A 57,671-nucleotide genomic window follows, 5' to 3' on the forward strand; every position below is an offset into this window, starting at 1 on the left:
GCCAGATCTGGAAGCACGGCAACGTGTGGAGGTGACTGGTACTAATAGGCCGAGGGCTTGTCCTCAGTTGCTCGCGTCCACTGTGTTGGTTCTGAAACCACGAACAACCCTGCCATGAAGGCGGTGCGGTAGTTCACAGTTTCATAGTGTTTCGGTGGTCATAGCGTGAGGGAAACGCCCGGTTACATTCCGAACCCGGAAGCTAAGCCTCACAGCGCCGATGGTACTGCAGGGGGGACCCTGTGGGAGAGTAGGACACCGCCGAACAATTATTCAGAGCTGGTCCCCGAACTTCGGTTCGGGGACCAGCTCTTTTGTGTTGCGCGACACTTTGCGTTCACTTTGCCCCACCAGCATCCCGGTCATGGGTACTGCTGCAATGCTCAGGGCTGCGGGAGTCGGTGTCGGTGACGAGGTCATCGTGCCGGCCTTCGGGAACATCGAGGTCGCCGAGGCCGTGACCCTGGCCGGTGCGACGCCGGTCTTCGCCGACATAGACCCGGCCACGTACTGCCTCGACCCCGTCGCCGTCGAGGCAGTGGTGTCCTCGCAGACCATTGCAGTAGTCGTGGTCCACCGCTTCGGGCGGTCGGCGGACGTCGCGGGGCTGCACGAGGTGGGCCAGCGACACGGCCTTCTGGTGCTGGAGCAGGGCGAGTCCGAGACGCCGTACGCCGAGGTCGCACAGCGTCGGGAGCGGGCCGCGTTTCTCGACCGGCGGCTGCGAGGCGTGTGGACTCCCGACAGCAGCGGGGGCCACACCTATCAGCAGTACGTCGTGCGGGTGCCGGGCAACGGGCGGCCGGACCGGGATGCCTTCGCACGGGCCTTGAAGGCCAGGGGAGTTGAGTGCCGGGTGCCGGTGAAGACTCCTGTGCACCGTATGCCGGGGTTCCGGCGCGACGTGTATCTGCCCGAGACCGAGCGGGCCGCTGACGAGACGCTCTCGCTGCCGGTGGACGCATTGCTGACGAAGCGTGAGATGAACCGGATCGTCTCCGCGTGCAATGCGCTGGGCGGATTGCTGCAGCGCGCTTTCTGAGGCGGTTCCCTCGTGGTTGGGAGCACAGGCCGGTTCAGGGTATGATCTATTCCGTTGCCGGGAGGGAGACCTCGAAAAGGCAACAGGCCCCTATAGCTCAGTCGGCAGAGCGTCTCCATGGTAAGGAGAAGGTCAACGGTTCGATTCCGTTTGGGGGCTCCGACAAAAGGCCTCGCCCATCAGGGCGAGGCCTTTTTCGTGCTCAGCTCGGGCCCGTTCGGAACGACCCGGGCCCGAACCCGGGCCTTCCCTCAGTCCTTCGGAAGGCCCGGCACCCGCATCGCGAGAATCGCCATGTCATCGGAGGGGGCGTCGGACGCGAAGCGCTCGACGGCGCGCATGATGCGGGCCGCCACGGCGCCCGCCGTAAGGCCCGTGCAGGTCGTGAGGACATCTGTGAGGCCGTCGTCGCCCAACATGCGCGTGCCCTCACGGCGTTCGGTGACACCGTCCGTCACGCACAGCAGGACGTCGCCCGGATCGAGCGTGACCGTCTGCTCGTACAGCTCCAGGTCCTCCATGACGCCGAGCAGCGGCTGTGGTTCCGCGGCCGGTTCGACCGTGCCGTCCTGGCGCAGCCGGAGAGGGAGCGGGTGGCCGGCGCAGACGACCTTCAGGACCGCGCTGCCGTCCTCCTGGGGCCACAACTCGCCATACAGCAGCGTCAGGAACCGGCTGCGGGCGCCCTCGTCGAGGATCGCGGAGTTCAGACGTTCCAGGACCGCCGGGCCGCCGAAGCCTTCGCGGGCCAGCAGGCGCAGGGCATGGCGGGCCAGGCCCGTGACCGCGGCTGCCTCCGGGCCCGTACCGCAGACGTCGCCGATGGCGAAGCCGTATGCGCCGTCGCGGATCGGGAACAGGTCGTAGAAGTCGCCGCCGACCTCGTTGCCCTCGCCCGCCGCGCGGTAGATGACCTCGACCTCGACGCCGTCGACGCGCGGGAGTTCCGGCGGGAGCAGGCTGCGCTGGAGGGACTGGCTGATGGCCGTGCGTTCCGAGTACAGCCGGGCGTTGTCCAGTGCCAGGGCCGCCCTGCGGCTCAGGTCCTCGGCCAGTTCCAGGATTTCCTGGCGGAAGTGTTCGTCCGTCGGCTTGCCCAGCGTCAGCATGCCGATGACGCGGTTGCGGGCCACGAGGGGGAGTACGACCGTTTCGCCGCCCACCGCCGAGGCCGTGGCGAGCGTCGTGCCGATGCCGGAGCTGACCGTTGCGGGCTCGCCCAGTCCCAGGCTCCGCATGGAGGTGCGCAGGGCCGCATCGTGGGCCGCCGCCGCCGGCGCCGTCCAGACCCTGGCGCCCGGTGTGGGAATGGGCTCCGGCGGGGGGATCTTCGACAGGAGCGCCTTGAGCCCGTCGATGCGTTCCTCGTCCTCGTGCAGGACGTAGGAGAGGTAGGGCTCCGAGGCCTGGTCGGCGATCGTGTAGACCGCGCACCAGGTGGCCAGGGTCGGGATCGTCATCTGGGCCATCAGCGCGAGCGTCTGGTCCCGGTCCAGGGTGCCTGCGAGGAGGTCGGAGGCCTCGACCAGGAAGCTCAGCGAGCCGCGACGCAGGCGTTCCAGCTCGCCCAGGCGGGCCGATTCCACGGCCAGGGCGATACGGTCGGCCGCGAACTGGAGGCGCAGCGCCTCCTCGTTGGAGTAGCGGGTGGGCGCCTCGGCGGCGACACCGAGGGAGCCGGTGAGCCGGCCCTCCACCTTCAGCGGGACCGTCACCACCGAGCGCATGCCCGTGCCGTTCAGCAGGGGCACCGCGCCCGGTACGGCCGTCAGGTCGTCGTGGACGGCCGGCATGCGGGCCGAGCCGTAGCGGCCGGGGCCCGCCTCGACGGGGACGCGGGCGAAGCGCTGGCGGGCGGAGGGCAGGCCGGTCGAGGCGCGTACCTCCAACTCCGTTTCGTCGTCGGTCGCCAGGAGGAGGAAGGCCGCGTCGCCGTCGAGCATGTCGCGGGCGCGCTCCACCGTGCGTTGGAGCAGGCCGTCGAGGTCATCCGGGGCCGGGGAGCCGATGAACACCTCGAAGGGGTCGGCCTGGCCGTCCGGGGAGTTTGCCGTGTCGGGTGCGGGCCCGCGCAACGGGGTCTGCAGGACGGCGCGTTCGTGGTCCCGTACGAGCAGACAGACCGTGGACGGTTCGCCGGCCGTGTCCCTTACGCGGAGATGGGAGGCGTAGACCGGGGTCACACGGCCGTTGGCGCCGCGGATGCCGTAGCTGCCCTCCCAGCGCGAGAGTTGGAGGGCCTCCGCGATGCCGGTGCCGGTGCCGGGGGTGTGCGGCCAGGCGGCGAGGTCGGTGAGGGGTTTTCCGGTGACCTTTTCGGCCGCGTATCCGAACAGTTCTTCGGCGTCCTCGTTCCAGGAGGTGATGGAGGACTTGCGGTCGATCTGGACGACCGCGACGCGGACCCGGCCGTCGGCGAGCGGCAACAGGTCTGCGGGGAGGGAGGGCCCCGCCGCGCGCGTGCCCACCGGCCTTTCGGGGAGGTCGAGTTGGAACCAGACCTGTTTGTGCGTGGGTGTGTACTCGACGCCCCAGCGGCCGGCCAGGGCGGCGCAGAGCTGGAGGCCGCGCCCGCCCTCGCGGTCGGGGCTGCCCATGTTGACGGCGGTCGCCTGCAGCGGGATCTCGCGTTCCGGGTACCGGTCGGCGACCTCGATGCGTACGCCGTCGTCGCTGCGCAGGCACAGGACGTCCGCGGCGGTGCCCGCGTGGACGACGGCGTTGGTGACCAGTTCGCTGGTGAGGACCACGGCGTCGTCCACGATGTCGACGAAGCCCCAGCCCTGGAGCGTGTCGCGGACGAAGGAACGGGCGGTCGCGACCGATCGTCCGACGGGCTCGAAGCTGGCGGCCGCGCGCGCGGTGATCACAGAACTCCTCGTCCGGTTGTCGACATGCAGGACTGCCGGGCCGACCCGCTCCTGCCTCGGCAGTGCCTGGTTCCCCCTCGGCCGGGGATCCTGGGGCTGTCCCCCAGAATGCAGTCCGGTGGTCATGGTGCGGTGCCCCTCCGATGCCTGCCCGCTGGTGCTCGTGCCACCGTCCAGACCGGTCGGACCGGTGTGGCTGGACAGCCGCATGCAAGGTTACTTACCTTCGCCGTCCATATGGATGCCGGTCGCCGGTGATTACGTCCGGAGGGTGTGCGAAGCGTGTGCGAAGCTGCCGAACTGTTATGGCCTGGTTCAGGCATGGTGAAACACTGGGCAAGCTTCTAGAGAAGGTCCGGGCAGGCTGAGTGTCTTTCGCCACGACGGGCAGGAGCACGCCCGCGTGCCCGGCACGACGGGCAGCACCACGCACCAGCAACCGGTATGTCGAGCAGTACCCCTGAGCACAGCAGTGATGGTCGACCCCTGCGGGAGGGACACAGTGGAGTCTGGCGCAGCGACGCGGGCCACGAAGACGCGCGCAAAAGGCGGACAGTCCCTGAACAACCAGCGCAAACCGCGCAATGGGACCACCGCGGTGGACACGGTGGCCCTGAACCGGTTGCTGGCGGCCCTGGTGTCGATGCGGGACGGCAATTTCCGGAAGCGGCTGACGGTTCCGGGCGACGGAGTGATGTCCGAAATCGCCGCCGTCTTCAACGAGGTGGCCGCCCGCAATCTGCATCTGACCGGTGAGCTGGCGCGGGTGCGGCGCATGGTCGGTCGTGAGGGGAAGCTCACAGAGCGGCTGGAGACCGGTGCCTGTGAGGGCTCCTGGGCGGCCGCGATCGATGCCTCCAATGCGCTCGTCGATGATCTCGTACGGCCAGTCTCCGAGGTCAGCCGAGTGCTGTCCGCGGTGGCCGAGGGCGATCTGTCGCCGCGTATGGAACTGCGGACGCACGGGCCGGACGAGGCGGGGCATCCGCTGCGCGGGGAGTTCCTGAAGGTCGGGCGTACGGTCAACAATCTGGTCGACCAGTTGTCGACGTTCACCGATGAGGTCACGCGGGTGGCCAGCGAGGTGGGTACCGAGGGCAAGCTGGGCGGGCAGGCCCGGGTACGCGGTATGTCCGGTTCGTGGAAGGACCTCACGGATTCGGTCAATACGATGGCGTATCGACTGACCGCGCAGGTGAGGGACATCGCACTGGTGACCACGGCGGTCGCGAAGGGTGACTTGTCCCGGAAGGTCACGGTTCATGTCGCCGGCGAGATGCTGGAGCTGAAGGAAACCGTCAACACGATGGTGGACCAGCTCTCCTCCTTCTCCTCCGAGGTGACCCGCGTCGCCCGCGAGGTGGGCACCGAGGGCGAGCTGGGCGGCCAGGCGCAGGTGCCCGGGGTGGCCGGCGTGTGGAAGGACCTCACCGACTCGGTGAACCTGATGGCGGGCAATCTGACCGCCCAGGTGCGCGGGATCGCGCAGGTGACGACGGCGGTGGCCAACGGTGACCTGTCGCAGAAGGTGACGGTGTCGGCGCGCGGCGAGGTCGCGCAGCTCGCCGAGACGATCAACCAGATGACCGAGACGCTGCGCACGTTCGCGGACGAGGTCACCCGGGTCGCCAACGAGGTCGGCGCCGAGGGCCGGCTCGGCGGTCAGGCGAATGTGCCGGGTGCGGCGGGTACGTGGAAAGATCTCACCGATTCGGTGAACACGGTCTTCCGGAATCTGACCACTCAGGTGCGGGACATCGCCGCCGTGACAACGGCCGTGGCCAACGGTGACCTGTCACAGAAGGTCACCGTGGACGTCGCCGGCGAGATGCTGGAGCTGAAGAACACCGTCAACGGGATGGTGGACCAGCTGTCCGCCTTCGGCTCCGAGGTCACGCGCGTGGCGCGGGAGATCGGCGTCGAGGGTGAACTGGGCGGCCAGGCGCAGGTGACGGGTGCCGCCGGTACGTGGAAGGACCTCACGGACTCCGTCAACACCGCGTTCCGCAACCTCACCGGCCAGGTGCGCAACATCGCTCAGGTGACGACGGCGGTGGCCAACGGTGACCTGTCGCAGAAGGTCACGGTGGACGTCTCCGGTGAGATGCTTCAGCTGAAGAACACCGTGAACACGATGGTGGACCAGCTGTCGGCGTTCGCCGACCAGGTCACGCGCATGGCCCGGGACGTCGGCACGGAGGGCCGCCTGGGCGGCCAGGCCGTGGTGCCGGGCGTCAGCGGCACCTGGAAGGAACTCACCGACTCCGTCAACTTCATGGCCGGAAACCTCACCTCACAGGTGAGGCAGATCGCCCAGGTGACGACGGCGGTGGCCCGTGGTGACCTGTCGCAGAAGATCGACGTGGACGCGCGCGGCGAGATCCTGGAGCTGAAGAACACCATCAACAACCTGGTGGACCAGCTCTCCGCCTTCGCCGAGCAGGTGACCCGGGTCGCCCGCGAGGTGGGCACGGAGGGCCGTCTCGGCGGCCAGGCGCAGGTCCCGGGTGTGGCCGGCGTGTGGCGCGATCTGACCGACTCCGTGAACGGCATGGCCGGCAACCTCACCACCCAGGTGCGCAACATCGCACAGGTCGCGACCGCGGTGGCGCGCGGTGACCTGTCGCAGAAGATCGACGTGGACGCGCGCGGCGAGATCCTGGAGCTGAAGAACACCCTCAATACGATGGTCGACCAGCTGTCCAACTTCGCCGAGCAGGTGACGCGGGTGGCCCGTGAGGTGGGCACCGAGGGCATCCTCGGCGGGCAGGCGGAGGTCCAGGGTGTCTCGGGCACCTGGAAGGACCTCACGCAGTCCGTGAACTTCATGGCGAACAACCTGACCATCCAGGTGCGCAACATCGCCGAGGTCACGACCGCGGTCGCCAAGGGCGACCTGTCAAAGAAGATCACGGTCGACGCCAAGGGCGAGATCCTCGAACTGGTCACCACCGTCAACACGATGGTCGACCAGCTGTCGTCCTTCGCCGAGCAGGTGACGCGGGTGGCCCGTGAGGTGGGCACCGAGGGCATCCTCGGCGGCCAGGCGCACGTCCCCGGCGTCACCGGCATCTGGAAGGACCTCAACGACAACGTCAACCTGATGGCCAACAACCTGACCACGCAGGTGCGCAACATCTCCCAGGTCGCGGCGGCCGTCGCCAACGGCGACCTGACACGGACCGTGACGATCGAGGCGCGCGGCGAGGTCCAGCAGCTCGCCGACACCTTCAACACCATGGTGAAGACGCTGAGTTCGTTCGCCGACCAGGTCACCAAGGTGGCCCGTGAGGTGGGCACGGACGGCATCCTCGGCGGCCAGGCGCACGTACCGGGTGTGGCCGGTACGTGGAAGGACCTCACCGAGTCCGTGAACCAGATGGCGTCCAACCTCACCGGCCAGGTGCGCAACATCGCCATGGTCACCACGGCCATCGCCAAGGGTGACCTGACCAAGAAGATCGACATCGACGCGCGCGGCGAGATCCTGGAGCTGAAGACCACCATCAACACGATGGTCGACCAGCTTTCCTCCTTCGCCGAGGAGGTCACGCGCGTGGCCCGTGAGGTGGGTACGGAGGGCCAGCTGGGCGGCCAGGCACGCGTGCGTGACGTCGACGGCACGTGGCGGGACCTCACCGAGTCGGTGAACGAGATGGCCGGGAACCTGACCCGGCAGGTGCGCGCCATCGCGCGCGTGGCGACCGCGGTGACCCGCGGCGACCTGAACCTGAAGATCGATGTGGACGCCTCCGGCGAGATCCAGGAACTTCAGGACTACATCAACAAGATGATCGCCAACCTGCGCGACACCACGATCGCCAACAAGGAACAGGACTGGCTCAAGGGCAACCTGGCCCGTATCTCCGCCCTGATGCAGGGGCGCCGGGACCTGGAGGACGTGGCCTCGCTGATCATGAGCGAGCTGACGCCGGTGGTCTCCGCGCAGCACGGCGCGTTCTTCCTCGCCATGCCTCCGGTCGACGGCAAGGACCAGGGCGCGGGCACGGACGACGCGTACGAGCTGCGCATGCTGGGGTCGTACGGCTATTCGATGGGCTCCATGCCGACGTCGTTCCGCCCGGGTGAGGCGCTCATCGGGACGGCCGCCGAGGAGAAGCGCACGATCCTGGTGGAGAACGCGCCGAGCGGCTATCTGAAGATCTCCTCCGGGCTCGGGGAGGCGCCGCCCGCGCAGGTCATCGTCCTTCCGGTGCTCTTCGAGGGGAAGGTGCTCGGCGTCATCGAGCTGGCATCCTTCACGCCGTTCACGCAGATCCAGAAGGACTTCCTCAACCAGATCGCCGAGATGATCGCGACAAGCGTCAACACCATCTCCGTGAACACCAAGACGGAGGTGCTGCTGAAGCAGTCGCAGGAGCTGACCGAGCAACTGAGGCTGCGCTCCGAGGAGTTGGAGCAGCGGCAGAAGGCCCTCCAGGCGTCCAACGCCGAACTGGAGGAGAAGGCCGAGCTGCTGGCCCAGCAGAACCGGGACATCGAGGTGAAGAACACCGAGATCGAGGAGGCGCGGCAGGTCCTGGAGGAGCGCGCCGAGCAACTCGCGGTCTCCATGCGCTACAAGAGCGAGTTCCTGGCCAACATGTCGCACGAGTTGCGCACCCCGCTCAACTCGCTGCTGATTCTGGCCAAGTTGCTCGCCGACAACGCCGAGGGGAACCTTTCGCCCAAGCAGGTGGAGTTCGCCGAGACCATCCACGGCGCCGGCTCGGACCTGCTGCAGCTGATCAACGACATCCTCGACCTGTCGAAGGTCGAGGCGGGCAAGATGGACGTCTCCCCGACGCGTATCGCGCTCGTCCAGCTCGTCGACTACGTGGAGGCCACCTTCCGGCCGCTGACCGCGGAGAAGGGCCTCGACTTCTCCGTACGGGTCTCGCCCGAGCTGCCCGCCACGCTGCACACCGACGAACAGCGCCTGTTGCAGGTGCTGCGCAACCTGCTGTCCAACGCGGTGAAGTTCACCGACACGGGGGCCGTCGAGCTGGTCATCCGGCCCGCGGGCGGCGACGTGCCGATGGCCATCCGGGAGCAGCTCCTGGAAGCCGGTTCGCTGCGGGACCCGGACGCGGACCTGATCGCGTTCTCCGTGGCCGACACGGGTATCGGCATCGCGGCCAGCAAGATGCGGGTGATCTTCGAGGCGTTCAAGCAGGCGGACGGAACCACGAGCCGCAAGTACGGCGGTACGGGGCTCGGGCTGTCCATCTCGCGCGAGATCGCGCGGCTGCTCGGCGGCGAGATCCACGCGCAGAGCGAGCCCGGACGCGGCTCGACGTTCACTCTGTATTTGCCGCTGCACCCGAGTGAACTGCCGCCGCACGGCTATTCGCAGCTCGCGCCCGCCATGGAGGCCGACGAGCTGCTGGCGTCCGAGGCGGAGCTGAACGCGCCGGACATCGAGACCCCGGCCGAGGTGAAGTCGTACCAGGAGACCCAGAACGGGCCCGCGGCGCTCTTCCGGCGCCGCCGCAGGGCGGTGACCGCGGGTGTGCAGCGCGGCGGCGGTGCGGGCCAGGAGCAGTGGGCCGGAGAGCGTGAGGCCGCGCAGCAGCCGCGGCAGGGCGCCCGGTTCGACAGCGAGAAGGTGCTGATCGTCGACGACGACATCCGCAACGTCTTCGCGCTCACCAGTGTCCTGGAGCAGCACGGTCTCTCGGTGCTGTACGCGGAGAACGGCCGCGAGGGTATCGAGGTCCTGGAACAGCACGATGACGTCGCGGTCGTCCTGATGGACATCATGATGCCCGAGATGGACGGCTATGCCACGACCACGGCGATCCGGCGGATGCCGCAGTTCGCCGGGCTGCCGATCATCGCGCTGACGGCGAAGGCCATGAAGGGCGACCGGGAGAAGGCCATCGAGTCGGGGGCCTCCGACTACGTGACCAAGCCGGTCGATCCCGATCATCTGCTGTCTGTGATGGAACAGTGGATGCGTGAGGAGTGACGGGCACCCTGAACGTTCACACGGAGTTGCTGACTGAGTGTGGCCGTTGCCGTGTAGAAGTGCGGTGTACGGGGAACCTTCTGGTCTCCTGCTGCGTTTCTGCTACGTGCACAGTGACATCGCGGTGACAGGGTGTGGCGACGGGCGGGGTGCGGCTACGATGACCGGCACAAGGACGGGCGGCGCAAGGGAGTCGTCCCCTGGGGTGGCGCCGGGCGGCGTCACCCCGAGTCCTGCGGACAGGGGAGGCCCCACGCCGGGGCGAGGAGGGCGGGCCATGGTGCAGAAGGCCAAGATCCTCCTGGTCGATGACCGGCCGGAGAATCTGCTGGCGCTGGAGGCCATCCTCTCTGCGCTCGATCAGACGCTGGTCAGGGCATCGTCCGGGGAGGAAGCGCTCAAGGCACTGCTGACGGACGACTTCGCGGTCATTCTGCTGGACGTCCAGATGCCGGGCATGGACGGTTTCGAAACCGCCGCGCACATCAAGCGACGGGAGCGGACCCGCGACATCCCGATCATCTTCCTGACCGCCATCAACCACGGCCCGCACCACACCTTCCGGGGGTACGCAGCGGGTGCGGTGGACTACATCTCCAAGCCGTTCGACCCGTGGGTACTGCGCGCGAAGGTCTCGGTGTTCGTCGAGCTCTACATGAAGAACTGCCAACTCCGTGAGCAGGCGGCCCTGCTGCGGCTCCAGCTGGAGGGCGGCGCGAAGTCCGCGGGAGGCGGCAGCAAGGAGCCGGCCGGTCTCCTCGCGGAACTCTCGGCGCGGCTCGCGGCGGTCGAGGAGCAGGCCGAGGCGCTGTCCAAGCAGCTCGACGACGAGTCGGCGGACGCGGCGGCGGTGGCCACCGCGGCCCATCTCGAACGCAAACTCACGGGCCTGCGCAGGGCGCTGGACGCGCTGGAGCCGGGTGCGGGCAGCGGAACGCCACAGGTGCCATCGCAGAACTGAGGGCTCGCGCCGCATACGTGTGCGGGGCGGTGACGTCGTGCGGCTCGGCCCGGGGCGGAGCCCCGCGACGGCCGCCCCAACGCCGGGTTGAGGTGGCGTCAACTGCGGGCAACACCTCGGACGACACGAACGGGTGAACCCGTGGCCACGCGTGTCACCTGTCGTCTCCACCGGTAACCTCACACTCATGGCCCCACGTCCCGCAGCCAAGAAGTCGCCCGCGAAGAAGGCGGCTGCTCCGAAGAAGGCTCCGGCGAAGAAGGCCCCCGCGAAGAAAGCGCCCGCCAAGAAAGCCGCGGCGAAGAAGCCCGTCCCCGCGCCGGCGCCCAACCCGACCGGGGGCGTGTACAGACTCGTACGCGCTCTGTGGCTCGGCGTCGCGCACGCCGTCGGAGCCATGTTCCGCGGCATAGGACGGGGCGCGAAGGGGCTCGACCCGGCGCACCGCAAGGACGGCCTCGCGCTCCTGCTGCTCGGTCTCTCACTGATCGTTGCTGCGGGCACCTGGGCCAATCTGCGCGGTCCCGTCGGCGACCTCGTCGAGATGCTGGTGACCGGCGCCTTCGGCCGCCTCGACCTGCTCGTGCCGATCCTGCTCGGTGCGATCGCCGTGCGCCTGATCCTCCACCCCGAGCGGCCGGAGGCCAACGGCCGCATCGTCATCGGGCTGTCCGCGCTCGTCATCGGCGTACTCGGCCAGGTGCACATCGCCTGCGGCGCACCCGCGCGCAGCGACGGCATGCAGGCGATAAGGGACGCCGGCGGGCTCATCGGCTGGGGCGCGGCCACACCGCTGACGTACACCATGGGCGACGCCCTCGCCGTACCGCTGCTCGTCCTGCTCACGTTCTTCGGCCTGCTCGTGGTCACCGCCACGCCCGTGACCGCCATCCCGCAACGGCTGCGGCGGCTCGGCGTGAAGCTCGGGATCCTGCACGACCGGGAGGACGACGTCCACACCGAGGACGACGAGCGGTACGACGAGCAGTGGCGCGAAGCGCTGCCCCGCTCCCGGCGGCGCGGGTCCGCCCCCGAGGCGTACGACCCGGACGGAGCCGAGCAGGAGGCGCTCTCCCGGCGCCGCAACCGTCCACGGCGCCCCGCCGTGCAGCCCGCCATGGGGCGGCAGATGGACGCCGTGGACGTCGCGGCGGCCGCCGCCGCGGCCCTCGACGGTGCCGTCCTGCACGGCATGCCGCCGTCCCCGATCGTCGCCGACCTCACCCAGGGCGTGAGCGTGGGCGACCGGACGGAGGCGACGCCGACGCCCGTGCCGGCCGCGCGCCCCCAGCAGGAGAAGCTCCCGGCCGACTCCGCGGTGCCCGATCTGACCAAGGAGGCGCCTCGGGAGCCCCGCGACCTCCCGCCGCGCGCCGAGCAGCTCCAGCTCTCGGGTGACATCACCTACTCGCTGCCGTCCCTCGACCTCCTCGAGCGCGGTGGACCGGGCAAGGCGCGCAGCGCCGCCAACGACGCCGTCGTCGCCTCGCTCACGAACGTCTTCACCGAGTTCAAGGTCGACGCGGCCGTCACCGGCTTCACCCGCGGCCCGACGGTCACGCGCTACGAGGTCGAGCTCGGTCCCGCCGTGAAGGTCGAGCGGATCACGGCGCTCGCCAAGAACATCGCGTACGCCGTCGCCAGCCCCGACGTGCGGATCATCAGCCCGATCCCCGGCAAGTCCGCGGTCGGCATCGAGATCCCGAACACCGACCGCGAGATGGTCAATCTCGGTGACGTGCTCCGCCTGGCGGATGCCGCCGAGGACGACCATCCGATGCTGGTCGCGCTCGGCAAGGACGTCGAGGGCGGCTATGTGATGGCCAACCTTGCGAAGATGCCGCACATCCTTGTCGCGGGTGCGACCGGTTCCGGCAAGTCGTCCTGCATCAACTGCCTGATCACCTCGATCATGATGCGGGCGAGTCCCGAGGACGTGCGGATGGTCCTCGTCGACCCCAAGCGCGTCGAGCTGACCGCCTACGAGGGCATCCCGCACCTGATCACGCCGATCATCACCAACCCGAAGCGGGCCGCCGAGGCGCTCCAGTGGGTCGTACGGGAGATGGACCTCAGGTACGACGACCTGGCGGCGTACGGCTTCCGGCACATCGACGACTTCAACGAAGCCATCAGGAACGGCAAGGTCAAGCCGCCCGAGGGCAGTGAGCGCGAGCTGCAGCCGTATCCGTACCTGCTGGTGATCGTCGACGAGCTGGCCGACCTGATGATGGTCGCGCCGCGCGACGTAGAGGACGCGATCGTGCGCATCACGCAGCTCGCGCGTGCCGCCGGCATCCACCTGGTGCTCGCCACGCAGCGCCCGTCCGTGGACGTCGTCACCGGTCTGATCAAGGCGAACGTGCCGTCCCGGCTGGCCTTCGCCACCTCGTCCCTGGCCGACTCGCGCGTCATCCTCGACCAGCCCGGCGCCGAGAAGCTGATCGGCAAGGGCGACGGGCTCTTCCTGCCGATGGGTGCGAACAAGCCGACCCGTATGCAGGGCGCGTTCGTGACCGAGGAGGAGGTCGCGGCGGTCGTCCGGCACTGCAAGGACCAGATGGCGCCCGTCTTCCGGGACGACGTCACCGTGGGCACCAAGCAGAAGAAGGAGATCGACGAGGACATCGGCGACGACCTCGACCTGCTGTGCCAGGCGGCCGAGCTGGTCGTCTCCACGCAGTTCGGGTCCACCTCGATGCTCCAGCGGAAACTGCGCGTCGGCTTCGCGAAGGCCGGACGCCTGATGGACCTCATGGAGTCACGGCACATCGTCGGTCCCAGCGAGGGTTCCAAGGCACGTGACGTTCTTGTGAAACCCGACGAACTGGACGGCGTGCTCGCGGTGATCCGTGGGGAGTCTCAACCGTAGGGATTCGGGCGCTCCCGGTCCGCCGTACGAGTGGGTCGCCCGGGCGTGGTCGTCCGCATCGGACGCCGAGCTCGGCCATGGGGTCGTGACCCACTCGTAAGCGATCCGTGAGCAACCGTTCCCGTATGACGTACGTCAAGTTGAGCAAGAGGACAGGTATATGTCCCACCATCAGGATGACCGGCCATTCTGATGGCGTACAAAGTCGTACCGCCGGGTTGTCCCATCCTTTCGTACCCCCCCTAGACTGAACCTCCAGCACAGGTGGCTAAACGCTCGAAAGGCGCCCCCGTGTCCATCGGCAACTCCTCTGACGGCAACTCCCCTGAGGACGCACGTCCATTCGAAGACGACCGTGAAGACGTCAGTGCGTCGGACCGCCCCTCGATCGGCCGCGCCCTGCAGCAGGCGCGCATCGCGGCCGGGCTGACCGTCGACGACGTCAGTAACGCCACCCGGGTGCGCAACGTCATCGTGCACGCGATCGAACAGGACAACTTCGCTCCCTGTGGCGGTGACGTCTACGCTCGAGGTCACATTCGCACGCTCGCGCGCGCCGTGCACCTCGACCCGGCCCCGCTGCTCGAGCAGTACGCCGCCGAGCACGGCGGACGGCCCGCCCCGACACCGGCTGCCCCGCTCTTCGAGGCGGAACGTATCCGCCCCGAGCGGCGCGGGCCGAACTGGACCGCGGCCATGGTCGCGGCGATCGTCGCGGTGATCGGCTTCGTCGGGTTCACCCTGCTCAAGGGGACCGACAGCGGGGAATCGGTGAAGACGCCGGTGGCCAAGGGCCCCACGGCGAGCGCCAGCAAGCCCGCGTCGCCCACGCCCCAGAGCAGCAAGCCCGCCGAGCAGAAGCCCGAGCCGTCCGACAGCGCCATCGCGGCCGCACCCCGGGACAAGGTGACGGTCCAGGTGAGCGCCGTCGACGGCCGCAGCTGGATCGCCGCCAAGGATCACAACGGCAGGACCCTCTTCGATGGGCTGCTCAAGAAGGGCGACTCACAGACCTTCCAGGACAAGGAGAAGATCGACCTGGTCCTCGGTGACGCGGGCGCCGTCCAGCTGTACGTCAACGGCAAGAAGATCCAGGACGACTTCCGGCCCGGCCAGGTCGAACGCCTGACCTACACGAAGGGCGACCCCGTCACCGGCTGACGGACGGCTGCGGAACCTGGGAGGCGCCCGAGCGGCACTCAAGGGGCAGGGAAACACGGGGTTGGCCAAGATCGGCCAACCCCGTCGACGTGGGCTGTCAGTGGGACGAAGTAGTCTTGAGCCCATGCCTGAACGCCGTACCGTCGCACTCGTCACCCTTGGCTGCGCCCGTAACGAGGTGGACTCGGAGGAGCTCGCAGGCCGTTTGGAGGCGGACGGCTGGCAGCTCGTGGAGGACGCCGCGGACGCGGATGTCGCCGTCGTGAACACGTGCGGCTTCGTCGAGGCCGCGAAGAAGGACTCCGTCGACGCCCTGCTCGAGGCCAACGACCTCAAGGACCACGGCAGAACGCAGGCGGTCGTGGCGGTGGGCTGCATGGCCGAGCGGTACGGCAAGGAGCTCGCCGAGGCCCTGCCGGAGGCCGACGGCGTGCTCGGCTTCGACGACTACGTGAACATCTCGGACCGCCTGCAGACCATCCTGAACGGCGGTATCCACGCCTCGCACACCCCGCGCGACCGGCGCAAGCTGCTGCCGATCAGCCCGGCGGAGCGGCAGGACACGGCCGCTTCGGTGGCGCTGCCCGGGCACGGTCCGTTGGATCTTCCGGAGGGTGTCGCGCCGGCCTCGGGCCCCCGTGCGCCCCTGCGCCGCCGTCTGGACGGCTCCGCGGTCGCCTCGGTGAAGCTCGCCTCCGGCTGCGACCGGCGCTGCTCCTTCTGCGCCATCCCGTCCTTCCGTGGCTCCTTCATCTCGCGCCGTCCGAGCGACGTGCTGAACGAGACGCGCTGGCTGGCCGAGCAGGGCGTGAAGGAGATCATGCTGGTCTCCGAGAACAACACCTCGTACGGCAAGGACCTGGGCGACATCCGCCTGCTGGAGTCCCTGCTGCCCGAGCTCGCCGAGGTGGACGGCATCGAGCGCGTCCGCGTCAGCTACCTCCAGCCGGCCGAGATGCGTCCCGGTCTCATCGACGTGCTGACCTCGACCCCCAAGGTCGCGCCCTACTTCGACCTGTCCTTCCAGCACTCAGCGCCCGGTGTGCTGCGCGCGATGCGGCGCTTCGGGGACACCGACCGGTTCCTGGAGCTGCTGGACACCATCCGGAGCAAGGCGCCGGAGGCCGGCGTGCGCTCCAACTTCATCGTGGGCTTCCCCGGCGAGACCGAGGCGGACCTGGCCGAGCTGGAGCGCTTCCTGAACGGTGCGCGGCTGGATGCGATCGGCGTCTTCGGCTACTCCGACGAGGAGGGCACCGAGGCCGCGACGTACGACAACAAGCTCGACGAGGACGTCGTCGCCGAGCGCCTGACCCATGTCTCACGGCTGGCCGAGGAGCTGGTGTCGCAGCGTGCCGAGGAGCGCGTCGGCGAGACCGTGCACGCGCTCGTGGAGTCGGTGGACGAGGAGGAGGGCGTGTACGGCCGCGCCGCGCACCAGGCGCCCGAGACGGACGGCCAGGTGCTGTTCACGGGGGGCACAGGTCTCCGCGTGGGCCGTATGGTCGAGGCGAAGGTGGTCGGTACGGAGGGTGTCGACCTGGTGGCCGAGCCGCTCGCGGGCTCGCTCGGGTGTCCTGAGGAGGCGGGCAGATGAGCGGAATCCCGGCATCCGCAGCGGGTGGGCCCCCCTCAGGAGCGCGGGGAGCGGCGGGCGCACACGGTGCCAAGACGGGCAAGGGCGCTCCTGGCGTCCCCGTCGCCAAAGCGGTCAAGGGCCCGGGCGCGCCCGGTGCCTCCGGCTCCCAGGACGGCGTACGGCCGGCCCGGGGCGGCAAGCTGACGGCCGCCGCGGTCAACCAGGCCAGTGTGTGGAATGTCGCCAATCTCCTGACGATGCTCCGCCTGCTCCTCGTGCCGGGCTTCGTCGCGCTCATGCTGGCGGGCGGCGGGTACGACCCGGCGTGGCGCTCGCTCGCCTGGGCAGCCTTCGCCATCGCCATGATCACCGATCTTTTCGACGGTCATCTGGCGCGCACGTACAACCTCGTCACCGACTTCGGGAAGATCGCCGACCCCATCGCCGACAAGGCGATCATGGGGGCGGCGTTGATCTGTCTGTCCTCGCTCGGCGATCTGCCGTGGTGGGTGACCATAGTGATCCTCGGCCGCGAGCTGGGCGTCACCCTGCTGCGCTTCCTGGTGATCCGCTATGGCGTGATCCCGGCGAGCCGGGGCGGCAAACTCAAGACGCTGACCCAGGGCGTGGCCGTGGGCATGTACGTCCTGGCGCTCACCGGGTGGCTGGCAACCCTGCGGTTCTGGGTGATGGCTGTGGCGATCGTTCTGACCGTCGTCACCGGACTCGACTATGTGAGACAGGCCATTGTGCTGCGCAGGCGCGGAATCGCCGAGCGCCGGGCCGCGGCCGAGGAGGCGGAAGGGTGAATTCCCTGGCCGCCGAAGTGCTGCGACTACTCACCGTGAGGGGCGAGACGCTCGCCGTCGCGGAATCGCTGACCGGTGGCCTGGTGGCCGCGGAGATCACCGCGGTGCCCGGGGCTTCCAAGGCCTTCCGTGGCTCCGTGACCGCGTACGCCACCGATGTGAAGCAGGACGTGCTCGGCGTCGACGGCACCCTGCTGGCCGAGCGCGGCGCGGTGGATCCGCAGGTCGCGGCCCAGATGGCGGCCGGCGTGCGCAAGGCGCTCGGCGCGGACTGGGGGCTCGCGACGACCGGAGTGGCCGGACCCGAGCCACAGGACGGGCAGCCGGTCGGCACGGTGTTCGTGGCCGTGGACGGGCCGTTCGAAGAGATTTCCGGCGAACTTGGTGGCGGGAAAGTGGCCTCGCTGCGGTTGAACGGCGACCGTGCGGAAATCCGTATGGAGAGTGTACGGAGCGTGCTCGCATTGCTTCTGGAGCAGCTTGCGGGCGAACAGACTGGGAATGAACGGGCACAGGATACGGAACAGAACGGGGGGACTTGATGTTTGCAGCCCTTAGTGAACACAACAGCGCTCCCCGCACGGCCGCGGCGCAAGGCGGTACGGTGGGGCGTGAAGGATGCGGTTTCGCGGTCCGAGGAGGGAGCCACCGATGATTCTGCTCCGTCGCCTACTGGGTGACGTGCTGCGTCGGCAGCGCCAGCGCCAGGGCCGTACTCTGCGCGAAGTCTCCTCGTCCGCCCGAGTTTCGCTCGGCTATCTCTCCGAGGTGGAGCGGGGGCAGAAGGAGGCGTCCTCCGAGCTGCTCTCCGCGATCTGCGACGCGCTGGACGTACGGATGTCCGAGCTCATGCGGGAAGTGAGCGACGAGCTCGCGCTCGCCGAGCTGGCACAGTCGGCTGCGGCCACCGAACCGGTGCCCGCACCGGTACGTCGCCCGATGCTCAACTCCGTGTCCGTCACCGGTGTCCCACCGGAACGGGTCACGATCAAGGCGCCCACCGAGGCAGTGGACGTGGTCGCCGCCTGACCCTCACGCGCGTGGGCGGGTGGGCGGTGAAAGGTGTGAGAGCCCCGGCCGGGGCTTCTCCGGGGAGACCCGGAGGGGCACGGCCGGGGCTCTTGTGCGTCCAGCACCGCCGGCCCGGGTCCCGTTTGCCGGGCCCGTGCGAGGCGGTCATCGTGGAAGGGCGGGGGCCGGGGTCGTACGAACGCTTGCGGAGGATGCCGATGTACGTCGTGAAGAGCCCCCTGTCCGACACGGACCTCAAGACCGTCTCCGGGGCGCTGCAGGGCGCCCTTGTCGACCTGGTGGACCTCGCCCTCGTGGCGAAGCAGATCCACTGGAACGTGATCGGGCCGCGCTTCCGCTCCATCCACCTCCAGCTCGACGAAGTCGTCGACACCGCGCGCCGCCACTCCGACACGGTGGCGGAACGGGCCTCGGCGCTGGGCGTCCCGCCGGACGGGCGCGCCGCCACGGTCGCCCAGGGCAGCGGCATCGGTTCCGTACCCCAGGGCTGGGTCAAGGACACGGACGCGGTGGGCACGCTCGTGTCGGCGCTGGGTGCCGTGATCGCGCGCATGCGTGAGCGGGTCGGGGCGACCGCCGAGCCGGATCCGGTGAGCCAGGACATCTTCATCGGCATCACCGCGGACCTGGAGAAGCACCACTGGATGTTCCAGGCGGAGAACGGGTGAGCGCGGGCGTCGCGGGGCGGCCCCGCGACCTCGTGGGTCCGGGTGCGGGGGCGGGGTGTGCGCGGGGTGCGCCGTGTTCGACGGATGCCCGGGGCATGCGCTGGGTCCGGTGCGCCTGTGTGCCGCTGGTGCGCCCTCCCTGGCCGTGACGGCCCCGTCTAGGGTCTGGTTCCTCGGGTTGGAGGTGACGGCCATGGCGAGGCGCACAGCGCGCTGGGGGGTTGCGCTGGCGCTGGGTGCGCTGTGGTGGTGGGGGGTGCTCCGACTCGTACTGGCACCCGACGCAGGGGTGCTGGAGGGGGCGGTCGCGACCGGGGGGTGGGGACTGAGCCTGCTGCCGGTGCATTGTGTGCCGAAGACCCGGGCCGTGGGGGCGGCCGGGTCGGACCAGTGGGCACGGTCCTGGGCCCGGTGGCGGGCCGCGAGGGGGCGCGGGAGGGGCGCGCAACCTGGGTGAGGGGTGGGCGAGGGGGAAGCGGGCGGGGCCGGCAGGACGGCGTCCGGGGGTGTTCAGGGGACTCCCGGGGGCGGCTCTTGGCCGGCCCGGCCGCGCGTGCCGCCCGAGGGTGTCACCAGGGCATCGCCACGCCGCCGTTCGGGCGGAGGATCTGGCCCGTGGTGAAGGACGCGGCGTCCGAGGCCAGGTGCAGTACCGCGTGGGCGATGTCCTCGGCTTCGCCGACCCGGCCCAGCGGTGACAGCCGGGCCATGAACGCTTCCGTCCGGGCCTGTGTCTCCCCATGGCGGTCGGTCATCGGTGTACGGGTCCAGCCGGGGGCCACCGCGTTGACCCGGATGCCGTGCCGCCCGACCTCGGTCGCCAGTGTCTTTGTGAGCTGCACCACGGCCGCCTTCGCCGCGCCGTAGCAGAGCAGTCCCGGACCGCCGGTGTCGACGGCGCTCGACGCCATCGTCACGATGCTGCCGCGCGTACCGTCCGCGATCATGCGGCGGGCCGCCTCCTGGCAGGCGTAGAGCACGCCCTTGAAGTTGACGGCCAGCACTCGGTCCAGATCCTCGTCCCGCGTCTCCAGGACGGGGCTGCTGTGCATGATCCCGGCGACCGCGGCCATCGTGTCGAGGCGCTCGCAGGACCCGACCGCCTGCTGGAGCTGCGCCCGGTCGGTGACATCGAGGTGGTGGGTGTGCGCGGTGCCGCCGCGGTCCTTGATCAGGGTCGCCGTCTCGTGCAGGCCGTGCGCGTCACGGTCCGCGCAGTGCACGGTGGCGCCGGCCTCCGCGAACAGCACGGCCGAGGCGCGGCCGATGCCGCTGGCGGCGCCGGTGACGAATGCGGTGCGTCCGCTGAGGTCGTACGCCGTGACGGGCATGACAGCGACGGTACGAGGAATTCTGACGGGTCGTCAATTAGTCGTGCGTGGGCGGCTGCTGCGGTGATCCGCCGTGCGTGGGGCGGGGGCCGGGCCCGACTGGCAGGACGGGCACCAGTAGGTGGGCCGCTCACGGGAGCCGTCGCCCTGGTCGGCCACCCGGACCGGAGTGCCGCAGCGCAGACAGGGGCGGGGCGCGCGGCCGTACACGAAGAGGTCCTGCTCGCGCCGTCCGGTGGTGCTGCGGACCGGGCGGTCGCGATTGGCCTCCAGGAGCCTCTTGGCGAGGAGGGGGAGGCGGGCGGTGTGCTCGGCCGGGAGGTCGCCGACGGGCAGCCACGGAGTCGCCCGGAGCAGGAAGCACAGCTCGCTCTTGTAGACATTGCCGATGCCGGCCAGGTTGCGCTGGTCCAGGAGGGCCTCGCCCAGGGGGCGGGCGGGATCCCGCAGCAGGTTCTCCAGCGCCTTGTCGGGGTCCCAGTCGGGGCCCAGGAGGTCGGGGCCGAGGTGGCCCACGGCGCGGTGCTCATCGGTGGTGCGGAGCAGTTCCAGTACCGGCAGACGGTAGCCGACGGCCGTGCGGTCGACGGTTCCGAGGATCGCCCGGATCTGGTGGGCGGGGCCGCCGCTCCAGCGCTGCCCCGCCGCATAGACCTTCCATGCGCCGTCCATCTTCAGATGGGAGTGCAGCGTGAGCCCGCCCTCGATCCGGGTGAGGAGGTGTTTGCCGCGCGGAGTGACGTCCAGGACGGTACGGCCGGTGAGGTCGGCCGTGGCGTACCGGGGCACCCGGAGGTCGGATCGGGTCAGCACCTTTCCCGCGAGCGCCCCGTGCAGACGCTTCGCGACTTGGTGGACGGTGTCGCCTTCGGGCATGGGTCAAGGGTGACACGTCGGGGCGTTGGCAGGGCGCCCCGCCCATCGGCTGCCCGTCGCTGTGATGCCGGAGCTCATGCCCTGATGCGCAGCCCTCTCGGGGTCGCGATGAAGCCCGCACCCTCAAGGAGGATGCCGAAGGGGGACGAGAGGGCGGAGGCTCCGTTGACGCGCTCGACCGTGACCGTGCCGAGGGAGCCCGCCCGTGCGGCCGCCCCGAGGGCCTCGGCGGCCGTCCGCAGCAGGGCGTCGTCCGTCGGCTTGGCCTCCGGGTCGGAGGGCCAGGCCAGCAGGGTCTTGCCGCCGCGCTCCATGTAGAGCGCCAGCTCGCCGTCGACCAACACCACCAGCGAGCCCGCCTTGCGTCCCGGCTTGTGCCCCGCACCGGTCGGCGGTTCGGGCCAGGGGAGCGCCGCGCCGTACGCGTTCGCCGGGTCGGCGGCCGCCAGGACCACCGTCCGGGCCGGGCCGGTGGACCGGGTGCGGTTCGGCGGGAGGCCCTGCCCCTGCCGTCCGTACGGGGAGCGGGAGCTTCCGGGTTCCACGGTGGAGAAGCCGGAGCCGGAACGCGGGCCTCCGAACCCAGGGCCGGACAGCGGATCCGGGACGGCCGGACCCATGTCGAAGGCGTCGGCGAAGTCGGCGCCGGACGGGTCTTCGAGGCCGTCCGGGCCGTCGAACGGTCCGTACCCGGTGCCGGCGCCGTCCGACGCGTCGAACGGCCCGTATCCGGTACCGGGACTCACGGCCGGGCCGAACTGGTCTGCGTGCCCTCCCGTGAAACCATTCGTGAAGCCGTTCCCGGCGCCGGGCCCCACTCCTGCGCCCGCTCCGGGCAGCGGCTCGCCCCGCTCGCGCGCGTTCGCCACCGCGCGCAACCGGTCCACCGCGCCGTCCATTGCGAACTGCGCCGCGCCCAGTCCCTCGACCACGTACCCGCGTCGTGCCTGACCGCTCTCCTCGAAGACGGACAGGATGCGATACGTGGCGGAGAAGCCGCCCTCCACGCCTTCCGCTGTCACCGCGCCCCGGGTCACCACGCCGTGCCGGTCCAGCAGCGTCCGGGCCAGGGCGTGGGCACGGACGGTGGGGTCGGCCTCACGGGCGGGGAGCAGCGACCAGCGGCCCGCGACGGTCGGCGGGCCGGTACGCGACTGGGGGCGGGCGGCGCCCGTCAGCGAGCCGTACCGCCCGCGCGGGACCGCGCGTTTGGAGCGGTGAGCCGTGGATCCGGCGGTGCGCCCCGAGCCGAGCAGCGACCGCATCGGCGCGAGCGTGTCGTTCGTGAGCCGACCCGACCAGGCCAGGTCCCAGACCGCGTCGGCCAGTTGGGGATCCGTGACGTCCGGATGCGTCGTGGCGCGCACCTGATCCGCGATCTGGCGGAAGAACAGGCCGTAGCCGCCCGAGAGGGCGTCCTGGACCGACTGGTGAAGGGCGGTCAGCTCCAAGGGGTGCGGGGCGGGCAGGAGCAGGGGGGCCGCATCCGCCAGATACAGCGAGACCCAGCCGTCCTTACCGGGCAGAGCGCCCGCGCCCGCCCACACCACCTCACCGGCGGCCGTGAGTTCGTCCAGCATCGCGGGCGTGTAGTTCGCGACACGGGACGGCAGGACCAGCTTCTCCAAGGCGGACGCGGGCACCGAAGCGCCCTGCAACTGCTCGATGGCGCGCACCAGTCCGTCGATGCCCCGCAGCCCGTGCCCGCTGCCGACGTGCTGCCACTGCGGGAGGAACTGCGCCAGCGCGGCCGGAGGCACCGGCTCCAGCTCGTGCCGCAGCGCCGCCAGCGAACGGCGCCGCAGTCTGCGCAGCACCGCCGCGTCGCACCACTCCTGGCCGATGCCCGCCGGATGGAACTCCCCCTGGACGATGCGTCCGGACGCCGCGAGCCGCTGAAGCGCGCCCTCGGTGACGGCCACGCCGAGTCCGAAGCGCGCGGCCGCGGTCGCCGAGGTGAACGGGCCGTGCGTGCGCGCGTACCGCGCGAGGAGGTCGCCGAGCGGGTCCTTGACCGGCTCGGTGAAGGCCTCGGGGACGCCCACCGGGAGCGCCGTGCCGAGGGCGTCGCGCAGCCGGCCCGCGTCCTCGACCGCCGCCCAGTGGTCGGCGCCCGCGATACGGACCTTGATGGCGCGGCGGGCGGCGGCCAGCTCCTGGGCCCAGTGCGGCTCGGCCCCCCGCTCCACCAGCTCGGCATCGGTGAGCGGACCCAGCAGCCGCAGCACGTCCGCGACTCCCTCGATGTCCTTGACCCGCCGGTCCTCGGTGAGCCACTGCAGTTCGCGCTCCAGTTCCGTGAGGACCTCGGCGTCGAGCAGCTCGCGCAGCTCCGCCTGGCCCAACAGCTCGGCCAGCAGCCGGGAGTCCAGCGACAGCGCGGCCGCGCGCCGCTCTGCCAGCGGTGAGTCTCCCTCGTAGAGGAACTGTGCGACGTACCCGAACAGCAGCGAGCGGGCGAAGGGGGACGGCTCCGGGGTGGTGACCTCGACGAGCCGCACCTTGCGGGACTCGAGATCCCCCATCAGCTCGACCAGCCCCGGGACGTCGAAGACGTCCTGCAGGCATTCGCGGACCGCCTCCAGGACGATGGGGAACGAGCCGAACTCGCTCGCCACCTGGAGCAGTTGGGCCGCACGCTGGCGCTGCTGCCACAGCGGGGTGCGCCTGCCGGGGTTGCGGCGCGGCAGCAGCAGCGCACGGGCGGCGCACTCGCGGAAGCGAGAGGCGAACAGCGCCGAGCCGCCCACCTGGTCGGTGACGATCTGGTCGACCTCGCCCTTGTCGAAGGCGACGTCCGCGGCGCCGACGGGCGCCTGCTCGGCGTCGTACTCCGTGCCTGCCTTCATCGGCTCCTGGTCGAGCAGGTCCAGGCCCATCAGATCGGCGTCGGGCAGGCGCAGCACGATGCCGTCGTCGGCGTGCATCACCTGGGCGTCCATGCCGTACCGCTCGGCCAGCCGGGCGCCCAGCGCTAGCGCCCACGGGGCGTGGACCTGGGCGCCGAAGGGGGAGTGCACCACGACCCGCCAGTCGCCCAGCTCGTCGCGGAACCGCTCGACGACGATCGTGCGGTCGTCCGGGACATGGCCGCAGGCCTCCCGCTGTTCGTCCAGATACGACAGGACGTTGTCCGCGGCCCGGGCGTCGAGCCCCGCGGCCAGCAGCCGCAGCCGCGCGTCCTCCTTGGGCAGCGAGCCCACCTCGCGCAGGAACGCGCCCACCGCACGGCCCAGTTCGAGGGGCCGGCCCAACTGGTCGCCCTTCCAGAAGGGGAGCCGGCCGGGGACGCCGGGCGCGGGGGAGACCAGGACACGGTCGCGGGTGATGTCCTCGATCCGCCAGGAGCTGGTGCCCAGCGTGAACACGTCCCCGACCCGGGACTCGTACACCATCTCCTCGTCCAGCTCGCCGACCCGGCCGCCGCCCTTCTTGGGGTCGGCCCCGGCGAGGAAGACCCCGAAGAGCCCGCGGTCCGGAATCGTGCCCCCGGAGGTGACGGCGAGCCGCTGGGCGCCGGGGCGGCCGGTGATCGTGCCCGCGACCCGGTCCCACACCACGCGCGGGCGCAGTTCCGCGAAGGCGTCGGAGGGATAGCGGCCCGCGAGCATGTCCAGCACGGCCGTGAACGCCGACTCGGGGAGCGAGGCGAAGGGGGCCGCCCGGCGGACCGCGGCGAGGAGGTCGTCGAACTGCCAGGTGTCGAGCGCCGTCATGGCCACGAGCTGCTGCGCGAGCACGTCCAGCGGGTTCGCCGGAACCTTCAGGGACTCGATGGAGCCGGTACGCATCCGCTCGGTGACCACGGCCGCCTGGACGAGGTCGCCTCGGTACTTGGGGAAGACAACGCCCGTGGAGACCGCGCCGACCTGGTGTCCCGCGCGGCCCACGCGTTGCAGCCCGGAGGCGACGGACGGCGGCGACTCGACCTGGACGACCAGGTCCACCGCGCCCATGTCGATGCCCAGCTCGAGGCTGGAGGTGGCCACCACCGCGGGCAGCCGACCGGCCTTCAGGTCCTCCTCGACGAGGGCGCGCTGCTCCTTGGAGACCGAGCCGTGGTGGGCGCGGGCGAGCACCGGGGGAGCCCCCTGGGCCGCGCCCGAGCCGCCCATCAGCTCGGCGGGAGCGTGGTGCTCCTCCAGCGTCTCGCCGGTCGCCCTCTCGTACGCGATCTCGTTGAGCCGGTTGCACAGCCGCTCCGCCAGCCGACGGGAGTTGGCGAACACGATCGTGGAGCGGTGGGCCTGGACCAGATCGGCGATCCGCTCCTCGACGTGCGGCCAGATGGACGGACGCTCCGCGCCCTCGTTCCCGTCGGCGACCGGGGAGCCGCCCAGCTCGCCGAGGTCCTCGACGGGGACGACGACGGAGAGGTCGAACTCCTTTCCGGACTTCGGCTGGACGATCTCCACCTTGCGGCGCGGCGAGAGGAATCGGGCGACCTCGTCCACCGGACGCACGGTGGCGGACAGGCCGATGCGGCGCGCGGGCTTGGGCAGCAGTTCGTCGAGCCGCTCGAGGGACAACGCCAGATGTGCGCCCCGCTTGGTGCCCGCCACCGCGTGCACCTCGTCCAGGATCACCGTCTCCACGCCTGTCAGCGCGTCACGCGTGGCCGACGTCAGCATCAGGAACAGTGACTCCGGGGTGGTGATCAGGATGTCCGGCGGGCGCGTGGCCAGAGCTCGGCGCTCGGCGGCGGGGGTGTCGCCGGAGCGGATGCCCACCTTCACCTCCGGCTCGGGCAGGCCGAGGCGCACCGACTCCTGGCGGATGCCCGTGAGCGGGCTGCGCAGATTCCGCTCCACGTCGACCGCGAGGGCCTTCAGCGGGGACACGTACAGCACCCGGCAGCGCTTCCTGGAGTCGGCGGGCGGCGGGGTGGATGCCAGCTGATCGAGCGCGGCGAGGAACGCGGCCAGCGTCTTGCCGGAGCCGGTCGGGGCGACCACCAGCACGTCCGAGCCCTCGCGGATGGCGCGCCACGCTCCGGCCTGGGCCGCGGTGGGCGCGGAGAACGCCCCCGTGAACCAGCCGCGGGTCGCGGGGGAGAAGCCGTCGAGGGCTCGGTGTGCGGAGCTGACCATGCGTCCATCCTGCACCCGCCCACTGACAATGCTTTTGACCTGCGCAAACGCGCGGCGACGGCGCGGTGGGCGCGGCACGGGCCGCTCGGCCGTGCCGCAGAATGGGCTCATGGCAGGTTCCGGGGAGCGGGCGCGGCACTGGCGGTACGAGGAACTGCCCGGCGTCGACCTGTTGCGGGCCCACTACATACGCAAGACCTTTCTGCGCCACACCCACGAACACTTCGTGATCGCGGCCGTCGCCGACGGCGTCGACGTCTTCCATCACGGCGGCGCCGACCAGTACGCGGGCCCGGGCGCCCTGGCACTGGTCAACCCCGACACCCCGCACACGGGCCGGGCCGGTGGACCCGAGGGGTTCCGCTACGGGGCCGTCTACCCGTCGCCGCAGCTGGTGTCCGAGATCGCCGCCGAGACCACGGCCATCCGCGGCACCCCCGGCTTCACGAGCCCGGTGCTCGAGGACGCGTACGCCGTCGGCCTGGTCCACGAGGTGCTCCGGGCCGCGGACGAGGGCAACGCGCTCGCCGCCGACACCCTGCTGCGGGTCGCCGTGACCCGGCTGCTCCGGCTCAACGGCGGGCCGATGCCGCAGCGGGCCGTGCGCGCGGCGGGCGCCCGTGCCGCCGCACGCGCGCGTGCCGTTCTGGAGGAGCGGATGGCCGAGCCCCCGACCCTGGAACGGCTCGCGGCCGACCTCGGCACGAGCCCCTTCGCGCTGCTGCGCGCCTTCCGCGACACCTACGGGATGCCGCCGCACGCCTGGCTGACCGACGCCCGCGTCCGCCGGGCCCGGCACCTCCTGGACGCCGGTACCGCACCCGCTCAGGCTGCCGTCGCGGTCGGCTTCACCGACCAGCCGCACCTCAACCGCCACTTCACCCGCATCGTGGGCGTCCCTCCGGGGGCCTACCAGCGCGAGCGCCGGAGCGACGGCGGGCGCACCCCGGGGCGCAAGAACGTACAAGACCCGCAAGGGCGGCTGCTCCTACCGTCCGGGGTGTGGCAGAACAGACCGCTCTCGCAGACATACACAGGGAAGACGACGGAAAGCCGGACGCCGCCGTCGTCCGGGACGCCCTCGGAGTAGGGGTCGCCGTAGGGCTGTCCGGCTTCGCCTTCGGGGTGACCTCGGCCGGCAGCGGGCTCACGCTCCTGCAGACCTGTGCGCTCAGCCTCCTGGTGTTCACGGGTGCTTCGCAGTTCGCCCTCGTGGGTGCTCTTGCGGCCGGGGGCAACCCGTTCACGGCGGCCGCGGGTGCTTTCTTCCTCGGCGTGCGGAACGCGTTCTACGGGCTGCGTCTGTCGCAGTTGCTGGCCCTCCCGCGCGCGGTGCGGCCGCTGGCCGCCCAGTGGGTGATCGACGAGACCACCGCTGTCGCCCTCGCCCAGCCGACCCGGCGCAGCATCCGCATCGGCTTCACCGTCACCGGGCTCTCCCTCTACGTGCTGTGGAACCTGACGACGCTGCTGGGGGCCGTCGGCGCGCAGGCGATCGGCGACACCGACGCGTGGGGGCTGGACGCCGCCGGGCCCGCGGTCTTCCTGGCGTTGCTCGCGCCGATGCTGAAGACCACCACGGAGCGTGCGGTGGCGGGCGCCGCCGTGGTGCTGGGGCTGGGCCTGCTGCCGGTCCTGCCCGCCGGCGTACCGGTTCTGGTGGCGGCACTGGCGGCCCCGGTCGTCCTCTGTGCGGAGGGGCGCCGCCGCAGCATGGGCGGGACCCGGCGGACGACCACCGACGCCGCGCAGGGAGACGACGTCCACAGTAAGGACCTACCAAAGGACGTGCCGGAAAAGCACGTACCGGAGAAGGACGCACTGGGGGAGGACCGTTGAACGTCTGGATCGCGATCGGGGTGACCGCCGTCGGCTGTTACGCCGTCAAGCTCATCGGCCTGCTGGTGCCCGCGGGGATCCTGGAGCGGCCGCTCGTCCAGCGGCTCGCGGCCCTGGTGCCCGTGGCTCTCCTGGCCGCCCTCACGGCCCAGCAGACCTTCGCCGACGGCCGCGCCCTGGTCCTGGACGCCAGGGCCGCGGGACTCGCCGCGGCCGCGGTCGCCCTGCTCCTGCGCGCCCCCTTCCTGCTCGTCGTCGCCGCGGCCGTCATGGTGTCGGCCGCGGCGCGGGCGATGACGGGCTGAGGGGCCTGCCGGACCGCACACCAGGAGCCCGCACCAGAGCCGCGCCCTCTGTCAGCCGATGGCCCGGCCGTACGCCCGCAGGGTGAGCAGCGCCTCGATGGTCACCATCGGGCGGCACTCCAGGGCGGTGCCCGGAGCCCACTGGCACCACCGGATCGGCCAGCCGCCGTCCTCCTGCTGCTCGGCCGCAAGGAAGTCCAGGGTGCGTGCCATCTCCTCGTCGGTGAACCACGCGCGCGCGAGGGAGTCCGGGGCGCGCGCGAAGTCGTACGGGAAGTGGTGCTCGCCCGGCGCGTACCCGGCGGCCACCGGATACGCCTCGAGGCGCTCCGGATCGAGGACCGCGAGCCGTTGTTCGCGCACCAGGCGGCCCAGGCGGTCGGCGGCCGCCTCCGCGCGCCGGCGGTCGGGCGCCGAGTCCAGGAACGCCACAGCGGCCTCCACCTCGTAGGGATGCGAGTTCTCCAGGGACTCGACCGCCTGCCAGCAGAAGTCGGTGGCCCGGAACAGCCATGCGTGCCACACCTCGTTGCGGTGCAGCAGACCCACCACCGGCCCGGTGGTGAGGAGGTCGCTCGGCGGGTTGTCGACGATCGGCACGAAGGGAGCCGCCGGATAGCCCCGCTGGCTGGGATGGATCGCCGGAAGGGCGCCGTCCGGCGTCGACACGGAGGTCAGATAGCGGCACACGCGCTCCACCCGCTGCCCGCCGCAGCGCCCGATCGAGTCCAGGACCCGCAGCGCGTGAGCGGTGTGCAGGGGCTGGCTGACGGGCCCGCGCAGATCGGGTTCGAGGGCGTGACCGTAGCCGTCGTCCTCGTTGAGGTAGGCGGCCAGCGCGGTCTCCACCGGGTCGGCGCCGCCGCCCAGGAAGTGGTACGCGAAACGGCGCTGCTCCAGCACGCGCGCGGTGAGCCACACGAAGTGCTCGGCGCGGGAGAGCGGGGAGGGCGCCGCGGGCGCAGAGGGGAGTGGGGATTCTCCGGAATCGGCCATGGATCAGACCGTAGGACGGAAAGCGTTCTCGACAAGCGGTCCCGGCCAGGGCCCACTCTCAGGGGCGTGATACTGGAGTCATGCGGTTGACGGTCTTCTGGCAGCGGATGGCGGATCACTTCGGTGAGGGGTACGCCGACACCTTCGCGCGCGATCATGTGATGTCGGAGCTCGGCGGGCGTACCGTGCACCAGGCGCTGGACGCCGGCTGGGAGGCCAAGGACGTGTGGCGCGCGGTGTGCACGGCCGTGAACGTTCCGGACGACAAGCGCTGAACGATCACGAAGATCCACAGGCCTCCCCGAATGGCGGCGGCGTCGGTGAGACTTGCTCCGTGGCCCCGACAGACGAGACCGCGCAGGTCGCCCAGCATGAATCGCCGCTCGGTACGGCACAGCCCGACCGCCCCCCGGCGGACGACGGCGCCGTGCCGGGCGCCCGTATGCCGCGCTGGCTGCCGTGCGCAATGGTGCTGGCGCTCTCCCTCGTCGCCGTGTTCCAGCTCGGCAGTTGGGCGTTCCACCAGGTCACAGGCCTGTTGATCAACATACTCATCGCGTTCTTCCTGGCGCTCGCCATCGAGCCCGCGGTGAGCTGGATGGCCGCTCACGGCATGCGCCGGGGCCTGGCCACCTTCCTGGTCTTCCTCGGTCTGATGATCGCCGTGGCCGGGTTCGTCACGTTGCTCGGCTCGATGCTGGCGGGCCAGATCATCAAGATGATCGAGGGTTTCCCGGGCTACCTGGACTCCGTCATCAACTGGATCAACTCGACGTTCCACACCGATCTCAGACGCGTGGACGTACAGGACAGTCTGGTCCACTCCGACTGGCTCAGGAAGTATGTCCAGAACAGCGCCACCGGCGTGCTGGACGTCTCCGCGCAGGTCCTGGGCGGCCTCTTCCGGCTGCTGACGATCGCGCTGTTCTCGTTCTACTTCGCCGCCGACGGGCCGCGGCTGCGCCGTGCGCTGTGCTCCGTACTGCCGCCCGCCCGGCAGGCCGAGGTACTGCGCGCCTGGGAGATCGCCGTCGACAAGACCGGCGGCTACCTCTACTCGCGCGGCCTGATGGCACTGATCTCCGGTATAGCGCACTACGTCCTGCTGGCGGCGCTCGGCATTCCGTACGCGCCCGTGCTCGCCGTCTGGGTCGGCCTGGTCTCGCAGTTCATCCCCACCATCGGCACCTATCTCGCGGGCGCCCTGCCGATGCTGATCGCCTTCACCGTGGCCCCCTGGTACGCGCTGTGGGTGCTGGTCTTCGTCGTGGTCTACCAGCAGTTCGAGAACTACATGCTGCAGCCCAAACTGACCGCGCGGTCCGTGGACATCCACCCGGCGGTCGCCTTCGGGTCGGTCATCGCGGGCACCGCGCTTCTCGGCGCGGTCGGCGCACTGATCGCCATCCCCGCGGTCGCCACGCTGCAGGCTTTCCTGGGGGCGTACGTGAAGCGGTACGACGTCATGGACGACCCCCGGGTCCACGGGCACCGCATACGCGGCGCGGGCAGCCTCACCGCGCGCGTGCGGCGGCTGTTTCCTCGGTGAGGACGGTTCCTGGTACTTGTCGGCTGCCTGGCACTCACCGGCTTCTGGTTCCTGGAACTCACCAGGTGAGCGCAGCCCAGGCGCCCGCGCCGAGCACGGCGGCCGTGTAGCCGCCGACCGCCGCGTACATGATCCGCTGTTTCCTGGCGTCGCTCCAGGACGTGCGCGACAGCAGCCAGGCCAGCGCGGGCAGCACCAGCACCGCGTGCAGGCTCACCCCGTGCAGCGGCTTGAGCGGTGCCGTGGAGTGGTAGGCCGCCTGCTGATGCCCGGTGCGCGACAGCACGACCCCGCGCGCGATCATCGCGGCTCCCGAGAGCAGCGCGACGATCATGATCGCGAACCCGGAGCGCAGCGCGAGCGCCATTCCCAGCGGTCCGTCGGGCCGGTGCCGGAATGCGGCGGCGGCGAACGCCGAGAGCACGACGACCAGGACGCCGCCGCCCACCGCGAGCGTCATCGCGACCACGGTGTCGAACGGCGTCTCGGTGTTGAGGTGCGAGGGTACGTGCCGCCAGGCCTGCAGGGTGATCCCGGCGACCTCCACGACGCAGTCGGCGGCGAACACGACGAGCAGGACTGTGCGCGGCCGCGCACCGATGCGCAGGTACGACGTCACCCAGGTGACCGCGATGAGTGTCAGCCCGAAGGAGAGCCCGAACGTGACGGGCTTGCGCCAGGAGACGGGACCGTCCCAGGGGCCGCCGTCGACGGCGAACACCAGCAGGTGCGCCAGGCCGGACAGCACGAGGACGGCTCCGGTCGCGTAACACAGGCGCTCGGAGGGGCGGGCGGCGTGCCACGGCCACGGGACGGTCGTCCGGCTCCCGGGGTGCGGGGCGGTGGCGGTGCCTGCCGATCGCGCCGAGGCGGTGACGGCAGGGGTACGGATTCCACGGCGGTCCATGGGGACAGCCTCGGCGCGACGGGCCGAGCGGTCGTCGTACGACCGGAGGCTCCTGGCCTACGCCCCGGGAAGTAGGGGCGGTGCGGCCGGGAACCGGCGTTGTCGGTCCGCGAACGTAGTCTCGGAGGCGCCACCTGGTGCGCTTGACACGAAAATCGAACATCCATTCTTATGGAGGCTCCGGCGAGGCTCTCGACGGGGATTTCGACACGGTTTTCATGGAGAAGTGCCCGAGTTATCCACAGGCCGGACGGGCGTCGGGGCGCATTGTCAGTGGCAGGCGTTAGCGTCTTTGACGTGAAGCGATCGACTCAAGCAAACCGGGTGGAACCCATGGCAGGAACCGACCGCGAGAAGGCCCTCGACGCCGCGCTCGCACAGATTGAACGGCAATTCGGCAAGGGCGCGGTCATGCGCATGGGCGAGCGGTCGAAGGAGCCCATCGAGGTCATCCCGACCGGGTCGACCGCGCTCGACGTGGCCCTCGGCGTCGGCGGCCTGCCGCGCGGCCGAGTGGTGGAGATCTACGGGCCGGAGTCCTCCGGCAAGACGACCCTGACCCTGCACGCGGTGGCCAACGCGCAGAAGGCCGGCGGCCAGGTGGCCTTCGTGGACGCCGAGCACGCCCTCGACCCCGAGTACGCCCGCAAGCTGGGCGTCGACGTCGACAACCTGATCCTCTCCCAGCCGGACAATGGCGAACAGGCGCTGGAGATCGTGGACATGCTCGTCCGCTCCGGCGCCCTCGACCTCATCGTCATCGACTCCGTCGCCGCGCTCGTCCCGCGTGCGGAAATCGAGGGCGAGATGGGCGACTCGCACGTGGGTCTGCAGGCCCGCCTGATGAGCCAGGCCCTCCGGAAGATCACCAGCGCGCTCAACCAGTCCAAGACCACGGCGATCTTCATCAACCAGCTGCGCGAGAAGATCGGCGTGATGTTCGGCTCCCCGGAGACCACGACGGGTGGCCGGGCGCTGAAGTTCTACGCCTCGGTGCGCATCGACATCCGTCGCATCGAGACCCTGAAGGACGGCACGGAGGCGGTCGGCAACCGCACGCGCTGCAAGGTCGTCAAGAACAAGGTCGCCCCGCCCTTCAAGCAGGCCGAGTTCGACATCCTCTACGGCCAGGGCATCAGCCGCGAGGGAGGCCTGATCGACATGGGCGTCGAGCACGGCTTCGTCCGCAAGGCCGGCGCCTGGTACACGTACGAGGGCGACCAGCTCGGCCAGGGCAAGGAGAACGCGCGCAACTTCCTGAAGGACAACCCCGACCTGGCCAACGAGATCGAGAAGAAGATCAAGGAGAAGCTGGGCGTCGGCGTGCGGCCGGAGGAGCCCTCCGCCGAGCCGGGCGCGGACGCGGCGAGTGCCACGCCCGCGGCCGAGGACGCCAAGGCTGTGCCCGCCCCGGCGGCCAAGGCTGCCAAGGCCAAGGCCCCGGCAGCCAAGAGCTAGCCCGTGACACGGCGAACCGACTGGGCCGAGTACACCCACCCCGCCGCCCCACAGGGGAGGGGGAGCCGGGGCCACGGGGGGTCCGTCGGGGACGGTGACGGGGGGTACGACGAACTGCGCGACGACGGGGGAGCCGACGGGGGTGCATACGGCGAGGACACTCCGCGCGGCGACGGCCGTGTACGCGGGGGACGCGGGCGAGGGCGGCGGCGCGGTTTCGGGGAACCGGCCGACGGCCCCCAGGACGGGGGCTCCTCCTTCTCGTCGAGGGCCGAGAAGGAGGAGTCCCCTGGGGACGGGGACCCGGCCGAGCGGGCGCGGGCGATCTGTCTGCGTCTGCTCACCGGGACCCCGCGCACGCGGAAACAGCTCGCGGACGCCCTGCGCAAGCGGGAGATCCCCGACGACGTGGCGGACGAGGTGCTGTCGCGCTTCGAGGAGGTCGGCCTGATCGACGACAGCGCCTTCGCGGACGCCTGGGTGGAGTCCCGGCACCACGGCCGGGGCCTGGCCCGCCGGGCGCTCGCGCAGGAGCTGCGGACGAAGGGTGTGGACTCCACGCTGATCGACGAAGCGGTGGGGCAGCTTGATGTTGAGCAGGAGGAGGCCACCGCGCGTGAACTCGTCGACCGCAGGCTGCGCGCGACGCGAGGCCTCGACCGCGACAAGCGCCTGCGCCGTCTCGCGGGCATGCTCGCCCGCAAGGGCTACCCCGAGGGCATGGCCCTGCGGGTGGTCCGTCAGGCGCTGGAGGACGAGGGCGAGGACACGGAGGGGCTGGGGGACGCGGAGTTCTGAACCGCGGACTCCTCGTCGGTGCGGAACCGAAGGGCGGCCCGGCAGGCGAGGAACGCAACGGACGCGGGCCCTGGACACGGTGGACGCGCGGGGGCGCCCATCGCGTTCAGGGCCCGGACTACGCGGTCACCGGCAGGCCCGCCGCCTTCCAGGCCTGGAAGCCGCCCACCAGGTCCGTGGCGCGGTGCAGGCCCAGTTGGCGCAGGGACACGGCGGCCAGGCTGGAGGCGTAGCCCTCGTTGCAGACGACCACCACGCGCAGATCGTGGCTCGAGGCCTCGGGGGCGCGGTGGCTGCCCTGCGGATCGAGGCGCCACTCCAGTTCGTTGCGCTCGACGACGAGGGCGCCGGGGATCAGCCCGTCACGGTCGCGCAGGGCCGCGTACCGGATGTCCACGAGCAGGGTCTCGCCGGCCTGCGCCGCCTCGTACGCCTCCGCCGGCTCCACTCGGTCGAGGTCCGCGCGGACCCGCTCCAGCAGTTCGTCGATGCCGATGGGACCGGGACCTTGGGGTACGGAGCTCACTGCCAGTCCTCCGGGCGCTCGACCTGCTCCAGGCGCAGTACCTGCCCCGTACGGCTGTAGCGGCGGATCTGCGGCAGGGGCGGGTAGTAGGCGTGGACCGAGATCGCGTGCTGCTCGGGGGACTCGTTGAGCACCTCGTGCACATGGTGCCGCCCGAAGGAGCGGCCCGTACCGGCCGGCAGCCGCCGTGCCCGGTCCACGTCCTCGGTGAGTTCCAGGGTCTTCCAGCCGTCGGATGGCAGCCGGACCGCGAGCGAGTTCTCCTTGAGTTCGCCCGATGCGGTGACGAAGGCGCCGACCGAGTCCGCGTGGTCGTGCCACCCGGTGCCGGTGCCTGGCGGCCAGCCGATCAGCCAGGCCTCGCTGCCGCCGGGACCCTCGAGGCGTACCCAGGTACGGCCCTCGGGGTCCAGCGGGAGCGAGGCGATCAGCTCCGCGTCGGCGGCCGTACGGCGCGCGAAATCGAGCAGGTCGGCCTCGGTGGGGGCCTGAACCGCGGCGGAGACGGAGACAGATGGGGATACGGACAACGGGTACCGTCCTGAGGTGATCGCGTGGGAGCGCGCGGTGGTACGGGCACGATGCGCGCGGATGAAAGAAGCCGAGATCAGCAGAACGGGTGACACACGCAGCCCGCATAGCGGACCAGGTCCATATGGACCCTCCGCCACAGGCGCACACAGGTGTCGGTCACGTTCCGGAGTACACCATGGCGGTGTCGGCGGGTCAACTGACAGTCACTATGTGGACCACACGGTGACCGTGTGTGGGAGGAACGCGTTCACACCTCCGGGGCCCGTATCCCGGAGCCCGATCCCTCAGCCCGCGCTCGCAGTGGCCTGAGCCTTCGCCGGGCCGCCCAGCGTCGCCTCCGCCGCCTCGTACAGTTCCGCCGGGCGCACCCCGCCGAGCGCTGTGACCAGGTGGCCGTCCGGGCGGATCAGGAGCACCGTGTGGGGGGCCGCGCCCGGGTAGCTCTCGGCGACCAGCAGTTCCGCGGGGTGCGGCAGGGCCGTCACCGCCGCCGCCAGGCGGGGCATGATCCCGGCCGACACCCAGTGCTTGCGCTCCCACACGCCCGTGCCCGGAGCGACCAGCACCACCAGCAGCGATCCGCGCCCCAGCCGGTCCCGCAGCCGTACGAACGAGCCGTCCTCCGCCGTCACCCGTACGTCCACGACCTGCGCCCCGGGCTCGGTGTCCACCGGCGCCGCCGACTCGGTGCGTGCGGGCGCGAGCGGCGAGCGGGCATACGTCCCCGGTGCGCCGAGCGTGCCGCGTCCCAGATGGCCGTCCGTGAGCAGCGTGTCATGGCCACGGGCGGACCCCGGCACATACGAACGCAGTCCCCCGCCGCCGCGCAGCAACGGCAGCGCCTGGTCGGCGGCGCGCAACCGGGCCGCGACCACCGCCCGGCGCTCCGCCTGGTAACTGTCGAGGAGCGCCTCGTGCGGACCGTGGTGCCAGGCCGACGCCAGCTTCCAGGCGAGGTTGTCCACGTCCCTCAGGCTCTCGTCCAGGCCCTGGGTGCCGAGCGCGCCGAGCAGATGTGCGGCGTCCCCGGCGAGGAAGACCCGGCCGGCACGCCAGCGGCGGGCGAGCCGGTGGTGGACGATGTGGACACCCGTGTCCAGCAAGTCGTATGCAGGGGTGGTGCCTTGGTTCCAGCCCGCGAGCGTCTCCCGGATGCGGTTCACCAGCAGCTCGGGCGTGACCAGGTCCTTGCCCGGCGGCAGCAGCCAGTCCAGGCGCCACACGCCGTCGGGCAGGGGGCGCGCCGTGACCTCGCCGCCCGACGGGCCCGCCGTCCGCCATGGCGGCATCCGGTGCAGCAACGCCTCGCCGGACCACGGCAGTTCGGTGCGCAGGGCCGCCACGGCGTGGCGCTCCACCGCCGTACGGCCCGGGAAGCGGATGTCGAGCAGTTTGCGGACCGTCGAGCGCGGTCCGTCGCAGCCGACCAGGTAACTGCCGCGCCACCAGGTGCCCCGAGAGCCGCGTGTGTGCGCCGTGACGCCCGAGGGCTCCTGCTCGAGGGAGTCCAGCCGGCTCTCCACTGCGATCTTGACCAGTCGTTCGCCGGCGATCGCGTCGCGCAGGGCGCCGGTGAGCACATGCTGGGTGATGTGCAGCGGGGCCGGACCCTCGGCGACGCCGGGTCCCTCGGCCGCGCCCATCCGGTTCTCGGGGGTGCCGTACCCGCCCGCGTGATCCCGCTGCGCACCGGCCGGTTCGAACGCGACCTCCCGCATCAGCTGCTTGCGCCGCATCGACCGCCATCCGGTCCAGCGCAGTCCGTACTCGGCGAGCGGCACCCCGGTCAGCCGTTCCATCAGGGCGGCGGTGTCCTCGCGCAGCACGACAGTGCGTGCGGCCCGCTGTTCGTCCTTGCCGGGCCCCTCGTCGAGGACCACGGACGGCACCTCCTGGCGCGCCAGCGCGAGCGCGAGCGAGAGCCCCACGGGCCCCGCCCCGACGATGATCACCGGGTCCACGATGCGACGCCCCTTGCCCTGGGCGGAGTCCTGGGGAACGTTCGGGAACAGGCAGGTGGAGCGGGGTGCACGATCACACAACGTATGCAACCCATTGCCGCAGCGCCCGTCAAGCGACGAGGGCAGTGGCGTGACGCCACTGCCCTCGCGGAGCAACAGGACTGAGGAGCCGTCAGGCGGCCACGCCCGTCGACTCGGCCCCGGCCACCGCCGCCGGAGGCAGCACGGCCCCGGTCGACTTCTTGCCACGCCGCAGCCGCTTCTCCAGCCAGCTCGCGAACGTCGTCAGCGAGAAGTTGACGGCGATGAAGATGAGGGCGACGACCGTGAAGCTCGCAATGGTGTTGGCACCGTAGTACGAGCTCATCGTGGACGCGGACGCCATCAGGTCGGGGAAAGTGAGGACCGCGCCGCCCAGGGCTGTGTCCTTCACGATCACCACGAGCTGGCTGACGATCGCCGGCAGCATTGCGGAGACCGCCTGCGGCAGAAGGATGAACCGCATCACCTGGTTCTTGCGCAGACCGATCGCCAGCGCGGCCTCCGACTGGCCTTTCGGGAGGGCCAGGATGCCCGCGCGGACGATCTCCGCGAGGACGGCGGCGTTGTAGAGGACGAGGCCCGTGACCACCGCGTACAGCGGGCGGTCGTCCGAACTGACGCTCGTGTACTGGGAGAACAGCGCGACGCCGAAAATCATGAGGACGAGCACCGGGATGGCCCGGAAGAACTCCACGACGACCGCCACCGGGACCCGGATCCATGCGTGGTCCGAGAGCCGGGCGATGCCCAGGACCGCACCCAGCGGCAGTGCTATGAGCATCGAAAGGGCCGCGGCCTTGAGCGTGTTCTGCAGTCCCGGCCAGATGTATGCCGACCAGGCCTCCGTACCGCCGAAGTACGGCTTCCACTTCTCCCAGGCGAGTTGGTCCTTGTCGTCGAGGCTGGTGAACACCCACCACAGGAGTGCGGCCAGGGCGACCAGGAAGACCACGGTGAAGACGACATTGCGCCGCTTGGCCCGGGGCCCAGGGGCGTCGTACAGGAGGGAACTCATCGCTTCACCGCCACCTTCTTGCCGACCCAGCCGAGGATCAGGCCGGTCGGCAGCGTCAGACACACGAACCCGAAGGCGATCACCGCGCTGATCAGCAGGAGTTGGGCCTCGTTCTCGATCATCTCCTTCATCAGGAGGGCCGCCTCGGTGACGCCGATCGCCGCCGCCACAGTGGTGTTCTTCGTCAACGCGATCAGTACGTTCGCCAGCGGGCCCACCACCGAGCGGAACGCCTGCGGCAGCACCACCAGCCCGAGCACCTGCGTGAATCTCAGCCCGAGTGCACGGGCCGCCTCCGCCTGCCCGACGGGCACGGTGTTGATGCCGGCCCGCAGCGCCTCGCACACGAACGCCGAGGTGTAGGCGATCAGACCGAGTACGGCGAGCCGGAAGTTGATGACCTTGAAGTCGGTCGCGCCGAGGGTGACCCCAAGGGTCTGGTTGAGCCCCAGCGAGGTGAACAGGATGATCACGGTCAGCGGGATGTTCCGCACGATGTTCACGTAGGCGGTCCCGAAACCGCGCATCACCGGCACCGGACCGACCCGCATGGCGGCCAGCAGAGTGCCCCAGATCAGGGAGCCGATCGCGGAGAGGACGGTGAGCTGCACCGTCGTCCAGAACGCTCCCAGCAGGTCGTAGCGATCAAGAAAGTCGAACATGAGGTCCCGCGCTTCCGCGTGTCGGACAGGCCCGGGTGCGCCACCCCCCGTGGGCGGCGCACCACGTCAGGCCCTGCTTACTTGACGATGTTGCCGATCTTCGGCGCGGGCTCGTTCTTGTAGTTCGCGGGACCGAAGTTCTTGTCCACGGCCTTCTGCCACGAACCGTCCGAGACCATCTTCTCCAGGGCGGCGTTGATCTTCGCCTTGAGGTCGCTGCCCTTCTTGACGCCGATGCCGTAGTTTTCGTTCGTCATCCTGAAGCCGCCGAGCTTGAACTTGCCCTTGAAGGCGGCCTGCGAGGCATAGCCCGCGAGGATCGAGTCATCGGTGGTCAGCGCGTCGATGGCGCCGTTCTGCAGACCCGTCAGGCACGCCGAGTACGTCGGGTACACCTGCAGGTTGGCGTTCGGGGCGAGCTTGTCCTTGACGTTCTGCGCCGAGGTCGAGCCCGTCACCGAACACAGCTTCTTGGAGTTCAGGTCCGAGGGCGACTTGATTTTGTTCTCGTCGGCGCGGATCAGCACGTCCTGGTGGGCGAGCAGGTACGGGCCCGCGAAGTCGACCTGCGCCTCACGCTTCGGCGTGATCGAGTACGAGGCGGCGATGAAGTCGACGTCACCACGCTTCAGCATGGTCTCGCGGTCGGCGCTCTTCGACTCCTTCCACTCGATCTGGTCCGCGTTGTAGCCGAGCTGCTTGGCGACGTACGTGGCGACGTCCACGTCGAAACCGGCGTACCCCTGGGGCGTCTTCTGACCGATGCCGGGCTGGTCGAACTTGATGCCGATCTTGATCGACTTGCCGCCGGAGGAGGAGCCGCCGTCGCTCTTCTTGTCCGAGCCGCAGGCCGTGGCGGCGGTGGCGAGGGCGAGGACGACGGCCGTCGCGGCGGTGACCTTGCGGAGCTTCATGATGAACTTCCTTTGCAGGGTGAAGAGATACGGACCGAGGGCCCGGGACGCAGAAGGTGGACGGCGGGTGACGCCGGCCATGGCGGACCTCGCGCGGGCCGTCGAGGCCGAGGCGCGGAACGTCGAGGCCGAGGCGCGGAACGTCGAGGCCGTGGCGCGGAACGTCAGTGGTGCAGGATCTTCGACAGGAAGTCCTTCGCACGGTCGCTGCGCGGATTGCTGAAGAACTGATCCGGCGTGGCCTCTTCGACGATCCGTCCGTCGGCCATGAAGACCACCCGGTTGGCGGCCGAACGAGCGAAGCCCATCTCATGGGTGACGACGACCATGGTCATTCCGTCCCGGGCGAGCTGCTGCATGACCTCCAGCACCTCATTGATCATCTCGGGGTCCAGGGCCGAGGTCGGCTCGTCGAAGAGCATGACCTTGGGGTTCATGGCCAGCGCGCGGGCGATCGCCACGCGCTGCTGCTGACCGCCGGAGAGCTGCGCGGGGTACTTGTCCGCCTGGGCGCCGACGCCCACCCGGTCGAGCAGGGCGCGCGCCTTCTCCTCGGCCTGCTGCTTGTCCGTTCTGCGGACCTTGACCTGGCCCAGCATCACGTTCTCGAGCACCGTCTTGTGCGCGAAGAGGTTGAAGGACTGGAAGACCATGCCGACGTCGGCGCGCAGCCGGGCCAGCTCCTTGCCCTCCTGGGGCAGTGGCTTGCCGTCGATCAGGATCTCGCCTGCGTCGATGGTCTCCAGACGGTTGATGGTGCGGCACAGAGTGGACTTCCCCGACCCCGAGGGGCCGATGACCACGACGACCTCACCGCGGGCGATGGTCAGGTCGATGTCCTGGAGCACGTGCAACGCGCCGAAGTGCTTGTTGACGCTCTTCAGGACGACCAGTTCGTCGGTTGCGGCCACCGAGTCCTTGGCCACCGATACTTCGGTCATGTGATGACTGGCTCCGTCCTCGCTCGGTTTCGGAGGACACTAGTAACGCCGTACGACCAGCGTCATTACATCTGAGGGAGATCTGAGCATCACAATCCGATAGCGGCCGGACACGGGCCGTAGCAGCTGTTCGCCGGGTCCGTACCGGCTGGGTAACGGAAACCGCACGCAACCGGAACCCTCTTGACGCCGTCCTTGTTCATCGGCGTGACTGCCATGGTGCACGCGCGGGCGTGCACTTGTTCGTGTGCGCGACGCTTCCCCGTACAAGGCGGGGGAACGGTTCCGTACAGGCCGAAAGCGAACAGGGACCGTACAACCGAGGAACCGGAGGGGGCCGGAATGAGACTGCTCCTCGTCGAGGACGACAACCATGTCGCGGCCGCTCTGTCCGCGGTGCTGGCCCGGCACGGTTACGACGTCACGCACGCCCGCAGCGGCGAGGAGGCCCTCCAGGCGCTCGTCCCCGAGGGCGCAGGCTTCGGCGTCGTCCTGCTCGACCTGGGCCTTCCCGACCAGGACGGCTATGAGGTCTGCGGAAAGATCCGCAAGCGCACCAACATCCCGGTGATCATGGTCACCGCGCGCTCCGACGTGCGCTCCCGGATCCACGGCCTCAACCTCGGCGCCGACGACTACGTGGTCAAGCCGTACGACACCGGGGAACTCCTCGCGCGTATCCACGCCGTCGCCCGGCGCATCCCGCACCTGGACGACACCGGCGCCACCGAGACCGCGCTGCGCCTCGGGCCCGTGCACATCGAACTGCCCACCCGCCGGGTCAGCGTGGACGGTTCGGTGGTCCAGCTGACCCGCAAGGAGTTCGACCTGCTCGCGCTGCTGGCCCAGCGCCCCGGCGTGGTGTTCCGCCGCGAGCAGATCATCAGCGAGGTGTGGCAGACCAGTTGGGAGGGGACCGGGCGCACCCTGGAGGTGCACGTCGCCTCCCTGCGTTCCAAGCTGCGCATGCCCGCGCTGATCGAGACCGTGCGCGGCGTCGGGTACCGGCTCGTCGCCCCGGCCGCCTAGCGGGGACGGGTGGGCGCACGTCTGCTTCCGCTGCTCATCGTCCTGATGGCGTCCGTGCTCCTCGCGCTCGGCCTGCCGCTCGCGGTGAGCCTCGCGGCCGCGGAACAGCAGCGGGTCGTCGTCGACCGCATCGACGACACAGCGCGCTTCGCGGCTCTCGCGCAGTTCGTCACGGACCGGCCCACCGGCTCCCGGGTGGACGACCGGGACGAGCGCGGCGAGACCCTGCGCAAGGAACTCGCCATGTACTACGACGTGTACGGCATCAGGGCCGGTGTCTTCTACCGCGACGACACACCCATGGCCAACGCGCCCGAGAACTGGTATCTGCCCGAGGAGGGCGAGGGTCGCGACGCCTTCAACGAGGCGCTCCTCGGGCGCCGCAGCCATGACCCCGAACAGGTCTGGCCCTGGCAGCACTCGCGGCTCGTGGTCGCCTCCCCGGTCATCCGCGACGGCGACGTCATCGCGGTCGTCGTCACCGACTCGCCCACCGGGCAGATGCGGTCCAAGACCCTGCACGGCTGGCTGCTCATCGGCGCCGGCGAGATCGCCGCGATGCTGCTGGCCGTCGGTGCGGCGCTGCGGCTGACCGGCTGGGTGCTCAGGCCCGTACGGATCCTGGACGCGACGACCCACGACATCGCGACCGGACGTCTCAAGTCCCGTGTCGCCGCCGCCGGGGGGCCGCCGGAACTCCGCCGCCTTGCCCGGTCGTTCAACGAGATGGCGGACAACGTCGAAGAGGTCCTCGAGCAGCAGCGCGCCTTCGTGGCCGACGCCTCCCACCAGTTGCGCAACCCGCTCTCCGCACTGCTGCTGCGCATTGACCTGCTCGCCCTCGAACTGCCCGAGGGCAATGCGGAGATCGCCTCGGTCCGCACGGAGGGCAAGCGCCTCGCGCAGGTCCTGGACGATCTGCTCGACCTGGCGCTCGCCGAACACGCCGAGGCCGACCTCCGGATCGCGGACATCGGCGCGCTGGCCGCCGAGCGCGTGGCGGCCTGGGGCCCGGCCGCGGAGGCCAAGGGCGTACGACTGTCCGGGAACTGCCCGCCCACGACAGCGTGGGCCGACCCCGTCACCCTGTCCAGCGCGCTGGACGCGGTCATCGACAACGCGGTGAAGTTCACGCCCGAGGGGGAGTGCGTCGAGGTGGAGGTCGCGGCGAGTGGGGAGACCGCCACGGTCGTGGTCACCGACGGCGGCCCGGGACTCAGCGACGAGGAACTGGCCCGCGTCGGCGATCGCTTCTGGCGCAGCGCCGCGCACCAGAACATCAAGGGGTCGGGACTGGGCCTGTCGATCTCGCGGACGCTGCTGGCGGCGGGCGGGGGCTCGATATCGTACGCGCACCACGACCCGCGTGGCCTGAAGGTGACGCTGACGGTGCCGCGAGCGGCGAACGCCTCCGGAGGCTGAGGCCCTAGGGTTTCACCGACCGGTAGTACCGCCGCGCGCCCTCGTGCAGCTCCAGCGGGTCCGTGTAGATCGCGCTCCGCAGGTCCACCAGCTGGGCCGCGTGCACCTGGGCGCCGATGCCGTCGCGGCTGTCGATCACCGTGCGGGTGAACTTGTCGGTGAGGTCCGCGTTCATGTCCTGCCGGGTGATCAGGAGGTTGGCGACGGCCACGGTCTGCACCGAGGAGCCCTGCTCGGCGGCCGGGTAGGTGTCTGCGGGCATCACCGCCGCGCGGTAGTAGCGCGACGCGCCGCCCTGCTCGTGCAGCTTTGTCACCAGGTCGCTTCCGATCGGCACCAGACGGATCGCGAAGTGCTTGGACAGCTGCGTGACCGCGCTGGTGGGCAGTCCGCCCGACCAGAAGAACGCGTCGATCCTGTGCCGCTCCAGCAGCTGGGGCATGGTGCCGATGCCGTCGGGCAGCGGCGTGATGTCCTTCTGCGGGTCCAGGCCGGCCGCCGTGAGCACATGCTCCGCGATCAGCCGCACCCCGGACCCGCCCGGCCCGACGGCAACCTTGCGGCCCTTCAGGTCCGCCACGGACTGCACGGTGGACGAACGCGGCACCACCAGGTGCACATAGTCGTCGTACAGCCGTGCGCAGCCGCGCAGCCGGTCGGCGCCCGGCTTGTTCTCCAGCATGTACGCCTCCACCGCGTCGGCCGCCGCGATCGTGAAGTCGGCCTTCCCGGTGGCCACCCGCTGCACGTTCTCCTGCGACCCGTCGCTGTTCAGCAGCCGTACGTCCAGCTTCGGCATGTCCTTGGCGATCGCACCCTGCAGCAGGGTGCCGTACTTCTGGTAGACACCGGTCGGGGTGCCCGTACTGAAGGTGACCGTGCCGCTCGGGGACTCCTCACCGAGCGGCAGCAGCCACCACAGAAGCAGCCCGAAGACCACGAACGCGGCCGCCGAGCCCAGCAGTGCACGGCGTCGGCCGATGCGAGGGAGTGCCTGAAGCATGCGCGCGATCCTGCCAGGCCGCACGCACCGCTGACCAGGGCAGGGGGCGATACAGGGACGGTAGGGTCACCGGATGCATGTTTCTCCCGCCTCCCTCGTCCGTGAGTTCCACCTCGCCTTCGGCCTCGACGCCCGCACGGTGCCGACGGAGGTCTCCCCGGAGCTGGCCGCGCACCGTGGTGAGCTGCTTGCCGAGGAGGCCGCGGAGGTCGCCGAGGTGTCGGTTGCCGGCCCGCTCGACCGGCTGGCGCACGAGCTGGCCGACGTCGTCTACGTCGCGTACGGCACCGCCCTCGTGCACGGTATCGACCTCGACGCCGTGATCGCCGAGATCCACCGGGCCAACATGACCAAGCTCGGCCCGGACGGCACGGTCTCCCGCCGAGCCGACGGCAAGGTCCTCAAGGGCGACCACTACAGCGCCCCTGACGTCTCGGCGATCCTGCGCCGCCAGGGCTGGACGTCCGCACAGGCGTAGATTCAGACGTTCGCCCCGCCGAACCCGACGTCGGCGCCCGCCTAGACTGGGGCGACTCGTACGAGAACTGAGCCGGTGGGAAAGGGAGGACGACGGTGGCGGCAGGTGGCGGTGGCTTCGAGGACCCGTCCGCCGAGGTGCTGGCAGAGGCGGCCGCCGCGTTCGGGCTGCTGGCCTCGCCCCCGCGGCTGCACATCGTGTGGGCGCTCGCGCAGGGCGAGAGCGATGTCACCGGTCTCGCGGAGCGCGTCGGCGGCGCGCTGCCCGCCGTGAGCCAGCATCTGACCAAGCTCAAGCTGGCCGGACTCGTCCGCTCCCGCCGTGAGGGCCGGCGCCAGGTGTACTTCGTCGACGACGCGGACGTCGTGACCGTGGTGCGCCTCATGGTGGGCCAGCTCACCGATCGCGCGGCGCAGACCGGCGTCCCGGCAGCCCGGCTCCGTGGCCTCTGAGACCGCGGCACCCTCGGCGCCTCCGCCCCGAACCGGCGTCACGGGGTCCACATCCCTTCAGGATCTGCGCCGACTGGAGAGCAGTCTGCGCGGACTCACCGAGGAACAGGCGGAAGCGCGGCTCGCGGATGTCGGGGAGAACGTGCTGCCCGAGGCCCGTACGACTTCCTGGGCCCTTCTCTTCGTCCGCGGGCTGCGCGACCCGTTCACCACCGTCCTGCTCTGTCTCGGCCTGGTCTCGGCGACCGTCACCGCCTGGGGCACCGCCGGAGTGATCCTCTGCCTCGTCGTGGTCAGCTGCGTCCTGCGCGCCACCGGGGAGTACCGGGCCGACCGCTCGATGGCCGGGCTGCGCGAACTGGTCGCCGCCACCGCGACCGTGCTGCGCCGAACGGACGCGGTGGACGAGCCGCCGGCGCAGCGGGCCGGCCGGCGCGTCGCCGAGAAGGGGGACCGGCCGCGGGAACGCGAGATACCCGCCGCCGAGCTGGTGCCCGGCGATGTGATCCGGCTCGCGCCCGGCGACCTCGTCCCGGCCGACGTACGGCTGCTGCGTGCAAGCGGCCTGACGGTGCACCAGGCCGCGCTGACCGGCGAGTCGGCGCCCGTCGTCAAGAGCGCGGTCGATGCGCCGGGACCGCCCGGCGGGGGCCCCTTCGACGAGCCCCACCTCTGCTTCCAGGGCAGTACCGTCGCCACCGGCGGCGGCACCGCGCTCGTCCTGGAGACGGGTGCCCGGACCCGGTTCGCCCGGGCGCACGGCACCCTCGCCCGGCGCGGGGCGAGCGCCTTCGAGCGGTCCGTCCACGGCATCTCCTGGGTGCTGATCCGGTTCATGCTGCTCACCCCGCCGCTGGTCCTCATGGCCAACGCGGCGCTGCGCGGCCGGGGACTGGAGACGCTCCCCTTCGCCGTCGCGGTCGCCGTCGGCCTCACCCCCGAGATGCTGCCGGTCATCGTCACCACCTGTCTGGCCCGCGGCGCCTCCCTCCTCGCCCGCAGCCACGGTGTGATCGTGAAACGGCTGCCCGCCCTGCACGACCTCGGCGCCGTCGACGTGCTGTGCCTCGACAAGACGGGCACCCTCACCCAGGACCGGCCGGTCGTCGAACGGGCGCTGGACGGGGACGGAGAGGACGCACCCGACGTCCTGCGCTGGGCGGCCGTCAACGCCTGGTGGACCCTTCAACTCGTCGACCTGCCCGCCCCGGACGCGCTTGACGAGGCGCTCCTGGACGCCGCCGACGGGGCCTGGGAGCCGTACGAGGGCGTCGCGGCCCTGCCCTTCGACCCGGTCCGCCGCCTTACCACCGCCGTGGTCCGCGGCCGCCTCGGCACACACACCCTTGTCGTCAAGGGCGCCCCCGAGGCCGTACTGGAGCGCTGTGTGCTGGACCCCGGCGAACGGGACCGGCTGCTCGCACTGGCCGCGCACGAGGCGGACGACGGCCTGCGGCTGCTCGCGATCGCCACCGCCGACCGCCCCGCCCGCACCCGCTCCTGCACACCCGCCGACGAACGCGGCCTGACCTTCCGCGGTTTTGTCGCCTTCCGGGACGCCCTCGCCCCGACCGCCGCGCAGGCCCTGCGTGACCTGGCCGCCCGCGGCGTCACCGTCCGGGTCCTCACCGGTGACCACCCGGGCACTGCGGCCCGCGCCTGCCGCGACCTCGGTCTGGACCCCGGCGACGTACGGAGCGCCGGCGCCGCCGACGAAGTCACCGGGACCGTCGTCGCCCGCTGCACCCCCGAGGACAAGGCGCGGATCGTCACCGCGCTCCGCAGGGCCGGCCACACCGTCGGCTTCCTCGGCGACGGCGTCAACGACGTGCCCGCGCTGCACGCCGCCGACGTGGGCATCGCCCCGCGCGACGCCGTCGACGTGGCCCGGGCGAGCGCCGACGTGGTCCTCGCCGAGAAGGACCTCACCGCGATCGACCACGCCGTCATGGCCGGCCGGCACAGCAGCGGCAACATCGCCACGTATCTGCGCGTCACGCTCTCCTCGAACCTCGGCAACGTCGTCGCGATGCTCGCCGCGGGCCTCCTGCTGCCGTTCCTGCCGATGCTCCCGGCCCAGGTCCTCGCCCAGAACCTGTGCTTCGACGCGGCGCAGCTCGCCTTCGCGTACGACCGCCCCGCACCCGGCGTGCTCATGCGCCCCACCGTGCTGCGCCCGCGCGACTTCCTGCGCTTCATCACCGGCTTCGGCGTGATCAACGCGGTCGCCGACCTCGCCACCTTCGGCGTTCTCGCGCTCACGCTGTACGGTCCCGACGCGCTCAACGACGAAATGGTGTTCCACTCGGCGTGGTTCACAGAGAACCTGCTCACGCAGGCCCTGGTGATGCTGCTCCTTCGGTCCGCCCGGTGCGCCGCCGAGGGCCGCGCACCCGGTCCGGTCGGCCGGGCCGCGGCCGTCCTCGCCGCCGTCGGTCTCCTCCTGCCCCTCACCCCGCTCGGCGCCCTTCTCGGCATGAACACCCTGCCGGCGGAGTACTACCTGCTGCTCGCCGCCGTCCTCGCGCTGTACGCGATCGCCCTGTGGGCGGTCGGGGCGCGCTACGAACGGCGGTCGGCGGCGAGCCCCGGTCAGCCGTAGGTGAGGTTCGAGCAGGGGTTGTCGTCCGCAGAGCGGGCGCCGTCGGCCACGCTGCTCGGGACGGCGGTCGGAGTGGCGGAGGCCGTGGCCGTGGGGGCGTCCGCGTAGGCCTGGCCGAGGACCACGCTGACGCCCGGTGCCGACACGGACTCCAGCTGCGCGCCGGGGAACAGGGACGCCACGGTCTGCGCCGTGGACTGCTCGCCGGGGCCGTACTCGATGAGCGTCGTCGTGTGGTCCTGGGTGCGGGCGGTGGCGGTGCCGGTGACCGTGAAGCCGTGGGCGGTCAGCCTGCTCGCGGCCTGGGCGGCAAGACCCCTGACCGTGGTGCCGTTGTAGACCGCGACGCTCAGGCCGGCGCCGGACACCGTGGCGGCGGGGCTCGGCGAGGCGGATGCGGAGGCCTGGGCAGTGGTCTTCTTCTTGCCGCTCGCGTCCTTGCCGTCGATGGTGCGGTCCGCCTTGAGCGCGGCCCACAGGGCCTCGGCGTCGGGGTGGACGATCGCGACATGCTCGCCCTGGTAACGCCAGGGGATGGTGACGAACTTGGTGTTGTGCAGGTCGATGTCCTTCAGCGACATCGCGAAGGAGATGAGCTTGTCCGCCGAGCCGAGCCCGGGGTCGACGGTCAGGGACTTGGTGGCGGCGTCCGCGAGCGGCAGCAGCTTGGTCGCGGTCAGGCCGTTGCTCTTCACCTCCTTCAACAGGCTCGCCACGAAGGCCTGTTGGCGTTTGATGCGGCCGATGTCGGAGCCGTCGCCGATGCCGTGCCGGATGCGCACGTAGTCCAGGGCCTTCTGCCCGGAGACGGTCTGCTCGCCCTTGGTGAACAGCAGCTTTCCGCGGGCGCTGCGATTGGGGTTGAGATCCCGCTCGTAGACGTCCTGCGGCACACACACCTTCACGCCGCCCACGACCTGCGTCAGGCTCGCGAAGCCCTTGAAGTCGACGACCACGGTGTGATCGACCCGCAGCCCCGAGAGGTTCTCGACGGTGTTCTGGGTGCAGGCCGGATTGCCCTGGGCGGTCTCCCCGACCGAGTAGGCCTCGTTGAACATCGTGCTGGTCTGCGTCTTCGTCCAGCTGCCGTCGGGGAGTTTGCACGGCGGGATGGTGACCAGGGAGTCACGCGGGATGGAGACGGCGACCGCATGCTTGTGGTCGGCATATATGTGCAGCAGGAACGCGGTGTCGGAGCGGCCGATGTCGTCCTTGTTGCCGCCGCCCAGTGCGTCGTTGCCGTTGGTACGCGCGTCCGAGCCGATGACGAGGACGTTCTCGCCCTTGGACGAGCCGGCGGCGGGCCGGTTGTCGGACAGGCCCCCGGCGTCGAACGTGTTGATGTTGCCGTTCAGCCGCAGATAGATCCAGCCGGCCCCGGCGGCCACGAGCACCAGCAGCGACACACAGGCGGCGAGCCCGATCCGTATCGGGCGTCCGCGCCCGCGGTCGCGGGTCGCCGTTCGGGACCCGCCGTCCCCGTCCCCTCCATCGCCCCGACCGCGGCGGGAGCCCTCGCCTCTGCCGTCCTCGCCGCCGCCCTTATGGCGGCGTGGTGCCGTGCGTCGGCTACTCGTCATGGTCATCGGCGCCCTCACCCGTCCAATCCCCGCTCAAGGCTTGTACAGTTGCGCAATGTAGCAACCAACACCGGACGGACGAGGCGGAAGCCGTCCTCGACCGAGGCGAGGAAGGGCGGGCGCGGTCATGCTCCGCAATGGACTGGAACCCTGGCACCTGCTGGTCGTGGCGATCGTCGTCATCCTGGTGTTCGGCTCGAAGAAGCTACCGGAAGCCGCCCGTGGGCTGGGCAAGTCGATGCGCATCCTCAAGAGCGAGGCGAAGGCGATGAAGGAGGAGAACGCTTCCCCGCCTGCCGCCTCCGAGTCCGCCCCGGTGGCGCCGTCGGCCATCCAGACCTCAGCGGAGGCGGCCGCGGCGCAGGCCTCTGCCCAGGCGGTCGCCGCGGAGCCGCCGGCCGCCGGCCGCTGAAGCGCGCTCGTCAGGGGCTGGCGCTGTCGTACCCGTATGTCAACGGCTCGCTGTTCACGCCGAGTTGACGCCGGTAGACGTACAGCGCCGCCACCTGGACGCCGTCCGCCGGGGCCTCGACTCGGCAGGGGTAGGTCACCTGCAGCACCGAGGGCCGGCCCGCGACCTGCATACGCAGACCGTCAGCAGGCCCTCCCGCGAGTACCGCTGTCTCCCACTTCGTCGCGGTATGAAGATCCATGTCTTTACTTTAGAGGTTGCGCAATCACTGAAGTGTTGTGACTTGTGCCACGTGATCCCTGATCCGTGATCCTGATGCCGGGGACGGCACGGCACGGGCGAGACATCCCGACCCCGCCCCGGCGACGCGGAGCGGAACACGCCGACCGGGCCGTACTCGACGACGTGGTCGCATCCGCCCCGTACCCTCGGCACTGTGACGTTGACGGACGGAACGTACCGGCTCGGGCCGTCGACCGGCCGCCTCGTGATCAAGACCGGCCGCGCCGGGCTGGGCCGCAGGGCGGGACACGACCTCACGTTCGAGGCCACTCGATGGTCCGGGGAGGCCGTGGTCGCCGTCGCCGCCCCCGACAGGTCGTCGGTGAGCGTGACGGTCGAGACAGGCTCGTTGGAGGTCCGGGAGGGAACGGGCGGGCTGAAGCCGCTCACCGATGCCGACCGGGCCGAGATCAAACGGACGCTGGCCGACAGGGCCCTGCTGCACACCGCAGAGCACCCGACGATCAGTTTCCGTTCCACCCGCGTCACGGGAACACCGCAGTCCTTCGAGATCACCGGGGACCTCACCATCAAGGACCGGACCCACCCGGTGACGGTGCACGGGACGAGCGATGGCGACAGTCTCCTGCGTGGCTGGGCGACCGTCACACAGTCCACCTGGGGCATCAAGCCCTACACCGCGTTCCTGGGCGCGTTGCGGCTGGCCGACGAGGTCCGGGTGGAGTTCGAGGTGGCCGGGCTCGAACCGGCGCAGTGACCGGGACAGCCGCCGCGGGCGGCTCGGCCGCCTACGGTGGAGACATGAGCGAGATCGTCGTCTACGAACTCGACAAGCCGGCGGCAATGCGCCCCTCCCCGGGGACACCGGGCGGGGCCGAACGGCGCGTCCGCACGGTGCACGCGGCACCCGCCGCCCCGGGGACGCACACCGCTCCCGGACCACGGACGCTCTGCGGCAAGGACACCTTCGCCATGGAGGCCGCCCCCTGGGAGCCCTCCGAGCACCCGGGAGCGCCCTGGTACCCCCCGGAATACGCATCCGTGGTCTGCCCCGACTGCGATGCCGTGATGGAAATCTGACCGGCCCATCGAGGGCCATGCCCGCGCCCTGACCCGCATGATCGACCAGATCGAGACACGGCTGAACCTGCTGCGCCTGACCGCCGAGCCCCGGCTCGCCGACGCCGGAGCGGACCTGATCGCGTCCCCGGCCATCCTGGCGGCAGCCCGCGCCATGGTCCCGGGCGACGCCCTCGGGTACGCCCTGCTGACCGCCGAGAAGACCCGCTGACGACCGGACCCTCTACCGGGCGGTACGTAAGCGCCCTCACATACATGCACAGTCCGGCCAGCCCAGCGTTGCAAAAAAGCAGGTTCTCGTACTCGAAGGAGGTGATCACCATGGCCACAACTGTGCATGCGTCACCCAGGACGGCCGAGATCCCGGTCCACGCGGTGTGGGGCGCGGCGGCAGGGCTCGTCGGGGGCGTCGGGTTCGGTATCTGGATGTCGGTGTCGCGGCCGATGATGAACACCGCGATGATCACCATGGTGGCCGGGCTGCTCGGCTCGACCAACGCCGTGGTCGGCTGGCTGGTCCACCTGGCGATCGCCCTGTTCGCCGGCGCCGGCTTCGGCGTCCTGCTGGGCGAGTACGCCCAGAGGCTCGCGCCCGCCGTCGTCCTCCGCCTGGCCTACAGCGCCGTGTGGTGGGTGCTCGGCGCCCTGTGGATCATGCCCGCCAACCTGCACATGCCGGTCTTCGACTGGAACCCGGTCACCCGCTCCAGCCTCGGCGGCCACCTGTTCTTCGGCCTGCTCGCGGGCCTGACCAATGTCGGCATCGCCCGGTTCACGGCCCGGCGCACAGCTCCGGCCGACCGATGACACCGCCCCCGCCCGCGTTGCCGGACATTCCCGGCAGCACGCCACGGGATGCCGCCCAGTGCGGCGCCAGTGCGGCGGCATCCCCGGCGGCGGCCGGCTGCCGTACTGTCTGATCGAGGGCACCAACGCCCTGGCCGGCCCCGCCTGGGGCGCCGCGCCACCGCCCTGGGCCCCGGGGCGACGCGAGGAGACCCACTGCATGATCGACCGCGGCGACGAGACCGACGACCGCACCTGGTGCATCTCCGAGGTCGACATCTTCCGCGACCTGTCGGAGCAGGAGATGGACGCCATCGCCGCCGCTGCCCCGATGAAGACGTATACGGCCGGGGAGATCCTCCACTCCCCGGAGCAGCCCAGCGAGGTGCTGTTCATCCTCAAGAAGGGCCGGGTCCGTATCTTCCGCGTCTCCGCCGTCGGTCGCGCCCTGACCACCGCCATCATCAGCCCCGGCACGATCTTCGGCGAGATGGCTCTGCTCGGCCAGCGCATGTACGACAACTACGCCGAGGCCCTCGACGACGTCACCGTGTGCGTGATGAGCCGTGCCGACGTACAGAAGTTCCTGCTCTCCGACGCGCGGATCGCCACCCGGATCACCGAAATCCTCGGCCACCGCATTGCAGACCTCGAACAGCGCCTGTCCGACAGCGTCTTCAAGTCCGTCCCGCAGCGCCTCGCAACCACCCTGATCACGCTCGCCACACGCACCGAGACGCCAGCGAGCCGACTCCGCCCCGGCGCCCGGCACCCTCAGATCAGCCTGACGCAGGAGCAGCTCGCCGCCCTCGCCGGGACCTCCCGCGAGACGACCACCAAGGTCCTGCACGACTTTGCCGACCAGGGCCTACTGCGCCTGGCCCGGGGCCGCATCACCGTCCTGAACCCCGAGCGTCTGCAGGACGCGGCCGGCTGGACCAGTGCTCTGACCGGAATTAGGTTCGCCGGGCTGGGGTTGGGGCTGGTCCGGCGGGGCGTGGCGGGGCATCGGGTCAGGGTGAGGCCCAGGTACTCATCGGCCTGGACGGGATCTTGCGGTGCGGCTCCGGGTTGCCCCGACACCATCACGCAGTTGTGCTGTGCCGTCAGGTTCCGGCGTTGAACACGTCGGTACCGAAGCGGCTGAGGCCCTGCTGCCCGGCGTAGCCCAGGTACGGCAGTCCGAACCGGTCCTCGATGCTGGCGAGCAGCGAGTAGTGGTTGTACGGCGTCGTGCTCCAGGTGCCGCCCTTGGTGAAGGGGGAGAGTACGAGGGCCCCCGTACGGCCGCCGCCGAGGCCGGTGATGCCGGGCAGCGGGGTGTTCGGGGCCGGGCCTTCGCCGCAGCAGGCGCCGGCGTCCTCCTGCGGGCCGTCCGACTCGTCGAAGGTGATCACCAGCATGCCGTCCTTCTTGAAGGCCGGGGACGAGGTGATGACCGGGACATATTGCTTCAGCCACGCGTCGGCGGAGACCAGTCCGCCCGGACGGCCGTTCACGCACGGGGCGTCGTGGCCGTCGTCGCACAGGTTGGGCGTGATGTAGCTGAGTTCGGGGGTCGTCGTGGTGCTCTGCAGGTCGGTGGTGAGCGCGGAGAGGTCGACGACGTGCCGGGCGCAGCTGTCCTGCTGGTCGATGATCGAGTGGAAGTACATGAACGGGTTGTGCCGGGTGGCGTACTGGTCGCCGACCTTCGCCTTCTGGGTGCCGTCCACCGCACCGACCGCGGGGTGGCGGCACGGGGTTCCCATGTCCTGCATGTAGCCCTTCCAGGTGTGCCCCGAGGCGTTCATCTGGCCGGCCAGCGTCTTCACGCCGGAGGGGTAGACGCAGCCCTGGCCGACGGCCTGGCCGGGGGCGACGGTGCCGGTCTGGACGAACGGCGTGAAGGTCTGGCAGTCGGCCTGGGTGTCCAGGTTCGGGGCCTGGCCGGATATTTGCGCGATGTAGTTGTCCAGGCTGTTGTGGCCGATGCCGTAGTACTGCGACAGCAGCACGCCCTTGGACCGCAGTGTCCGGCTGAGGTACGGCGCCTTGGAGGCGGGGCCCCAGGTCTCGTCGTACCCCTTGTTCTCAAGGTTGATCACGAAGACGTGGCCGGGGCGTGCGGTGGGCGCGGCCTCGGCCTGCAGCGCCGGCAGCGTGCCGCCGCCCGCCACGAGGGCGGTGAACGCAGCGACGAGGATCATCAGGCGGCGCTTGCCGCGGATCAGGCGGTGCTTCATGAGCTCGGGAGCTTCCATCCGAGGGACAGGGCGAGGTCGCGCAGGGCGTGCCACTGCTCGAAGTCGGGCAGTACGGCGGGCGGGCAGGGGAGTCCGACGACGGCGGGCACCGACCACTGCGGGGCGTCGAGGTTCGGCGGATTGGTGAAGTCGAGCACCTCGGCGATGTTGTTCGCCGCGGCGTCCCGGGGGGTGAGGGCGGGCAGGTTCCAGCGCCATTCCATGGCCTTGAGGACCGAGGTGTGGTCGTACACGCCGTGCGCGACGTGGCCCCGCTTGGCGCGCGGTGAGATCACCAGGCACGGCGTGCGGAAGCCGCGCAGGCCCCACTCGGGGTGGGCGTCGGGGGCGGTTGTGGGCGCCACGTGGTCGAAGAAGCCGCCCCACTCGTCGTAGTTGATCACCAGCAGCGTCCGGCCCCAGGCGGGGCCGGTGGTGACGGCGTGGTAGACCTCGTTGAGGAAGTGCTGCCCCGCGCGGATGTCGCCGTGCGGGTGGTCGTCGGCGGAGGTGCCGCTGCCCTCGTCGAGGAACTTGGGGTCGACGAAGGAGACCTGGGGCAGGGTGCCGGCGGCGCAGTCGGTGAGGAACTCCGTGTACGGGCGCGAGATGCCGAGGTGCTTGGTGCCCCACAGGGCGGTGAACGGCACGTCGTAGAAGTAGTACTTGCCGTGCAGGCCCGCGTCGGCGAGGCGGTCCCAGATGGTGGGGAGCGCGGAGACGTCCGTGGAGTTGTGGATGCGGTCGGTCTGCGCGGCGTGCTGGTAGAAGCGGTTGGGGTACGTCTCGGCCATGATCGCCGAGAAGTAGCGGTCGCAGACCGTCCAGGCGGGGGCGGCTTTGCCGTAGAAGTCGAGGTCCTCGGGCAGGTAGTAGCCGATGGAGAACTCGTCGTTCGTGCCCGCGCGCAGCCAGCCGTCGCAGTGGCCGTCGTTGTACTCGATCCGGCCGCCCTCGTAGCTGTGGTCCGGGTCGTTGTACTGGCAGCCTTGGGCGGTGTCCAGGTGGTGGGTGGGGTGGGCGACGCCGTAGCGGTCGGTGTACGTCAGCCCGGCCTGCTTGCCGTCGGCGCCCGGCAGCCAGCCCAGGTAGTGGTCGAAGGAACGGTTCTCCATCATCACGACCACGATGTGGTCGATGCCGGAGTCCTGCGGTGCCGGGAGGGAGGGAGCCTTCTGCGCGGAGGGGAAGGTCTGACCGGCGTCGGCCAGACCTTCCGTAACGAGGGGGGCAATTGCCGTCGCGGCTGCGGCCCCGACGATCAGTCTTCTGCGGGAGATGCTCACAGGGTTCTTATAGCGGCCTCATATACCGGAGAGTAACAATCCGCTTCATGCTTCCACGGAAGTTCATCGAGCGTTCCGTGGACCGCCGCAAGGTCTCCGCCTGGTGCCACGGCCCATGGCCGGAATGTCCCCCTCAGGGTGCGGCCCGGCTGGGGCTGCGGGGCGGCTGCAGGTGGTGCAGGCTCGTCCGGCAACTCCAGCGCCCAATGCCACCTCAGGGCCCGTTCCAGGGACCCGACCCGCAGTTGTCGGCTGCGGGCCTGCGCTGCCACAAGCGATGAGGCAGGGGTTCTCCAGGGAACGCCTACCCTTGACCCATGACCAGCAGCAGCGACCGGAGCCTCGCAGTGGACGTTCAAGCATCCAAGAGCTATGAAATTCGCACCTACGGGTGCCAGATGAACGTCCACGATTCCGAGCGATTGGCCGGGCTGCTCGAAGAGGCCGGGTACGTGCGCGCGCCCGAGGGGTCGGACGGCGAGGCGGACGTCGTCGTCTTCAACACCTGCGCCGTCCGCGAGAACGCCGACAACAGGCTCTACGGCAACCTCGGCCGGCTCGCGCCGAAGAAGGCCCAGCGGCCCGGCATGCAGATCGCGGTCGGTGGCTGTCTCGCGCAGAAGGACCGCGACACCATCGTGAAGAAGGCGCCCTGGGTGGACGTCGTCTTCGGCACGCACAACATCGGCAAGCTGCCCGTCCTGCTCGAGCGCGCCCGCGTGCAGGAGGAGGCGCAGGTCGAGATCGCCGAGTCGCTCGAAGCCTTCCCGTCGACGCTGCCGACGCGGCGCGAGAGCGCGTACGCCGCCTGGGTCTCGATCTCCGTCGGCTGCAACAACACCTGCACCTTCTGCATCGTCCCGGCCCTGCGCGGCAAGGAGAAGGACCGCCGTCCCGGCGACATCCTCGCGGAGGCCGAGGCCCTGGTCGCCGAGGGCGTCTCCGAGATCACGCTGCTCGGGCAGAACGTCAACGCGTACGGCTCCGACATCGGCGACCGCGAGGCCTTCAGCAAGCTGCTGCGCGCCTGCGGGACGATCGAGGGCCTGGAGCGCGTCCGCTTCACTTCGCCGCACCCGCGTGACTTCACCGACGACGTCATCGCAGCCATGGCCGAGACGCCGAACGTGATGCCGCAGCTGCACATGCCACTGCAGTCCGGCTCGGACACGGTCCTGAAGGCGATGCGCCGGTCCTACCGGCAGGAGCGCTACCTCGGGATCATCGAGAAGGTGCGGGCCGCCATCCCGCACGCCGCGATCACCACCGACATCATCGTGGGCTTCCCGGGCGAGACCGAGGAGGACTTCGAGCAGACGCTGCATGTGGTGCGCGAGGCGCGGTTCGCACAGGCGTTCACCTTCCAGTACTCCAAGCGGCCCGGCACGCCGGCCGCCACCATGGAGAACCAGATCCCCAAGGAGGTCGTCCAGGCGCGCTACGCGCGTCTCGTCGCCCTCCAGGAGGAGATCTCCTGGGAGGAGAACAAGAAGCAGGTCGGCCGCACCCTGGAGCTGATGGTCGCGGAGGGCGAGGGCCGCAAGGACGGCGCCACCCACCGCCTCTCCGGCCGCGCCCCGGACAACCGTCTGGTGCACTTCACCAAGCCGGACGAGGAGGTCCGCCCCGGCGACGTGGTGACGGTCGAGGTCACGTACGCCGCCCCGCACCACCTCCTCGCCGAGGGCCCCGTCCTGGGCGTGCGCCGCACGCGCGCGGGCGACGCGTGGGAGAAGCGGAACGCCGCCGAGGCCGCCAAGCCGGCCGGTGTGATGCTGGGGCTGCCGAAGATCGGCGTCCCGGAGCCCCTGCCCGCCGCCACCGCCGGCGCGTGCGGCTGTGACTGACACATCCCCTCGGCGACGTGGTTCCATCTGACGGAGCCGTCGGCGGAGGAGTGACGCACGCCGCGGAGTGACGTGCCGCGGTCCGCCGGGGTTACCCTGCGGATCATGCTTGTCGCCGCTGCTGTGTGTCCCTGTCCGCCCCTGCTCGTGCCCGAGGTCGCGACGGGTGCAGCGCCCGAGCTGGACGGCGCCCGAGCCGCGTGCGCGGACGCGGTGGGCATGCTCGCAGCCGCGCGTCCCGACCGGCTGGTGGTCGTCGGTCCCGCCGAAGAGAGCGGGCGGGGCCCGTTCCCGGAGGGCACGCGGGGTTCGTTCCGTGATTTCGGGGTGGACGTCGACGTACGGCTGGGCAGGGGCGGGACGGACCCGCGGGCGTCGGAGCGCGTGCTTCCGTCCTCGCTCGCCGTCGCCGCGTGGCTGCTGGAGCGCACGGGCCGGCCCGACGTTCCCGTCGAGGGGCTCGGCGTGGCGGAATCCCTGGCACCGGAGCGGTGTGCCGAGATCGGAGCGGGTCTCG

49 protein-coding genes, 1 tRNA gene and 1 rRNA gene (1 of these 51 running past the window's edge) are annotated in these 57,671 nt (G+C 70.6%); 32 read left to right on the forward strand and 19 right to left on the reverse strand.

Features of this window, described 5'->3' with window-relative positions; genetic code table 11:
* The first annotated feature begins 150 nt into the window (after positions 1-150).
* The 3 genes from rrf to ABT186_RS09470 all read left to right on the forward strand — a co-directional run bounded on the left by rrf (position 151) and on the right by ABT186_RS09470 (position 1,201).
* Positions 151-267: ribosomal RNA gene (rrf, locus tag ABT186_RS09460) — 5S ribosomal RNA — on the forward strand.
* 112 nt (positions 268-379) lie between these two features.
* The gene (locus ABT186_RS09465; RefSeq protein WP_351237987.1) at positions 380-1,042 is read left to right on the forward strand and encodes a DegT/DnrJ/EryC1/StrS family aminotransferase; all 663 of its coding nucleotides are present in this window, start codon (positions 380-382) and stop codon (positions 1,040-1,042) included.
* Positions 1,043-1,128: 86 nt separating this feature from the next.
* A tRNA-Thr gene (locus ABT186_RS09470) sits at positions 1,129-1,201 on the forward strand.
* A gap of 92 nt (positions 1,202-1,293) precedes the next feature.
* Here ABT186_RS09470 and ABT186_RS09475 read toward each other — a convergent pair.
* Positions 1,294-4,038, reverse strand: a complete 2,745-nt coding sequence (locus ABT186_RS09475; protein ID WP_351232075.1) for a SpoIIE family protein phosphatase — start codon at positions 4,036-4,038, stop codon at positions 1,294-1,296.
* Positions 4,039-4,414: 376 nt separating this feature from the next.
* Here ABT186_RS09475 and ABT186_RS09480 point away from each other — a divergent pair, with 376 nt between their 5' ends.
* From ABT186_RS09480 to ABT186_RS09520, 9 genes are all read left to right on the forward strand, one after another.
* Positions 4,415-9,883: a HAMP domain-containing protein gene (locus tag ABT186_RS09480; RefSeq protein ID WP_351232071.1), complete on the forward strand. Its 5,469-nt coding sequence runs from the start codon at positions 4,415-4,417 to the stop codon at positions 9,881-9,883.
* A gap of 277 nt (positions 9,884-10,160) precedes the next feature.
* Positions 10,161-10,844, forward strand: coding sequence for a response regulator (locus tag ABT186_RS09485; protein ID WP_351232069.1), 684 nt, complete (start codon positions 10,161-10,163; stop codon positions 10,842-10,844).
* A gap of 151 nt (positions 10,845-10,995) precedes the next feature.
* Positions 10,996-13,716 (forward strand): DNA translocase FtsK, encoded by a 2,721-nt coding sequence (locus ABT186_RS09490; protein WP_351232067.1) that lies wholly within the window; start codon positions 10,996-10,998, stop codon positions 13,714-13,716.
* 291 nt (positions 13,717-14,007) lie between these two features.
* The gene (locus ABT186_RS09495; protein ID WP_351924375.1) at positions 14,008-14,877 is read left to right on the forward strand and encodes a helix-turn-helix domain-containing protein; all 870 of its coding nucleotides are present in this window, start codon (positions 14,008-14,010) and stop codon (positions 14,875-14,877) included.
* Between the two features lie 124 nt (positions 14,878-15,001).
* Entirely contained in the window at positions 15,002-16,474 is a 1,473-nt protein-coding gene (rimO, locus tag ABT186_RS09500; protein WP_351232063.1) for a 30S ribosomal protein S12 methylthiotransferase RimO, read from the forward strand.
* Entirely contained in the window at positions 16,471-17,265 is a 795-nt protein-coding gene (gene pgsA, locus ABT186_RS09505; RefSeq protein WP_351232061.1) for a CDP-diacylglycerol--glycerol-3-phosphate 3-phosphatidyltransferase, read from the forward strand. The genes rimO and pgsA overlap by 4 nt, the downstream gene beginning before the upstream one ends.
* On the forward strand, positions 17,262-17,807 hold the full coding sequence (locus ABT186_RS09510) for a CinA family protein (protein ID WP_351232059.1): 546 nt from the start codon (positions 17,262-17,264) through the stop codon (positions 17,805-17,807). The genes pgsA and ABT186_RS09510 overlap by 4 nt, the downstream gene beginning before the upstream one ends.
* Positions 17,808-17,916: 109 nt before the next feature.
* On the forward strand, positions 17,917-18,294 hold the full coding sequence (locus ABT186_RS09515) for a helix-turn-helix domain-containing protein (RefSeq protein WP_028802355.1): 378 nt from the start codon (positions 17,917-17,919) through the stop codon (positions 18,292-18,294).
* Between the two features lie 200 nt (positions 18,295-18,494).
* Positions 18,495-18,965, forward strand: coding sequence for a Dps family protein (locus ABT186_RS09520; RefSeq protein WP_351232057.1), 471 nt, complete (start codon positions 18,495-18,497; stop codon positions 18,963-18,965).
* A 569-nt stretch (positions 18,966-19,534) separates the two neighbouring features.
* On the opposite strand, the gene ABT186_RS09530 is transcribed toward ABT186_RS09520, so the two are convergent.
* From ABT186_RS09530 to ABT186_RS09540, 3 genes are all read right to left on the reverse strand, one after another.
* Positions 19,535-20,296: an SDR family NAD(P)-dependent oxidoreductase gene (locus ABT186_RS09530; RefSeq protein WP_351924377.1), complete on the reverse strand. Its 762-nt coding sequence runs from the start codon at positions 20,294-20,296 to the stop codon at positions 19,535-19,537.
* Between the two features lie 33 nt (positions 20,297-20,329).
* Entirely contained in the window at positions 20,330-21,172 is an 843-nt protein-coding gene (locus ABT186_RS09535) for an Fpg/Nei family DNA glycosylase (RefSeq protein ID WP_351924379.1), read from the reverse strand.
* A gap of 74 nt (positions 21,173-21,246) precedes the next feature.
* Positions 21,247-26,262, reverse strand: a complete 5,016-nt coding sequence (locus ABT186_RS09540; RefSeq protein WP_351924381.1) for an ATP-dependent helicase — start codon at positions 26,260-26,262, stop codon at positions 21,247-21,249.
* A 109-nt stretch (positions 26,263-26,371) separates the two neighbouring features.
* On the opposite strand from ABT186_RS09540, the gene ABT186_RS09545 reads away from it, so the two are divergent.
* From ABT186_RS09545 to ABT186_RS09555, 3 genes are read left to right on the forward strand one after another with little or no spacing between them, the layout of a single operon-like run.
* Positions 26,372-27,352 (forward strand): helix-turn-helix domain-containing protein, encoded by a 981-nt coding sequence (locus ABT186_RS09545; protein WP_351924383.1) that lies wholly within the window; start codon positions 26,372-26,374, stop codon positions 27,350-27,352.
* Positions 27,265-28,101, forward strand: coding sequence for an AzlC family ABC transporter permease (locus tag ABT186_RS09550; protein WP_351924385.1), 837 nt, complete (start codon positions 27,265-27,267; stop codon positions 28,099-28,101). Before ABT186_RS09545 ends, ABT186_RS09550 begins: the two co-directional genes overlap by 88 nt.
* Complete coding sequence (locus ABT186_RS09555) at positions 28,098-28,406, forward strand: AzlD domain-containing protein (RefSeq protein WP_351924387.1); 309 nt, start codon at positions 28,098-28,100, stop codon at positions 28,404-28,406. The genes ABT186_RS09550 and ABT186_RS09555 overlap by 4 nt, the downstream gene beginning before the upstream one ends.
* A gap of 51 nt (positions 28,407-28,457) precedes the next feature.
* Here the strand turns inward: ABT186_RS09555 and ABT186_RS09560 are convergent, their stop codons facing one another.
* Positions 28,458-29,402: a hypothetical protein gene (locus ABT186_RS09560; RefSeq protein WP_351924389.1), complete on the reverse strand. Its 945-nt coding sequence runs from the start codon at positions 29,400-29,402 to the stop codon at positions 28,458-28,460.
* An 80-nt stretch (positions 29,403-29,482) separates the two neighbouring features.
* On the opposite strand from ABT186_RS09560, the gene ABT186_RS09565 reads away from it, so the two are divergent.
* Both ABT186_RS09565 and ABT186_RS09570 read left to right on the forward strand, forming a co-directional pair.
* On the forward strand, positions 29,483-29,677 hold the full coding sequence (locus tag ABT186_RS09565; RefSeq protein ID WP_351226673.1) for a DUF3046 domain-containing protein: 195 nt from the start codon (positions 29,483-29,485) through the stop codon (positions 29,675-29,677).
* A 59-nt stretch (positions 29,678-29,736) separates the two neighbouring features.
* A complete protein-coding gene (locus ABT186_RS09570; protein WP_351924391.1) occupies positions 29,737-30,951 on the forward strand; it encodes an AI-2E family transporter in 1,215 nt (404 codons plus the stop codon).
* A gap of 58 nt (positions 30,952-31,009) precedes the next feature.
* Here the strand turns inward: ABT186_RS09570 and ABT186_RS09575 are convergent, their stop codons facing one another.
* Positions 31,010-31,858: a hypothetical protein gene (locus ABT186_RS09575; RefSeq protein ID WP_351226669.1), complete on the reverse strand. Its 849-nt coding sequence runs from the start codon at positions 31,856-31,858 to the stop codon at positions 31,010-31,012.
* A gap of 333 nt (positions 31,859-32,191) precedes the next feature.
* Here ABT186_RS09575 and recA point away from each other — a divergent pair, with 333 nt between their 5' ends.
* Together recA and recX are read left to right on the forward strand one after the other, a co-directional pair.
* A complete protein-coding gene (gene recA, locus ABT186_RS09580) occupies positions 32,192-33,316 on the forward strand; it encodes a recombinase RecA (protein ID WP_351226667.1) in 1,125 nt (374 codons plus the stop codon).
* Positions 33,317-33,319: 3 nt separating this feature from the next.
* Positions 33,320-34,114: a recombination regulator RecX gene (recX, locus tag ABT186_RS09585; RefSeq protein ID WP_351226665.1), complete on the forward strand. Its 795-nt coding sequence runs from the start codon at positions 33,320-33,322 to the stop codon at positions 34,112-34,114.
* Positions 34,115-34,232: 118 nt separating this feature from the next.
* Here recX and ABT186_RS09590 read toward each other — a convergent pair whose 3' ends face one another.
* The 8 genes from ABT186_RS09590 to ABT186_RS09625 all read right to left on the reverse strand — a co-directional run bounded on the left by ABT186_RS09590 (position 34,233) and on the right by ABT186_RS09625 (position 40,709).
* Positions 34,233-34,640, reverse strand: coding sequence for a rhodanese-like domain-containing protein (locus ABT186_RS09590; RefSeq protein WP_351924393.1), 408 nt, complete (start codon positions 34,638-34,640; stop codon positions 34,233-34,235).
* On the reverse strand, positions 34,637-35,170 hold the full coding sequence (locus ABT186_RS09595) for a cupin domain-containing protein (protein ID WP_351226663.1): 534 nt from the start codon (positions 35,168-35,170) through the stop codon (positions 34,637-34,639). Before ABT186_RS09595 ends, ABT186_RS09590 begins: the two co-directional genes overlap by 4 nt.
* Positions 35,171-35,247: 77 nt before the next feature.
* The gene (locus ABT186_RS09600) at positions 35,248-35,295 is read right to left on the reverse strand and encodes a hypothetical protein (RefSeq protein WP_351226683.1); all 48 of its coding nucleotides are present in this window, start codon (positions 35,293-35,295) and stop codon (positions 35,248-35,250) included.
* 163 nt (positions 35,296-35,458) lie between these two features.
* Positions 35,459-37,135 (reverse strand): FAD-dependent monooxygenase, encoded by a 1,677-nt coding sequence (locus ABT186_RS09605; RefSeq protein ID WP_351226661.1) that lies wholly within the window; start codon positions 37,133-37,135, stop codon positions 35,459-35,461.
* Between the two features lie 172 nt (positions 37,136-37,307).
* Positions 37,308-38,192 (reverse strand): amino acid ABC transporter permease, encoded by an 885-nt coding sequence (locus ABT186_RS09610; protein ID WP_351226659.1) that lies wholly within the window; start codon positions 38,190-38,192, stop codon positions 37,308-37,310.
* The gene (locus tag ABT186_RS09615; RefSeq protein ID WP_351226657.1) at positions 38,189-38,854 is read right to left on the reverse strand and encodes an amino acid ABC transporter permease; all 666 of its coding nucleotides are present in this window, start codon (positions 38,852-38,854) and stop codon (positions 38,189-38,191) included. The genes ABT186_RS09610 and ABT186_RS09615 overlap by 4 nt, the downstream gene beginning before the upstream one ends.
* 77 nt (positions 38,855-38,931) lie before the next feature.
* Positions 38,932-39,768, reverse strand: coding sequence for a glutamate ABC transporter substrate-binding protein (locus ABT186_RS09620; RefSeq protein WP_351226655.1), 837 nt, complete (start codon positions 39,766-39,768; stop codon positions 38,932-38,934).
* Positions 39,769-39,932: 164 nt separating this feature from the next.
* Complete coding sequence (locus ABT186_RS09625; RefSeq protein ID WP_351226653.1) at positions 39,933-40,709, reverse strand: amino acid ABC transporter ATP-binding protein; 777 nt, start codon at positions 40,707-40,709, stop codon at positions 39,933-39,935.
* A gap of 342 nt (positions 40,710-41,051) precedes the next feature.
* Between ABT186_RS09625 and ABT186_RS09630 the strand changes: the two genes are divergently transcribed.
* Together ABT186_RS09630 and ABT186_RS09635 are read left to right on the forward strand one after the other, a co-directional pair.
* Complete coding sequence (locus ABT186_RS09630; protein ID WP_351226651.1) at positions 41,052-41,738, forward strand: response regulator transcription factor; 687 nt, start codon at positions 41,052-41,054, stop codon at positions 41,736-41,738.
* A 9-nt stretch (positions 41,739-41,747) separates the two neighbouring features.
* Positions 41,748-43,160, forward strand: coding sequence for a sensor histidine kinase (locus tag ABT186_RS09635; protein WP_351924395.1), 1,413 nt, complete (start codon positions 41,748-41,750; stop codon positions 43,158-43,160).
* A 4-nt stretch (positions 43,161-43,164) separates the two neighbouring features.
* Here the strand turns inward: ABT186_RS09635 and ABT186_RS09640 are convergent, their stop codons facing one another.
* Positions 43,165-44,163, reverse strand: a complete 999-nt coding sequence (locus ABT186_RS09640; protein WP_351226647.1) for a TAXI family TRAP transporter solute-binding subunit — start codon at positions 44,161-44,163, stop codon at positions 43,165-43,167.
* A gap of 73 nt (positions 44,164-44,236) precedes the next feature.
* Here ABT186_RS09640 and ABT186_RS09645 point away from each other — a divergent pair, with 73 nt between their 5' ends.
* From ABT186_RS09645 to mgtA, 3 genes are all read left to right on the forward strand, one after another.
* Positions 44,237-44,641, forward strand: coding sequence for a pyrophosphohydrolase domain-containing protein (locus ABT186_RS09645; protein ID WP_351226645.1), 405 nt, complete (start codon positions 44,237-44,239; stop codon positions 44,639-44,641).
* A 95-nt stretch (positions 44,642-44,736) separates the two neighbouring features.
* Positions 44,737-45,093 carry an ArsR/SmtB family transcription factor gene (locus tag ABT186_RS09650; RefSeq protein ID WP_351226643.1) on the forward strand — a complete coding sequence of 119 codons (357 nt, stop codon included), beginning with the start codon at positions 44,737-44,739 and terminating at the stop codon, positions 45,091-45,093.
* Positions 45,083-47,695: a magnesium-translocating P-type ATPase gene (mgtA, locus tag ABT186_RS09655; RefSeq protein ID WP_351924397.1), complete on the forward strand. Its 2,613-nt coding sequence runs from the start codon at positions 45,083-45,085 to the stop codon at positions 47,693-47,695. The genes ABT186_RS09650 and mgtA overlap by 11 nt, the downstream gene beginning before the upstream one ends.
* On the opposite strand, the gene ABT186_RS09660 is transcribed toward mgtA, so the two are convergent.
* Positions 47,686-49,275 (reverse strand): LCP family glycopolymer transferase, encoded by a 1,590-nt coding sequence (locus ABT186_RS09660; RefSeq protein WP_502973162.1) that lies wholly within the window; start codon positions 49,273-49,275, stop codon positions 47,686-47,688. The genes mgtA and ABT186_RS09660 overlap by 10 nt on opposite strands.
* Positions 49,276-49,402: 127 nt before the next feature.
* Here ABT186_RS09660 and tatA point away from each other — a divergent pair, with 127 nt between their 5' ends.
* Entirely contained in the window at positions 49,403-49,687 is a 285-nt protein-coding gene (gene tatA, locus ABT186_RS09665; protein ID WP_351226637.1) for a Sec-independent protein translocase subunit TatA, read from the forward strand.
* Between the two features lie 10 nt (positions 49,688-49,697).
* Here the strand turns inward: tatA and ABT186_RS09670 are convergent, their stop codons facing one another.
* Complete coding sequence (locus ABT186_RS09670) at positions 49,698-49,928, reverse strand: hypothetical protein (RefSeq protein WP_351226635.1); 231 nt, start codon at positions 49,926-49,928, stop codon at positions 49,698-49,700.
* 195 nt (positions 49,929-50,123) lie between these two features.
* Here ABT186_RS09670 and ABT186_RS09675 point away from each other — a divergent pair, with 195 nt between their 5' ends.
* The 5 genes from ABT186_RS09675 to ABT186_RS09695 all read left to right on the forward strand — a co-directional run bounded on the left by ABT186_RS09675 (position 50,124) and on the right by ABT186_RS09695 (position 52,919).
* Complete coding sequence (locus tag ABT186_RS09675; protein ID WP_351924399.1) at positions 50,124-50,687, forward strand: YceI family protein; 564 nt, start codon at positions 50,124-50,126, stop codon at positions 50,685-50,687.
* 44 nt (positions 50,688-50,731) lie between these two features.
* Entirely contained in the window at positions 50,732-51,010 is a 279-nt protein-coding gene (locus ABT186_RS09680; RefSeq protein WP_351924401.1) for a hypothetical protein, read from the forward strand.
* A gap of 37 nt (positions 51,011-51,047) precedes the next feature.
* Complete coding sequence (locus ABT186_RS09685) at positions 51,048-51,221, forward strand: hypothetical protein (RefSeq protein WP_351924403.1); 174 nt, start codon at positions 51,048-51,050, stop codon at positions 51,219-51,221.
* A gap of 110 nt (positions 51,222-51,331) precedes the next feature.
* Positions 51,332-51,817 carry a hypothetical protein gene (locus ABT186_RS09690; RefSeq protein ID WP_351924405.1) on the forward strand — a complete coding sequence of 162 codons (486 nt, stop codon included), beginning with the start codon at positions 51,332-51,334 and terminating at the stop codon, positions 51,815-51,817.
* A gap of 58 nt (positions 51,818-51,875) precedes the next feature.
* Positions 51,876-52,919: a Crp/Fnr family transcriptional regulator gene (locus ABT186_RS09695; RefSeq protein ID WP_351924407.1), complete on the forward strand. Its 1,044-nt coding sequence runs from the start codon at positions 51,876-51,878 to the stop codon at positions 52,917-52,919.
* Here ABT186_RS09695 and ABT186_RS09700 read toward each other — a convergent pair.
* Both ABT186_RS09700 and ABT186_RS09705 read right to left on the reverse strand, forming a co-directional pair.
* Positions 52,903-54,021, reverse strand: a complete 1,119-nt coding sequence (locus ABT186_RS09700; RefSeq protein ID WP_351924409.1) for an alkaline phosphatase family protein — start codon at positions 54,019-54,021, stop codon at positions 52,903-52,905. The two genes, ABT186_RS09695 and ABT186_RS09700, sit on opposite strands and share 17 nt — an antisense overlap.
* Positions 54,018-55,307: an alkaline phosphatase family protein gene (locus ABT186_RS09705; protein WP_351924411.1), complete on the reverse strand. Its 1,290-nt coding sequence runs from the start codon at positions 55,305-55,307 to the stop codon at positions 54,018-54,020. The genes ABT186_RS09700 and ABT186_RS09705 overlap by 4 nt, the downstream gene beginning before the upstream one ends.
* 317 nt (positions 55,308-55,624) lie before the next feature.
* Here ABT186_RS09705 and miaB point away from each other — a divergent pair, with 317 nt between their 5' ends.
* Positions 55,625-57,154, forward strand: coding sequence for a tRNA (N6-isopentenyl adenosine(37)-C2)-methylthiotransferase MiaB (gene miaB / locus ABT186_RS09710; protein WP_351924413.1), 1,530 nt, complete (start codon positions 55,625-55,627; stop codon positions 57,152-57,154).
* A 105-nt stretch (positions 57,155-57,259) separates the two neighbouring features.
* Positions 57,260-57,671, forward strand: partial view of a class III extradiol dioxygenase subunit B-like domain-containing protein gene (locus ABT186_RS09715; protein WP_351226621.1) — the 5' portion only. 308 nt of this gene lie beyond the right edge of the window; the window shows 412 of its 720 coding nt (coding positions 1-412); the start codon lies at positions 57,260-57,262; its stop codon lies off the right edge, out of view.

This window comes from Streptomyces sp. NPDC001634 (genome assembly GCF_040298185.1).
Classification (GTDB): Bacteria; Actinomycetota; Actinomycetes; order Streptomycetales; family Streptomycetaceae; genus Streptomyces.

Bases quoted from the DNA above. Each gene is read 5' to 3' on its own strand.
- ABT186_RS09530 (WP_351924377.1), bottom strand. From the start codon at position 20,296: ATGCCCGTCACGGCGTACGACCTCAGCGGACGCACCGCATTCGTCACC.
- ABT186_RS09475 (WP_351232075.1), bottom strand. From the start codon at position 4,038: ATGACCACCGGACTGCATTCTGGGGGACAGCCCCAGGATCCCCGGCCG.
- ABT186_RS09545 (WP_351924383.1), top strand. From the start codon at position 26,372: ATGGCAGGTTCCGGGGAGCGGGCGCGGCACTGGCGGTACGAGGAACTG.
- ABT186_RS09660 (WP_502973162.1), bottom strand. From the start codon at position 49,275: ATGACGAGTAGCCGACGCACGGCACCACGCCGCCATAAGGGCGGCGGC.
- ABT186_RS09485 (WP_351232069.1), top strand. From the start codon at position 10,161: ATGGTGCAGAAGGCCAAGATCCTCCTGGTCGATGACCGGCCGGAGAAT.
- ABT186_RS09575 (WP_351226669.1), bottom strand. From the start codon at position 31,858: ATGGACCGCCGTGGAATCCGTACCCCTGCCGTCACCGCCTCGGCGCGA.
- ABT186_RS09630 (WP_351226651.1), top strand. From the start codon at position 41,052: ATGAGACTGCTCCTCGTCGAGGACGACAACCATGTCGCGGCCGCTCTG.
- ABT186_RS09515 (WP_028802355.1), top strand. From the start codon at position 17,917: ATGATTCTGCTCCGTCGCCTACTGGGTGACGTGCTGCGTCGGCAGCGC.
- ABT186_RS09640 (WP_351226647.1), bottom strand. From the start codon at position 44,163: ATGCTTCAGGCACTCCCTCGCATCGGCCGACGCCGTGCACTGCTGGGC.
- rimO (WP_351232063.1), top strand. From the start codon at position 15,002: ATGCCTGAACGCCGTACCGTCGCACTCGTCACCCTTGGCTGCGCCCGT.
- ABT186_RS09690 (WP_351924405.1), top strand. From the start codon at position 51,332: ATGGCCACAACTGTGCATGCGTCACCCAGGACGGCCGAGATCCCGGTC.
- tatA (WP_351226637.1), top strand. From the start codon at position 49,403: ATGCTCCGCAATGGACTGGAACCCTGGCACCTGCTGGTCGTGGCGATC.
- ABT186_RS09615 (WP_351226657.1), bottom strand. From the start codon at position 38,854: ATGTTCGACTTTCTTGATCGCTACGACCTGCTGGGAGCGTTCTGGACG.
- ABT186_RS09560 (WP_351924389.1), bottom strand. From the start codon at position 29,402: ATGGCCGATTCCGGAGAATCCCCACTCCCCTCTGCGCCCGCGGCGCCC.
- miaB (WP_351924413.1), top strand. From the start codon at position 55,625: ATGACCAGCAGCAGCGACCGGAGCCTCGCAGTGGACGTTCAAGCATCC.
- ABT186_RS09645 (WP_351226645.1), top strand. From the start codon at position 44,237: ATGCATGTTTCTCCCGCCTCCCTCGTCCGTGAGTTCCACCTCGCCTTC.
- ABT186_RS09670 (WP_351226635.1), bottom strand. From the start codon at position 49,928: ATGGATCTTCATACCGCGACGAAGTGGGAGACAGCGGTACTCGCGGGA.
- ABT186_RS09610 (WP_351226659.1), bottom strand. From the start codon at position 38,192: ATGAGTTCCCTCCTGTACGACGCCCCTGGGCCCCGGGCCAAGCGGCGC.
- ABT186_RS09625 (WP_351226653.1), bottom strand. From the start codon at position 40,709: ATGACCGAAGTATCGGTGGCCAAGGACTCGGTGGCCGCAACCGACGAA.
- ABT186_RS09465 (WP_351237987.1), top strand. From the start codon at position 380: ATGCTCAGGGCTGCGGGAGTCGGTGTCGGTGACGAGGTCATCGTGCCG.
- ABT186_RS09565 (WP_351226673.1), top strand. From the start codon at position 29,483: ATGCGGTTGACGGTCTTCTGGCAGCGGATGGCGGATCACTTCGGTGAG.
- ABT186_RS09680 (WP_351924401.1), top strand. From the start codon at position 50,732: ATGAGCGAGATCGTCGTCTACGAACTCGACAAGCCGGCGGCAATGCGC.
- ABT186_RS09520 (WP_351232057.1), top strand. From the start codon at position 18,495: ATGTACGTCGTGAAGAGCCCCCTGTCCGACACGGACCTCAAGACCGTC.
- ABT186_RS09540 (WP_351924381.1), bottom strand. From the start codon at position 26,262: ATGGTCAGCTCCGCACACCGAGCCCTCGACGGCTTCTCCCCCGCGACC.
- pgsA (WP_351232061.1), top strand. From the start codon at position 16,471: ATGAGCGGAATCCCGGCATCCGCAGCGGGTGGGCCCCCCTCAGGAGCG.
- recA (WP_351226667.1), top strand. From the start codon at position 32,192: ATGGCAGGAACCGACCGCGAGAAGGCCCTCGACGCCGCGCTCGCACAG.
- ABT186_RS09700 (WP_351924409.1), bottom strand. From the start codon at position 54,021: ATGAAGCACCGCCTGATCCGCGGCAAGCGCCGCCTGATGATCCTCGTC.
- ABT186_RS09620 (WP_351226655.1), bottom strand. From the start codon at position 39,768: ATGAAGCTCCGCAAGGTCACCGCCGCGACGGCCGTCGTCCTCGCCCTC.
- ABT186_RS09535 (WP_351924379.1), bottom strand. From the start codon at position 21,172: ATGCCCGAAGGCGACACCGTCCACCAAGTCGCGAAGCGTCTGCACGGG.
- ABT186_RS09685 (WP_351924403.1), top strand. From the start codon at position 51,048: ATGATCGACCAGATCGAGACACGGCTGAACCTGCTGCGCCTGACCGCC.